This window comes from Bradyrhizobium sp. LA2.1 (assembly GCF_040547725.1).
GTDB classification, from domain to species: domain Bacteria; phylum Pseudomonadota; class Alphaproteobacteria; order Rhizobiales; family Xanthobacteraceae; genus Bradyrhizobium; species Bradyrhizobium barranii.
In genome coordinates, this window is record NZ_JBEPQI010000036.1 from 1 (window position 1) to 56,452 (window position 56,452).

Annotated in this window: 52 protein-coding genes and 8 pseudogenes; 12 read left to right on the forward strand and 48 right to left on the reverse strand. The window is 60.9% G+C overall.

Annotated features, from left to right (window positions below; all coding sequences use genetic code 11):
- Window positions 1-102 precede the first annotated feature (102 nt).
- From ABIB95_RS42255 to ABIB95_RS42275, 5 genes are all read right to left on the reverse strand, one after another.
- Window positions 103-1,051 (reverse strand): IS630 family transposase gene (locus ABIB95_RS42255; RefSeq protein WP_247457909.1). Its coding sequence is split into 2 segments (ribosomal slippage): window positions 103-714 and window positions 716-1,051, totalling 948 coding nucleotides; the frame shifts between segments, so codons are not numbered across the junction.
- A gap of 312 nt (window positions 1,052-1,363) precedes the next feature.
- Window positions 1,364-1,585 (reverse strand): putative nitrogen fixation protein NifT, encoded by a 222-nt coding sequence (gene nifT, locus ABIB95_RS42260; RefSeq protein WP_018457694.1) that lies wholly within the window; start codon window positions 1,583-1,585, stop codon window positions 1,364-1,366.
- Window positions 1,582-2,775, reverse strand: coding sequence for a cysteine desulfurase NifS (gene nifS / locus ABIB95_RS42265; RefSeq protein WP_247457910.1), 1,194 nt, complete (start codon window positions 2,773-2,775; stop codon window positions 1,582-1,584). Before nifS ends, nifT begins: the two co-directional genes overlap by 4 nt.
- A gap of 18 nt (window positions 2,776-2,793) precedes the next feature.
- Complete coding sequence (locus ABIB95_RS42270) at window positions 2,794-3,087, reverse strand: NifU family protein (protein WP_247457911.1); 294 nt, start codon at window positions 3,085-3,087, stop codon at window positions 2,794-2,796.
- Window positions 3,088-3,123: 36 nt separating this feature from the next.
- Window positions 3,124-3,444 carry an iron-sulfur cluster assembly accessory protein gene (locus ABIB95_RS42275; RefSeq protein ID WP_247457912.1) on the reverse strand — a complete coding sequence of 107 codons (321 nt, stop codon included), beginning with the start codon at window positions 3,442-3,444 and terminating at the stop codon, window positions 3,124-3,126.
- 326 nt (window positions 3,445-3,770) lie between these two features.
- On the opposite strand from ABIB95_RS42275, the gene ABIB95_RS42280 reads away from it, so the two are divergent.
- The gene (locus ABIB95_RS42280) at window positions 3,771-4,361 is read left to right on the forward strand and encodes a hypothetical protein (RefSeq protein WP_247457913.1); all 591 of its coding nucleotides are present in this window, start codon (window positions 3,771-3,773) and stop codon (window positions 4,359-4,361) included.
- Between the two features lie 572 nt (window positions 4,362-4,933).
- On the opposite strand, the gene ABIB95_RS42285 is transcribed toward ABIB95_RS42280, so the two are convergent.
- From ABIB95_RS42285 to ABIB95_RS42360, 16 genes and pseudogenes are all read right to left on the reverse strand, one after another.
- Window positions 4,934-5,338, reverse strand: a complete 405-nt coding sequence (locus ABIB95_RS42285) for a hypothetical protein (protein WP_247457914.1) — start codon at window positions 5,336-5,338, stop codon at window positions 4,934-4,936.
- 510 nt (window positions 5,339-5,848) lie between these two features.
- Window positions 5,849-6,275 (reverse strand): annotated as a pseudogene (locus tag ABIB95_RS42290) (cytochrome P450); the annotation flags it as partial.
- A 154-nt stretch (window positions 6,276-6,429) separates the two neighbouring features.
- Window positions 6,430-7,010: pseudogene (locus ABIB95_RS42295) on the reverse strand (SDR family NAD(P)-dependent oxidoreductase); the annotation flags it as partial.
- 61 nt (window positions 7,011-7,071) lie between these two features.
- Window positions 7,072-7,398, reverse strand: coding sequence for a ferredoxin (locus tag ABIB95_RS42300; RefSeq protein ID WP_247457915.1), 327 nt, complete (start codon window positions 7,396-7,398; stop codon window positions 7,072-7,074).
- Between the two features lies 1 nt (window position 7,399).
- Window positions 7,400-8,689, reverse strand: a pseudogene (locus ABIB95_RS42305) (cytochrome P450).
- Between the two features lie 1,180 nt (window positions 8,690-9,869).
- The gene (fdxB, locus tag ABIB95_RS42310) at window positions 9,870-10,154 is read right to left on the reverse strand and encodes a ferredoxin III, nif-specific (protein ID WP_247457916.1); all 285 of its coding nucleotides are present in this window, start codon (window positions 10,152-10,154) and stop codon (window positions 9,870-9,872) included.
- Window positions 10,155-10,167: 13 nt separating this feature from the next.
- Window positions 10,168-10,368: a CCE_0567 family metalloprotein gene (locus tag ABIB95_RS42315; RefSeq protein ID WP_018457678.1), complete on the reverse strand. Its 201-nt coding sequence runs from the start codon at window positions 10,366-10,368 to the stop codon at window positions 10,168-10,170.
- A gap of 7 nt (window positions 10,369-10,375) precedes the next feature.
- Window positions 10,376-10,844: pseudogene (locus tag ABIB95_RS42320) on the reverse strand (NifX-associated nitrogen fixation protein).
- A gap of 10 nt (window positions 10,845-10,854) precedes the next feature.
- Window positions 10,855-11,250: a nitrogen fixation protein NifX gene (gene nifX / locus ABIB95_RS42325; RefSeq protein ID WP_247457917.1), complete on the reverse strand. Its 396-nt coding sequence runs from the start codon at window positions 11,248-11,250 to the stop codon at window positions 10,855-10,857.
- Window positions 11,251-11,272: 22 nt separating this feature from the next.
- A complete protein-coding gene (nifN, locus tag ABIB95_RS42330; RefSeq protein WP_247457918.1) occupies window positions 11,273-12,655 on the reverse strand; it encodes a nitrogenase iron-molybdenum cofactor biosynthesis protein NifN in 1,383 nt (460 codons plus the stop codon).
- 9 nt (window positions 12,656-12,664) lie between these two features.
- A complete protein-coding gene (gene nifE, locus ABIB95_RS42335) occupies window positions 12,665-14,308 on the reverse strand; it encodes a nitrogenase iron-molybdenum cofactor biosynthesis protein NifE (RefSeq protein ID WP_247457919.1) in 1,644 nt (547 codons plus the stop codon).
- Window positions 14,309-14,428: 120 nt separating this feature from the next.
- Complete coding sequence (nifK, locus tag ABIB95_RS42340) at window positions 14,429-15,988, reverse strand: nitrogenase molybdenum-iron protein subunit beta (RefSeq protein WP_354122226.1); 1,560 nt, start codon at window positions 15,986-15,988, stop codon at window positions 14,429-14,431.
- 80 nt (window positions 15,989-16,068) lie between these two features.
- Window positions 16,069-17,571, reverse strand: coding sequence for a nitrogenase molybdenum-iron protein alpha chain (nifD, locus tag ABIB95_RS42345; protein ID WP_247457920.1), 1,503 nt, complete (start codon window positions 17,569-17,571; stop codon window positions 16,069-16,071).
- 744 nt (window positions 17,572-18,315) lie between these two features.
- Window positions 18,316-19,359 (reverse strand): annotated as a pseudogene (locus ABIB95_RS42350) (ISNCY-like element ISBva1 family transposase); the annotation flags it as partial.
- 126 nt (window positions 19,360-19,485) lie between these two features.
- On the reverse strand, window positions 19,486-19,689 hold the full coding sequence (locus ABIB95_RS42355; protein ID WP_247457921.1) for a 4Fe-4S binding protein: 204 nt from the start codon (window positions 19,687-19,689) through the stop codon (window positions 19,486-19,488).
- A 340-nt stretch (window positions 19,690-20,029) separates the two neighbouring features.
- A pseudogene (locus ABIB95_RS42360) lies at window positions 20,030-20,338 on the reverse strand (ABC transporter permease subunit); the annotation flags it as partial.
- Window positions 20,339-20,396: 58 nt separating this feature from the next.
- On the opposite strand from ABIB95_RS42360, the gene ABIB95_RS42365 reads away from it, so the two are divergent.
- Both ABIB95_RS42365 and ABIB95_RS42370 read left to right on the forward strand, forming a co-directional pair.
- Entirely contained in the window at window positions 20,397-21,449 is a 1,053-nt protein-coding gene (locus ABIB95_RS42365; protein ID WP_354122217.1) for a helix-turn-helix domain-containing protein, read from the forward strand.
- A gap of 561 nt (window positions 21,450-22,010) precedes the next feature.
- Window positions 22,011-22,835, forward strand: coding sequence for an IS630 family transposase (locus tag ABIB95_RS42370; RefSeq protein WP_247457923.1), 825 nt, complete (start codon window positions 22,011-22,013; stop codon window positions 22,833-22,835).
- A 285-nt stretch (window positions 22,836-23,120) separates the two neighbouring features.
- On the opposite strand, the gene ABIB95_RS42375 is transcribed toward ABIB95_RS42370, so the two are convergent.
- Window positions 23,121-24,656 carry a Fic family protein gene (locus tag ABIB95_RS42375; protein ID WP_247457924.1) on the reverse strand — a complete coding sequence of 512 codons (1,536 nt, stop codon included), beginning with the start codon at window positions 24,654-24,656 and terminating at the stop codon, window positions 23,121-23,123.
- Window positions 24,657-25,382: 726 nt separating this feature from the next.
- Here ABIB95_RS42375 and ABIB95_RS42380 point away from each other — a divergent pair.
- From ABIB95_RS42380 to ABIB95_RS42400, 5 genes and pseudogenes are all read left to right on the forward strand, one after another.
- Window positions 25,383-25,910: an MbcA/ParS/Xre antitoxin family protein gene (locus tag ABIB95_RS42380; RefSeq protein WP_247457948.1), complete on the forward strand. Its 528-nt coding sequence runs from the start codon at window positions 25,383-25,385 to the stop codon at window positions 25,908-25,910.
- Window positions 25,907-26,578 (forward strand): RES family NAD+ phosphorylase, encoded by a 672-nt coding sequence (locus ABIB95_RS42385; RefSeq protein ID WP_247457949.1) that lies wholly within the window; start codon window positions 25,907-25,909, stop codon window positions 26,576-26,578. Before ABIB95_RS42380 ends, ABIB95_RS42385 begins: the two co-directional genes overlap by 4 nt.
- A gap of 218 nt (window positions 26,579-26,796) precedes the next feature.
- Complete coding sequence (locus tag ABIB95_RS42390) at window positions 26,797-27,033, forward strand: hypothetical protein (RefSeq protein WP_247457950.1); 237 nt, start codon at window positions 26,797-26,799, stop codon at window positions 27,031-27,033.
- A 19-nt stretch (window positions 27,034-27,052) separates the two neighbouring features.
- A complete protein-coding gene (locus ABIB95_RS42395) occupies window positions 27,053-27,649 on the forward strand; it encodes a recombinase family protein (protein ID WP_247457951.1) in 597 nt (198 codons plus the stop codon).
- Window positions 27,634-28,089: pseudogene (locus ABIB95_RS42400) on the forward strand (recombinase family protein); the annotation flags it as partial. The gene ABIB95_RS42395 and the pseudogene ABIB95_RS42400, both read left to right, overlap by 16 nt.
- A gap of 66 nt (window positions 28,090-28,155) precedes the next feature.
- Here the strand turns inward: ABIB95_RS42400 and ABIB95_RS42405 are convergent.
- The 6 genes and pseudogenes from ABIB95_RS42405 to ABIB95_RS42430 form a co-directional block, all read right to left on the reverse strand.
- A complete protein-coding gene (locus ABIB95_RS42405) occupies window positions 28,156-28,464 on the reverse strand; it encodes a hypothetical protein (RefSeq protein ID WP_247457952.1) in 309 nt (102 codons plus the stop codon).
- A 255-nt stretch (window positions 28,465-28,719) separates the two neighbouring features.
- Window positions 28,720-28,924: pseudogene (locus ABIB95_RS42410) on the reverse strand (DUF2274 domain-containing protein).
- 50 nt (window positions 28,925-28,974) lie between these two features.
- Window positions 28,975-30,219: an ABC transporter substrate-binding protein gene (locus tag ABIB95_RS42415; protein ID WP_247457953.1), complete on the reverse strand. Its 1,245-nt coding sequence runs from the start codon at window positions 30,217-30,219 to the stop codon at window positions 28,975-28,977.
- Window positions 30,219-31,952, reverse strand: a complete 1,734-nt coding sequence (locus ABIB95_RS42420) for an acetolactate synthase catalytic subunit (protein ID WP_247457954.1) — start codon at window positions 31,950-31,952, stop codon at window positions 30,219-30,221. The genes ABIB95_RS42415 and ABIB95_RS42420 overlap by 1 nt, the downstream gene beginning before the upstream one ends.
- Entirely contained in the window at window positions 31,949-33,304 is a 1,356-nt protein-coding gene (locus tag ABIB95_RS42425) for an aspartate aminotransferase family protein (RefSeq protein WP_247457955.1), read from the reverse strand. Before ABIB95_RS42425 ends, ABIB95_RS42420 begins: the two co-directional genes overlap by 4 nt.
- 117 nt (window positions 33,305-33,421) lie before the next feature.
- Window positions 33,422-34,108, reverse strand: coding sequence for a GntR family transcriptional regulator (locus ABIB95_RS42430; protein ID WP_247457956.1), 687 nt, complete (start codon window positions 34,106-34,108; stop codon window positions 33,422-33,424).
- Window positions 34,109-34,268: 160 nt separating this feature from the next.
- Between ABIB95_RS42430 and ABIB95_RS42435 the strand changes: the two genes are divergently transcribed.
- The 4 genes from ABIB95_RS42435 to ABIB95_RS42450 all read left to right on the forward strand — a co-directional run bounded on the left by ABIB95_RS42435 (window position 34,269) and on the right by ABIB95_RS42450 (window position 38,294).
- Window positions 34,269-35,411 (forward strand): ABC transporter ATP-binding protein, encoded by a 1,143-nt coding sequence (locus ABIB95_RS42435; protein WP_354126797.1) that lies wholly within the window; start codon window positions 34,269-34,271, stop codon window positions 35,409-35,411.
- Window positions 35,412-35,414: 3 nt separating this feature from the next.
- The gene (locus ABIB95_RS42440; protein ID WP_354248626.1) at window positions 35,415-36,281 is read left to right on the forward strand and encodes an ABC transporter permease; all 867 of its coding nucleotides are present in this window, start codon (window positions 35,415-35,417) and stop codon (window positions 36,279-36,281) included.
- Window positions 36,281-37,141 carry an ABC transporter permease gene (locus ABIB95_RS42445; protein ID WP_502916699.1) on the forward strand — a complete coding sequence of 287 codons (861 nt, stop codon included), beginning with the start codon at window positions 36,281-36,283 and terminating at the stop codon, window positions 37,139-37,141. Before ABIB95_RS42440 ends, ABIB95_RS42445 begins: the two co-directional genes overlap by 1 nt.
- Before the next feature lie 202 nt (window positions 37,142-37,343).
- Window positions 37,344-38,294, forward strand: coding sequence for a LysR family transcriptional regulator (locus tag ABIB95_RS42450; RefSeq protein WP_346659200.1), 951 nt, complete (start codon window positions 37,344-37,346; stop codon window positions 38,292-38,294).
- Here ABIB95_RS42450 and ABIB95_RS42455 read toward each other — a convergent pair.
- The 20 genes from ABIB95_RS42455 to ABIB95_RS42550 form a co-directional block, all read right to left on the reverse strand.
- Window positions 38,267-38,509, reverse strand: a complete 243-nt coding sequence (locus ABIB95_RS42455; RefSeq protein WP_247457959.1) for a DUF2274 domain-containing protein — start codon at window positions 38,507-38,509, stop codon at window positions 38,267-38,269. The genes ABIB95_RS42450 and ABIB95_RS42455 overlap by 28 nt on opposite strands.
- Window positions 38,510-38,518: 9 nt before the next feature.
- The gene (locus ABIB95_RS42460) at window positions 38,519-39,733 is read right to left on the reverse strand and encodes a TraB/TrbI/VirB10 family type IV secretion system protein (RefSeq protein ID WP_247457960.1); all 1,215 of its coding nucleotides are present in this window, start codon (window positions 39,731-39,733) and stop codon (window positions 38,519-38,521) included.
- The gene (gene trbG, locus ABIB95_RS42465; RefSeq protein WP_354248664.1) at window positions 39,730-40,743 is read right to left on the reverse strand and encodes a P-type conjugative transfer protein TrbG; all 1,014 of its coding nucleotides are present in this window, start codon (window positions 40,741-40,743) and stop codon (window positions 39,730-39,732) included. The genes ABIB95_RS42460 and trbG overlap by 4 nt, the downstream gene beginning before the upstream one ends.
- Window positions 40,744-40,760: 17 nt before the next feature.
- Entirely contained in the window at window positions 40,761-41,444 is a 684-nt protein-coding gene (gene trbF / locus ABIB95_RS42470) for a conjugal transfer protein TrbF (protein ID WP_354116539.1), read from the reverse strand.
- Entirely contained in the window at window positions 41,444-42,697 is a 1,254-nt protein-coding gene (gene trbL, locus ABIB95_RS42475; RefSeq protein ID WP_354181682.1) for a P-type conjugative transfer protein TrbL, read from the reverse strand. Before trbL ends, trbF begins: the two co-directional genes overlap by 1 nt.
- Before the next feature lie 3 nt (window positions 42,698-42,700).
- Window positions 42,701-43,060 carry a putative entry exclusion protein TrbK-alt gene (gene trbK-alt / locus ABIB95_RS42480; protein ID WP_354116541.1) on the reverse strand — a complete coding sequence of 120 codons (360 nt, stop codon included), beginning with the start codon at window positions 43,058-43,060 and terminating at the stop codon, window positions 42,701-42,703.
- Window positions 43,060-43,791 carry a P-type conjugative transfer protein TrbJ gene (gene trbJ / locus ABIB95_RS42485; RefSeq protein ID WP_354116561.1) on the reverse strand — a complete coding sequence of 244 codons (732 nt, stop codon included), beginning with the start codon at window positions 43,789-43,791 and terminating at the stop codon, window positions 43,060-43,062. Before trbJ ends, trbK-alt begins: the two co-directional genes overlap by 1 nt.
- Window positions 43,788-46,229: a conjugal transfer protein TrbE gene (trbE, locus tag ABIB95_RS42490; protein WP_354181677.1), complete on the reverse strand. Its 2,442-nt coding sequence runs from the start codon at window positions 46,227-46,229 to the stop codon at window positions 43,788-43,790. The genes trbJ and trbE overlap by 4 nt, the downstream gene beginning before the upstream one ends.
- A 10-nt stretch (window positions 46,230-46,239) precedes the next feature.
- The gene (locus ABIB95_RS42495; protein WP_044587821.1) at window positions 46,240-46,503 is read right to left on the reverse strand and encodes a VirB3 family type IV secretion system protein; all 264 of its coding nucleotides are present in this window, start codon (window positions 46,501-46,503) and stop codon (window positions 46,240-46,242) included.
- Window positions 46,503-46,775 carry a TrbC/VirB2 family type IV secretion system protein gene (locus tag ABIB95_RS42500; protein WP_354116562.1) on the reverse strand — a complete coding sequence of 91 codons (273 nt, stop codon included), beginning with the start codon at window positions 46,773-46,775 and terminating at the stop codon, window positions 46,503-46,505. The genes ABIB95_RS42495 and ABIB95_RS42500 overlap by 1 nt, the downstream gene beginning before the upstream one ends.
- Before the next feature lie 53 nt (window positions 46,776-46,828).
- On the reverse strand, window positions 46,829-47,749 hold the full coding sequence (gene trbB / locus ABIB95_RS42505) for a P-type conjugative transfer ATPase TrbB (RefSeq protein ID WP_354116563.1): 921 nt from the start codon (window positions 47,747-47,749) through the stop codon (window positions 46,829-46,831).
- Window positions 47,750-47,998: 249 nt separating this feature from the next.
- Window positions 47,999-48,424 carry a CopG family transcriptional regulator gene (locus ABIB95_RS42510; protein WP_354116543.1) on the reverse strand — a complete coding sequence of 142 codons (426 nt, stop codon included), beginning with the start codon at window positions 48,422-48,424 and terminating at the stop codon, window positions 47,999-48,001.
- 4 nt (window positions 48,425-48,428) lie between these two features.
- Entirely contained in the window at window positions 48,429-50,417 is a 1,989-nt protein-coding gene (locus ABIB95_RS42515) for a conjugal transfer protein TraG (protein ID WP_354116544.1), read from the reverse strand.
- Window positions 50,418-50,461: 44 nt separating this feature from the next.
- Window positions 50,462-52,225, reverse strand: a complete 1,764-nt coding sequence (locus tag ABIB95_RS42520) for a relaxase/mobilization nuclease domain-containing protein (RefSeq protein ID WP_354248629.1) — start codon at window positions 52,223-52,225, stop codon at window positions 50,462-50,464.
- 250 nt (window positions 52,226-52,475) lie between these two features.
- Window positions 52,476-53,375, reverse strand: a complete 900-nt coding sequence (locus ABIB95_RS42525) for a lytic transglycosylase domain-containing protein (protein WP_354248631.1) — start codon at window positions 53,373-53,375, stop codon at window positions 52,476-52,478.
- Entirely contained in the window at window positions 53,372-53,884 is a 513-nt protein-coding gene (locus ABIB95_RS42530; RefSeq protein ID WP_354248633.1) for a S26 family signal peptidase, read from the reverse strand. The genes ABIB95_RS42525 and ABIB95_RS42530 overlap by 4 nt, the downstream gene beginning before the upstream one ends.
- On the reverse strand, window positions 53,881-54,345 hold the full coding sequence (locus ABIB95_RS42535) for a DUF2840 domain-containing protein (protein ID WP_354248635.1): 465 nt from the start codon (window positions 54,343-54,345) through the stop codon (window positions 53,881-53,883). The genes ABIB95_RS42530 and ABIB95_RS42535 overlap by 4 nt, the downstream gene beginning before the upstream one ends.
- A gap of 289 nt (window positions 54,346-54,634) precedes the next feature.
- Window positions 54,635-55,516, reverse strand: a complete 882-nt coding sequence (locus tag ABIB95_RS42540) for a replication initiator protein A (protein WP_354248637.1) — start codon at window positions 55,514-55,516, stop codon at window positions 54,635-54,637.
- A 22-nt stretch (window positions 55,517-55,538) separates the two neighbouring features.
- Window positions 55,539-55,820, reverse strand: a complete 282-nt coding sequence (locus ABIB95_RS42545; protein WP_354248639.1) for a helix-turn-helix transcriptional regulator — start codon at window positions 55,818-55,820, stop codon at window positions 55,539-55,541.
- A gap of 133 nt (window positions 55,821-55,953) precedes the next feature.
- Window positions 55,954-56,394, reverse strand: coding sequence for a DUF2285 domain-containing protein (locus ABIB95_RS42550; protein WP_354248641.1), 441 nt, complete (start codon window positions 56,392-56,394; stop codon window positions 55,954-55,956).
- Window positions 56,395-56,452 lie beyond the last annotated feature (58 nt).

Below are 56,452 nucleotides of genomic sequence, written 5' to 3' on the forward strand. Positions count from 1 at the left end.
CCCGCACGCATCATCGCATGGTCTTTCTGGCGCAGAGCTCATCAGGCTGCCGCTCAACGCGCTCATGTCAAATCAAAAAGACAACTGTAATGCTAGAGCGCTTCACATTTTGACGGAAGCGTAACCGGCGCTTGCGAAGTAGTTAGCGCATTCGCGAGGCTGGATGTCCTGGACGAGGTGACCGATGTGGCGCCAAGTGTCCTCGATGGTGCGCTTCTGAGCTTGCCGCATCCAGTGTTTGATCTTGGAGAAGGTCTGTTCGATTGGGTTGAGGTCGGGCGAGTATGGCGGCAGGTACCAGAGCCTGGCGCCAGCAGCCTGGATCATCTGCCTGACAGCTTTCGACTTGTGGCTTCCGAGATTGTCGAGAATGACGATGTCGCCTTCGCGCAGGGTTGGCAGGAGAAGGTGCTTCACATAAGCGCGGAAGCATTCGCCGTTGATCGGGCCGTCGAAGACGCAGGGTGCCGTGAGTTGGTCATGGCGGAGCGCGCCGAGGAATGTGAGGGTACGCCAGTGACCGTGCGGGGCGAAGCCGCGCAGGCGTGCCCCTTTGGGGCCCCAGCCTCGCAAAGGGGCCATGTTGGTCTTGATCCAGGTCTCGTCGATGAAGACGAGCCGGCCCGGATCGAGCCCGGCCTGCCAGGATCGCCAACGCTGGCGCCTACAAGAGACGTCGGCGCGAGCCTGTTCGAGAGCGAACAGTGTTTTTTTTGAACCGCAGCCCTTCCCGGCGCAGGAACAGCCAGACCGTGTTGTGTGAGACCTTGACCCCACGGGCTGCCAGTTCCGCCTTGAGACCATGCAGCGTCAGGTGTGGCGTCTGAGTGATCCGCTCGACGATGAAGGCGCGGTGCGGATCAAGCACAGGCTTGCGGTGACCGCCCATCTTGCCAGGCACAACCGAGCCGGTCGCCCGCCGCCGCTGTGCCCACTTCACAACCGACGAGACCGCAACGCCAAACCGTTCTGCCACAGACCGGCAGCTCTCGCCCGCCAAAACCGACGCCACCACTCGCTCGCGAAGATCCAGGGAAAGAGGTCGGGTCATGCGATGCTGGCCTCCAATCCAGTCAGCATCTTGAATCACAATCCGCCAAAAACCGGAATCCCCTCCGATTCAATTAAGCAATGAAACGCTCTAGGCCGAGTATTGCGTTTGGCACCATGCGTCGGCGCCATCTTGGTTCCCAAGAACGCTTCGACCGCTTCCGGAGTCATCGGCACGTTGGGCTGAACCTTCGATCACGCCAAGCCAAAGCCAGGGAATGATGTGGCCTTCCTCGCAAAGGCCGGACCGCTGCGCCAAGAACAGCTTCCGCATCCGCTGGTTTGGCGAGGTTCTGTGGAGTCGCAGCATTCATCATTCGGTTGCTTCGCCGCCGCGCTTCCTGGCATTGATAGTAATTGGAAGGATGGTGTCACTCGCCATCGCGGGTAGGTCGAGCACCCACCCGTTCGCGATTCTGATCCAACCACCCCACAGCGTCTCGTGCTCACATTCGACAATCGACTCCTCAAGATCCTTCTTGGGCACATAAATCGAAAGCCCCGTCTCGGGCGAACGGCGAATCATGACCTTCATAGGAGCTCCGCAAGTTGTGAGCTCTCACCCGCGCGCTCCTGACACGCACGCCACAAGGCTCTCTGTTTGGCATTGATGTCCGCCAGGACTTGCAGGACACGATCGATCTCATCCGGCGCCGTCTCGTGCGACAGCGAGAAGCGAACCGCACCGCGCAAAAAGGCCGGTGGTACTCTCATCGCGCGCAGGACATGGGACGGCTCCATCGAGCCGGACGCGCAGGCTGAACCGAGCGAGACGGCAATTCCGTTGTGGTTCAGGTGGTCGACGATGGCCTCTGCTTCGAGATGCTCGAATGCGATGTTGGACGTATTTGGCAAGCGGTTCTTGATATCACCAAGCACGATGCAACAGCCGAGAGCGAGAATGCCTTGCTCCAGCCGGTCGCGAAGCACGCCAATCTGCATCTGCTCTTCTATGAGGCCTGCCGCAGCGAGTTCCGCCGCCTTGCCGAGCCCAATAATGCCCGGAACGTTTTGGGTGCCAGCGCGGCGATGCCGCTCCTGTGCGCCGCCGAAGATCAGCGGTCGGAATTTGATGTCCTTGCGCACATACAGCGCGCCGATTCCCTTCGGACCATAAACCTTATGGCCGGAGAGCGACAGCATGTCGATGTCCGTAGTCTTCAGGTCAATCGGAATCCGCCCGACCGCCTGGACCGCATCGGTGTGAAAGAGCGCGCCGACTGAGCGCGCCATCTTGGCGAGGGATTTCACCGGAAAGATCGTCCCGGTCTCATTATTGGCCCACATGACCGAGGCGATTGACGTGCGCCTCGACAATGCGTTGCGATAAGCCTCGATGTTCAATCGGCCGCTTGCATCGACCGGAATGACATGGGTATTGATTCCTCGTCGGCCCAGCTCCTCGGCAAGGGACAGCACGGCTGGATGCTCAACGGCCGTAGTGACGATCTCGTCGCGTCCTTCCTGCACGGCGAGCGCGGACAGGATCGCGGTGTTGTCGGATTCAGTTGCCCCCGAGGTGAAGACGATCTCGTGATCGAATGCCGCGCCAACGAGGGCCTGCAGCTTCCGGCGCGCTTGTTTCAATGCGGGCGCAACCTCAATGCCGAATGCATGCCCGGACGACGGATTGCCGAATTGCCCAGCGAAGAACGGCAGCATTGCCGCGACCACCAAAGGATGTGCACGGGTCGTCGCGTTGTTATCCAGGTAGATCGGCCGCACGGATTGTCCGCTCTGCACTTAAGGCCCCACTTTGGCAGCTCCGGGGAGCGGGATCAGGCGGACGAACTCGCCGAGCCGCTCGACCTGGCGCGCCTGAATGGCCGCGAGCGTCGCTCCCGCAAGCTTGCATAACATGCAGGCGCCGGTGAGCCTGAACATGAGCTTGTTGCCTTCGATTTCGACGAGCTCACAATCGCCACGATCACGCCTGAGGCTTGGCCGAACGTCATCGAGCACGGCGCGGATAATCCGCTCGCGATCGGAAGCCTCTGCATTCGAAGACTGCTTCGTTCGTTCAGCCTTCAGGCCCATGTTCGATGCTCCTTTTGCGAATGGTCCGAAGGCCGCTCAGCTGAACGATTTGCCGCAGGAGCAGCTCGATTTGGCATTTGGGTTATCGAAGCGGAACCCTGATCCTTCGAGCGACACCACGAAATCGATCGTGGTGCCATTGAGATGCGCCCGGCTCGCGTTGTCGACGAAGACTTTGATCCCGTCTTGCTCGAACACGGGTTCATCGGAGACCGGCTCATGAGCAAGACCCATTCTGTATGTGAACCCTTGGCAACCGCCGCCTTCGACCATGACCCGCAAACCGCCTGCCGGCTGGGTTGTCGAGGAGATTGCGGCCTTCAGTGCGTTGATGGCGCTATCCGTTAGGTTGATCATTTCTGGCTCGCTCTCAGTTTCTGTCGCGAGGCACAATTCGCAAATCCCATGCCAGTCCGGATGCAGCTGAAATCGATTGGTTTTGCAGGCGGCGACCATACGATTTGCGACCTGTCGGCTTTGAGACAGGCGGTTTTCCGGCGTCCCGACCTCATCCGGCCGAGACCTCGTGATGGTGCCAGCACGTATTCATGCACATTGCGCCGAGCCGCCGCTTACGCTGTGCGTCGCTACAGACATAGGCGCATGGCAAACAACTTGCACAAGGTTGGCGGACATGCCGCATTGGGCCTGCATGTACACTACAGATTGATGAGGAGCCTTCCATGACGTCGATCGACAAAACCGCTCTTGGCCATTTGGACAAGGAGGGGCGATTGCTGAATGCGGTGCTTAAGACCGAGACAACGAAGTCGGGGCGATTTGGATTTCGGGGCGACATCGCGCTGAAGTTCCAAGCCCAGCTCGCCGACGAAAAACGACCGCCGGACTATTCCATCGAACAAGTTCTTGCAATCGCGCAGGAAGGCGAACCGACCATCCCAGTCCTTGCCGGATATCTGCACTCCTTCGCCTATCTACCTCAGGCCGCAAAGGTTCTGGATGGCAGGCTGAGCCCCAAAGGCAGCTATTTCATGTTCTGCAACAACATTGATCTGCTCGCGAAATACCGCACCAAGATAGGCGACATCACCTTCCGCATTCTGCCTTGCGACGAATCAACTGTGTGGAAGGAGATGATGGACCTCGCCGGCGTCGACAAGAATGACATCAAGAAGCTCGGTGCGGCCGGTAGGCTCGACTACCTGCTCGACGCGGCCAAGGACATCGGTGGATCATACACGGAAGTTTCATACGAGGACGGCCTGGCCAAAATGGAGCCGGTGAAGAACAGAAGCGAAAACCGCCCCGTCTGAGGCATTACCTCAGACCTCTCTCTCGCCAGCTCGACGAGTATGCCGTGAGAGGGTCACTGCGCCCGCTTCGCCGGGACTGGCTCTGACAAATCCTGGTCATAGACTTATCGGCCTACCTTTCGGGAGATCACACGGCCACTCTGCTAGTCGTGTGTTGGCCAAGAGCACTGTCGTTGCACTGAGGGGTGGCTGGCCGCGACCGTCCGCCTGACTGCATCCATGAGGGATCCGGAGAATCCAATGCTCATCGGTTGATGATCGCGGTCACATTTCGGAGGGCGGATCGCCGATGTATGGTTCGGCTTTGGCGCTATGCTCCAGGCCTTTGCCAGCCTGCGTGGCGCAGAGATGTCGCGGCGTTCGATGCTCGCCAGCCGAAGTTATCGACGAGCTGCGCCCATGAATGATGGAAACCGACCCGGCCAAGCGGTAGCTGAGCAGAGTTGGCCGCACGTCTTCAATGTTGAGAGAACGAACCGAAGCTACGCAGAATGCCGCAACTGAATCTGTCCTAGGAAGTTGCTCCAGGTCGCGGATCGCGCTGCCGACCCGCCCATGCCACAGACGCCACTTCACAGCTCTGATGTCCCTGCCGATGGTTGGAAGCGCTCAAAGGGGCCTGATCGGGATCGTACGATGCGATCGGCGATCTGCTGTATGCGCTGGATCTCCATGGCAATATGAAACCAGTCGATGATGTGGGTCGTTGGTTTCGGCATGGCGCCGGGCAGCCGCTTTAGGATTTCGGCCCCGTCCGAGATTACCGTCACATCCCCAAAGCCGCGATATCCGACTTCCTGGAGAGGGCGAAGAGCACGATCACGGATTGCCTGATGATCGGTGCTGCCGGTTAAGAAATAGCGACTGCCCCTTTCTCCCCGTCCTCCGCGGGCGCATCTGGCCACGACGAGCTCGCAATTTCGCGCCGAATGTTGATCATCGCTACGAAGGTGCGCCGTATCGATGCTGATGACCAACTCTTTGCGCCGAGCTCCGGGAAGCTGCATCTCAAGCCGGCATCGGTCATCCGTTTGCGACCTCGCACGCCAGTTTCCTGCATGACCTGGTCGTTGAGCCGCTTGCCGATCCTGATGGTACGTTGTCCGTCGCATGCGTCTCAGTCGGTTCAGTGGGCAGGAAATCGGGCATCACCTTCGGCGCCTGCCGGTAGGGCAGCATGCTTCCTAGCCGCGCCGGCAGTTCCATAAGCTCCGGTGTCGCTCGATCGCCCCTGGATGGCATTCCGGCACAGCATCCATCGCGGATTGCGAACCTCAACGGTGCAGAAGACGGTTCGGATCCGGCGTGTCGTGTAGTGCTTGACCGGTCGGAACGTTTGGCAATCCGGGCAAACCCGGCGAAGAAGGGCATACGTCTCCGCCTCATGATTCACAACCGCGTTCTGCAGCTGATCTTCTTGCCATCGCCGATCGACAAGCCGATGTCGCCGTCGAACAGGCTCTCCCAGCTCTTGTCTATGCGGACCTCCTTCCGGCATGCACCCGCGCCCGGATGACGGGCACGAACAGATCGCCGATGCCGGCCTGGGTCAGCCCCTTGGGCAGGAACGCCGCCTTGATCGCATCGCGCGCCCGCCGGTGCGCGCCGCCGTCCTGGGTAACCAACGTTCCGCCAAGCAATTCGGGCGCGATCTCTTCGATCAGCGCCGAGGACACGTCCTTGTGCCGGAGCAGTGCAAACGCATCCGGATCCACGCAGGTCATCAGGTGTCCGGCAGGGCCGAACTCCAGCCAGAAGTGGCTGCCCAGCGTCCGTTCCGCGCGCCGCAGCAGGCGCGGCAGGTCGCAGACGATGGCGGGAAGATGCCCGACCAGGGGGAAAGCGCCGCGCACGGAGCGGGATGTCGTGCCGCAGCCGGTGCCGACGGTCCAGCGGGTTGAGCAGCATGTCCATCAGCAGCGCGGCGCCGCGGCCGCTTCGGCCGTGTGCCTGCAGGCCGCGCGGCGCGGCTGTTGCGACCGTCGGCGTACGTCGGCACATGCGCCAGCATGCCGCCGTCGATGCACACGACCTGGCCGGTGATGAACGCAGCATCGTCGTAGAGCAGGAATGCCACCAGCGCGGCCACGTCCCTCGGGGCAGCCGACGCGCGGCAGGAGCTGGTGCCGGCGCAGATGCCGTTGCATGCACTCGTCCAGATGGCGAGGAGACGCTCGGTCATGACGAGACCCGGCGCAATCGCCTTGCAGCGGATCTGCGCATGACCGTACTGGGTGGCGAGCGAGGCCGACAGCATTTTCATCCCCGCCTTCGACGCGGCGTAGGACGTCTGCGCGGTGTCACCGCTGAGCGCCTGGCACGACCACTTGTTGACGATCGCGCCACCGCCGCGAGCGATATGGCCTGCCGGCAGCAGAGCAGCGTGCCGCGCAGATTGGTCGCCATGGTCTGATCCGAGACCGCCAGGTCCAGGTCGAGGATCGCGCGGTGGCGCGGGGTCAGATGCATGTCGCTCGCGTTGTTCACCAGGTCAACCCCACCGACGTGCCGCTCGGCGTCTCGAGCAGCGCTGCCACCGACTGCGCGTCGGCGATGTCCATGGCCAGGGCCAGCCGCGTGGCCCGCTTCGGCCGCGATCTGCGCGGTGCAGGCGATGGCCGCCGAGCCTTCAATGTGGGCCACCACCACTCTGCCGCCCTCGCGCGCGATGGCGAGGGCGCGGCCTTGGCGATGCCGGCGCCAGCGCCGGTCACCACGGCCACCTTGCCTTCAAACCGCCATCGTGTCCTCCTGGATTGCGCTGGTCTTTCGCGGCATGCCGCTCGGCCTCCGCCGGAGAAGGCGCAGGGTCGGCGCTGGCGCGCTCGTCATCGCCAACGTCGCTTTCGATGACCCGAATGGCGGCGACTGGGCATTGGTTGGCCGCGAGCCGCACGGCCGCGTGCGGCGCCTGCGGGACCGTCGCCACGCACACTTCGGCCACGCCGTCCGGTTCGCGCTGGCGAAAGTTGCCCGGCAGCGTCAGCACGCACTGCCCGCTGGTTGCGCACAGATCCTGGTCGATCACGACGCGCATCTCAGCCCCCCTGCGCATGCAGCAGCACCGGCAGCGCGCGGAACGTCCTAAGGAACTCGGAGGGCTCCCGGGTCGGCGGCTTAGCCAATGCCAGCGTGGGGAAGCGCGCCTGGATCCGCGGCAGGCTCTCGGCCAACTGCACCCTGGCCAGTTGCGCACCGACGCAGCAGCGGATGCCGTGCCGAAGCTCAGCATGATCTTCCCGTCCGTCGACATGCCAGGACTGGTGCCGTAGAACCGCGCGGGATCGAAGCGGTCGGGATCGGCGAAGGCGTCCGGGTCGCGATTGCCGGCCGCGATCAGCACGGGCACGTCCGTGTTCTTCGGGATCACCACGCCGCCCAATTCGATGTCGCGCCGGGCGATACGCATAGTGGTGCTGAACATGACGGGCGAATCGCGGCGCAGGACTTCTTCGACCAATGCCTTCACCCCCACGGCGTCTCCCTGAAGCCAGTGCCGCTGTTCGGGATACCCCAGCATCGCCAAGACCGCATGGTCGATGGTCGCAGCAGTGGTTGAGAAGCCGCCCAGCAGCATGCCCCAAAGCATGCTGATCAACTCCGCATCCGACAGCGTGTCGGCATCGTGGTCGTGTGCGCCGACCAGCATCGACACGATGTCGTGGCGGGGATCGGTGCGCTTACGCTGTATAGAGGTCGCCGAAGTAGGCCTGCACCCTGGCGCTGGCCGCGTCCGCCGCGGCCAGCTGGGGGTCGCTGGCGTGCGGGCCCAGGCCTCTCAGAATGGGGCCGATGACGGCGGCGAGCCCGAACATGTCGTCCTGGGGCATGCCGAACAGGTTCGGCCAAGACCAGCATGGGCAAGGCCAGCGCGAATTCCCGATGCAGGTCCACCGGCTTCCCACGCTCCAGCGCGGGCGCCATGCCGTCCGGGCGCGCTGCGACGATGCGCGCGATGCTCGGCCGCAGGTTCTCGATCTGGCGCATGGTGAAATCGCGCGAGATCAGCCGGCGCAGACGCATATGCGCCGGTGGGTCCTTCATCGCTAGTGTAGACGCCAGCAGATTGAGTGACAGGCTGGTCGCCGCACGCGGAAAATAGCGCACCAGTTCGCCCGGCGCCGGCGCCCGAAACGCATCGCCCGTGGCCTTGAGCGCCCAGTAGATGTCGGCGTGGCGGCTCAACAGAAAGAGGCCCGACGCCGCGCGATGCACCGGATCGTGCTCGCGCAACCACCGCATAAACGGACACGGGTCGTGGATGCGCGCTGGCGACGCCAGTTCGGCGAAGGCGTCCGGCATGCTGCCGTGGTTTCTTGCACGTCCATCTTGCTTACCTGTTGGCTGGCTGATCTGTCCGGCGCGCGCCAGGCGCCCGGGCAAATTGCGGAGTACATCGGGGCGATTTCGCCGAGGCCCCCTTCCCATAGAATGCTGTCTGATGCGGATTTGACATTTTGATTTTCTTTCTTCGTTCCATCGATCGCGGTGTCATCCACGAAATGAACGTCGGTCGGCGGCTCCCGGCTCGCAACGAAGGAGTGTCAAAACTCGTGCCAATTTGGCCGACCCAACAGAAGAAAAAGATTGTGATTGCTTTTCAGCGGATTAACTGAGGCCAGACAAGAGCTCGGCGGACTAGGCCGGTGTCGCGGACCAACAAAGGCGACAGAACAGTGTCGGATAGTCGTCAGACGCCAGACTGGCGACACCTTCTTTATCAGTTCTCCTGAATGCCGATTCCAGTTGCTTAAATATATCCGGCCTCTGGCAAGTGGACTGCTGTTGCAGCCAGGCCATGATGAGATCCGCGCACACGCGTTCCCAATAAAGGGTTGGGGCACGAAGCCCGCCTTTTTTGCACAGGGCTTATGGTATGCTGATCCACCGTTCGTCATCACTATTCGCGAGCCTTGCAATCGAGCCAGAAGCGTCAGGTAAACGCGGGATCTCTGCGTTCGTCGCCAGAACAGCATCTGCTCGAAGCGCTAACAACGACAGTGCTCCAGATCGACTTCACGTCGGTTGTCATGAACGGGATACTAGCATTCTTGCTCTTCGGTGGAGCGCTCCACGTCGATCTCGCAATTGGTAAGCCGCGCCGTACCCGTAATCGAGCTTGCCACCTTCACCACGCTCACGTCGACGTTTATCGTTGGCTTTCTATTCTGGCAGGCCGCTGGTCTCCTTGCTTAGTCGCTGCCGCTGTCCTGGGCGCTGGTGTTTGGCGCTCTCATCAGCCTGACCGATCCGGTGGCGGTCATAGGTGCGCTCAAAATGTAAAGGCAGCTGAAAGTCTCGAGGTCGACAAGCAGGGCGACTCACTCTTCAACGACGGTGTCGGCATTGTCGTTTTCACGATCCTGCTGGCCTTCGCCGCCGGGGCCCATGCGAGGTCGCGGCCGATTCGGCAACTGCCGGCTTCGCGTTAGAACAAGTCGGATCTGGGCGTTCCCTACCAGCTTGTATCTGACAACTCACTCGTCGATCTCGTCGGAGAAAGCTAAATCAACCAGGTAGTGTGTGGGTCTGACAGTTTGTTGGGCACACCCGGGCGCAGGCGCTGCAGCCGATGCAAGCGCCTTCGTCCTTCAGCACCATGACCTTCTTTTCGAGCTCATCGTCGTCCGCGTCGAGGTCGATGATCTCGCCACCCTCGCTTAGCCCCTTCAGCGTCATGACCTCACGGCCGCAGATCTTGTAGCAGCGGCCGCAGCCGATGCACTTGTTGAGATCGATAGAAACCAGGTAGTCCGGCCTCCAATTGCGACCGTCGCGGGTCCTGAATGACATGGCTAACCGTCCGCTATGTTTTGTCCAGCGCCTCGAGATATTGGCGCTTGCTTTCGAGCTCGCTGAAGGCAGCGTGGGCCTTCTGAGCCACGCTCAGGATCGACGACCAGTTGACCGGCAGCTCCTCGGAGAGATCGTGGAGGTCCATCTTGGCCTGGGTCGCCTTGGCCGACAGCTTCTTTATTTCCGCTTTCAGAGTTTCGATATCGCTCACACTAGCCTCAACAACTCGCCACTTCCGGGAACTTACGGATCATCTCAACGCCACTGTTGACGAATTTGTCGCCTGATTGGCGAGATCAGAGAGATGGTCGAAACCAAAGCGATGCACGTCGCGCAGCTGCTTGCTCACGACAACGAGCCGGCCGACGATCAGCACGATCCGACCGAACCCTTCGCGATGCATCTTCAGCATTGGCGAGATCATCACATCGGTTGCCGTCTCGACCGAGAGCACAACGGCGTCGAGGAACAGCTCCAGTCGCGATGTCGTGTCCGGGTCGGGATTGCCGACGATCGGCAGCGCACCGCGCTTGCGGTTGTCGAGAACGTAGGGTTCGAACAGCTCGAGATCCTTTTTGCCCCCCAGGCGCCGTGGGTGTCCTGGGCGCGCCAGATCTTGACGAGCTCTTTCAGAAGTGGCCCTTCCGCCGCGGCGGCGGCTGGAGTGACTTCAGACGGATCAGCCATCTTTGTTCCTTCAGGCTTCGAAATCCACCGTACGTTCCCGGCTTTTGGTGAGCAGCTTCCGCAGCCAGGGCGGCGGCGAGCCCTTCAGCACGGTTTCGAGTTTGACGCAAAGGTCGTGGATGGGCTCTGGCTGCAGCACCTTCATCGGATGGATGTTCCTGGCGACGACTCGCGCAGCACCCGAGCCGCCAATCGCCGCAACATAGAGGATTGCGCACTCCCTGATCGCCTCGATCTTCGGCGCGAGCTTATCCTCATTGCCGTCTTCGGTGAGGTCACCGTCGAACTGGATCGCCTCAATAAACCGATGCCCGTTGGGGCCGACCTCGTAGATCGCAATGTTCTTGGCCCAGCCGAAGTGGGCATCGACCTGCTTCAAGTCCTGAGTGGCGAATGCAACTTTCATCCGGGTTGTTTTCTCTCCCTGCTCAATGCAACTGGGGCGGATGGACCTGCGGGCCGCCGCAGGTTGATCGCCAGGTGTCGGGCGTCGGCCCATGGTTGGCTTCGCGGTCGGTGATGATCAGATTGGCGATGTCAAAGATCAGATTGCGCGTGCCGCGATAGCCGACGATCGTGAGGTGCGCAGCGCCAAGGCGATCGAACATCGGAAAGCCTACCCGGAAGAACGGGACATTGAGTCGCGAAGCGGCCTGGCGACCATGTGAATGCGACATCAAGAGGTCGCAGTCACGCGACCTGGCAAGCTCTTCAAGGTCCTCCAGATCGCCGATCAGGACGTCCTCGGTCCTGACCCGCTGGAGCACCGGTGAGTTGGTCGTCGTCACCGCAGCACTTACCTGTGCGCCCATCTCGTGGAGCAAGCTGGAGAGATCGAATAACAAGTCCGGCTCGGCGCCGATCGCGAGCTTGCGGCCGCCGATATGGAAATGTGCATCCAGCATGGCGTCTGCCAGTTGTCCACGCTGCCGGCGATATTTCCAGGGCACCGACCGGCCGCTGATCTGGCTCAGGAAGGCGATGAATTCGTCATTTGGGATAAGGCCACAGAGCCGCTCGAACAGACGGAACGGCGTGCCTGTCCGCACCTGCATGGCCTCGGCCGCGCGGCGCATTTGCGCGCCGATCGCGATCGTCCAGGCCACCTGCCCCATGGTCGCAATCTCGTCCACTCCAATGCCCCCGATCGTGGTGGGCGTGAATTCGTCGGGGATGTGACCGTCCAGCGAACCGGCGACGTCCGGCAGGAACGAGGGCTTGAGCCCAAAATCCTCAAAAATCGTGCGAAGCTCGTCGAGATCGCCGGGCGTGAGGTGGCATCCAGGTAGCACGTTGACGCGGGAGATATCGCGCGATCTCGCTGTGTCGACGGGAGCCACAAGAATCTCGATCATCCGCGCCACCGTCTTGCCCCAGCCATCCTGAAAGGCATCCTTGAAATCCGGCGTCGAGACGTAGACAAGGGGGAGCTTTTCGAGCTTTGGATGCTTCTGTCGGATCAACCGGATGAATGCTTCGACGTCATCGCCGTTGGTCTCGGTGACGCCAGTCGAATTGATACCAATGATCTCGGGCTCGACGCGATTGTAAATGTTGAGGATCGCCTGTTCGAGATTCTCGTGGCCACCGAGCACGGTGGCAACCTCGCTCATGGCGGTCGTCTGCATCGGCACGGCTTCATTGAAATGGCGCACGAACAGCGTTAGCCCGAAGGAGGTGCAACCTTGCGGGCCGTGCAAAAGCGGCATCGCGCCGCGCAGACCCAGGAAGGCAAATGAGCCGCCGATCGGCTGGCTCATTTTGAGCGGATTGACCGAACAGGCTTTCTTCGAGGTAGTGACGATCGCCATGCCGTTCCCCTACTCCGCCGCCTGCAGCGTCGGGGGCTGCAGATCGGAACGAATGTCCTTACAAGCAACGCACCGTGCGGCGGAATTGGTGCACGGCTTGGCGGCCTTTGCGAGGTTCAGGCCATGCGCCGCAATCGCGCTCTCGCCACCGCTGGCCTCATTTTCATTGGAGAGACTTATCGTATTGACGCCGTTCTTGCTCGCGTCTCGAACTGGATCAGCGGCTTGCGCATACATCTGCGCAGCCGTCTTTGCCTGACGCTTTCGGTCGAACTCATCCCATGGTGCGGCTTGGCGGAGCTGATCCCATATCGGATTGTAGAGCGCTTTCTCGATCTCCTCCATGAGCTTGAGAATCCCGATATAGCCCATATAGGCGTGGCAGCGCTCCTGGTTGATATCGAGCCACGGCATCGCCGCCTTTAGTGCGACGAATTGCGACTTGCCGCCGGAGAGCATGATGTCGGCTTTTGCGTCCTTTAGCATCTTGTAGATCTCGCGAGGCGACATGTCCTCGATCATGTGGGCGTGCTGGCCCATTAACTCCTTGATACGTTCCTTGTCCTTCTTGGTCGATTTCTTCACCGACGTGCCGACGATCTCGAGCCCGGCCTCTTGCAAAGCGGCCACCATCGACCAGGATTTCACGCCACCGGTGATGAGAACAACCCTCTTGCCGGCAAAGCGTGGCTTGAAACGTTCAATCGCAGCCCAGGCTTTGGTCTCTTCGCGTGCGATCAGGGCTTGCGTGCGTTCCATCAGCTCAGCCGGCGCGCCGCGTTCGATCAGCATGCGCGCGATCTGGCGTAGTGAATCGCTGGAATCCTCAATACCGTAGAACGAGCCTTCAAAAAACGGGATGCCGTAGCGCTGCCTCATCTTGCGTGCGACGTTGATCATTGCCTTTGAGCAGACCATCATCGCGGCTTTGGCTCGGTGCGAGTAAGCCACCTCGCGATACTTGCCGTCCCCCGAGATGCACGACAGGATCCGGATTCCGAGCTCATCGAGCAGCGGCTTGACCTGCCAGAGCTCGCCGGACAGGTTGTATTCGCCGATGATGTTTATGTCATACGCAGTGGTGTAATCGGGCTCTCCGGTACCGATGACGTGCTCCAGCAGTGCTTCGCCTGCGAGCTTGTTGCCAAGGTTCTTCGACCCCACAAATCCCGGTGCATTGATGGGAATGACCGGTTTGCCAAATTTGGCGGAGGCCGCCTTGCAGACCGCATCGATGTCGTCACCGATCATTGCGGGCACGCATGTCTGGTAGACGAAGATGGCCTGCGGGTCGTATTTCTCTGTGATCTCCTTGATTGCCCTGTACAGCCGCTTCTCGCCGCCGAACACGATGTCGGTCTCGCTCATGTCCGTGGTGAAGCTTCTGCGCCACAGATCGGAGCCGGAGGAGCCGGAACCGCGATTGTCCCAAGAATTGCCCTCACAGGCGATTGGACCATGCACGAGATGGGCGACGTCGGTGAAGGGCTGCAGTGCGACTTTGGCGCCATCGAAGGCACACCCACCGGCGACGCCGCCCGGCTTCAGCTGCTTGGTGCATCCATTCCTGCGCTCGAAGTTCGACTTGCTCGCGTTCCTGGCGCAGCCCGGTTCGTTAAAGACGTCCTGTATGGTCGTGGGAAGCGAAGTCATGGTGTGTCTTTCGGGGGATGTCAAGACATCCGCACAGACCAAGAGGATGGGCCGGCGGATAACCTGTGATCCCCGCCGCAGCGCCGCTGTTCCTGCGGACGATGAGGCGGGGCGCTCGCCTTAGCGTATGATGTCGAAGCTGTAGTCTGTCTTGCCAACCGAGCTGGTTTTTCTATCGATCTCATCAAAGATCTTGTCGAGAATCTTGACCAGCACATTCATGCTACCCTGATAGCCCCACACTGGATAACGATGGTGATGATGGCGATCGAAAATGGGAAACCCGATGCGGATTAGCGGCGTTCCAGTGTCACGCTCGAGATACTTGCCGTAGGTGTTACCCATCAGGAAATCGACTGGTTCTGTGAACAGGAGCGAACGCATGTGCCAGAGATCCTTGCCCGGGAAGGCGCGGCAGTTTTTACCGAACGGCGAGCTCGCGAACAGCGCCTGCATCTTCTGCTCCCAGGCCTTACTCCCGTTGGTCGAGAGCACGTGGGTCGGCTCAGCGCCAAGCTCCAGCAAGAATGCGGCCAGGCCATAGCAGAGGTCGGGATCGCCGTAGATCGCGAACTTCTTGCCGTGAACATGCGCGCTAGAGTCAGCCATTGCGTCTACCAGACGCCCGCGCTCCCGCTCCAGCGCATTTGGAATTGCCTTGTTGGTGATACGCGACAGCGTCATCAGGAAATCGTCCGTGGCGCTGACACCCAGCGGGTGATTGAAGGCGACGACCTCCTGGTCGTGCCCCTTGATAAAGGGCAACGTCTTCTCCGTACAATATTGCTGCATGGAAATGGTTGCCTTCGCATGGACTGCGTTCGCGGCATCCTTTAGTGTGGTGCCGCCATCATACATGCGGAACTCGCCGTCGGTGGGGGTATCGAACACATCGCTGTTATCCGCGAGGATCGTGTAGCCGATCCCCATCAGCTCGAAGATCCGCTTTATCTCACGGATGTTTCCGACAGTGTAGCCGTCGAAGCCACCGATGAAGTTGATCCAGTTGTTCGCTTTGCGCTGGAGTTTAGGCGCTGTGCCGGCTTTACCATCCCAGAAATGCTCGAGGATGCCCTTCAGCGTGTTGTCGTAGCCCGTGATGTGGCTACCGACGAATGCAGGAGTGTGAGCGAATGGCACGTCATAGTCCGCGGGGACTGAACCTTTTTCCTTTGATGTTTTGATGAAGGCGTTGAGGTCGTCGCCAATGACTTCCGCCATGCAAGTCGTGGCGACCGCGATCATCTTCGGCTTGTACATGTTGTAGCTGTTGGCAAGCCCGTCGGTCAGGTTGTTGAGCCCCCCGAACACAGCCGCGTCTTCAGTCATGGACGAGGAGACGCACGAAGTCGGCTCCTTGAAGTGCCGCGACAAGTGGCTGCGATAATACGCGACGCAACCCTGGGAGCCGTGGACGAACGGCAGTGTGCGCTCGAACCCGAGCGCGGCGAACACCGCACCTAGCGGTTGGCAAGCCTTCGCCGGATTAACGGTTAGCGCCTCGCGGGCGAAGTTCTTCTCGCGGTATTCGGGCGTCTTGGACCATTCTCTGATACGGTCGACTTCGGCGGGATCGTGCGGATTCTCAAATAGCGCCCTCTTATTGGCCAGCATCTGCTGGTATTCGTCTCCCCGGAAAAGCTCAGAGTGGTCGAGGATGTGTTCGGCGTTCTGTGTCATCATGGCACTCTTCAGGTTCTTGTGTTCGTTCTCCTGCCCTTCCCCTCCTCTGTTGAAGAAAGGGCCGGGCGTCGGCTTTCCTATTCCGCCGCCATGAGGCTCGGCCGCGGAGCGTCCTTCCAAGGTGCGGTGGTCTTCCCCCAGATCGGGGAGTTGATTGCCATGTCCATGTCTCGGGCGAAGATCGCGAAGCCGTCATAACCGTGGTAAGGACCCGAGTAGTCCCAGGAATGCATTTGGCGGAACGGCACGCCCATTTTTTGGAAGACGTATTTTTCCTTGATACCGGAGCCAACGAGGTCGGGCCGGATCTTTTCTACGAAGCGCTCAAATTCGTAGCCGGTGACATCGTCATAGATCAGCGTGCCGTCCTTGACGTAGTGCTGGGCGGTGCGCTGATAGTCGTCGTTGTGACCGAACTCATAGCCTGTGCCGACAACATCCATGCCGAGGTCCTCATAGGCGCCGATGACGTGGCGAGGACGTAGGCCGCCGACGAACAGCATTACGGTCTTGCCATCGAGCCGCGGCCGATATTTCGCGGTCACCGCATCGACAAGCGGCTGATATTTCGTAATGACGCGCTCGGCGCCTTCCATGATCTTATTATCGAAGAAGCTTGCAATTTTGCGCAGGGACTCAGCGATTTTGGAAGGCCCAAAGAAATTGTACTCGCACCAGGGAATCCCGAATTTTTCCTCCATGTGCCGTGAGATGTAGTTCATCGAGCGATAGCAATGTAGTATGTTGAGCTTCGCCTTCGGCGTTGCCTCCAATTCAGCGAGAGATCCATCACCGGACCACTGGGCGATGACGCGCAGGCCCATTTCTTCCAGCAGGATCCGTGACGACCAGGCGTCGCCACCGATGTTGTAATCGCCGATGATGGCGACATCATACGGCGTCGGCTCAAATTTAGAGCTGACCTCTGGGGCACTCTTGTCGAAGATCCAATCTCGGACGGCGTCGTTCGCGATGTGATGGCCGAGCGATTGTGATACCCCGCGAAAACCCTCGCACCGCACCGGCACGATGGTTTTGCCGCCATATTCCTTTGATTTTTCTCTGGAGACCGCCTCGATATCGTCGCCGATCAAACCGATCGGACATTCGGACTGAATGGTGATGCCCCTGTTGAGAGGAAATAGCTCCTGGAGCTCGTCAATGAGTTTGGTGACCTTTTTATCGCCGCCGAACACGATATCCTTTTCCTGGAAATCGGAAGTGAACTGCAGTGTCACGAACGTGTCGATGCCGGTCGTGCCGACGTAGTAGTTGCGTCGCGAGCCCCATGAGTACTGACCACAGCCGACCGGACCGTGGCTAATGTGGATCATGTCCTTTATCGGCCCCCAGACCACGCCCTTGGAGCCCGCGTAGGCGCAGCCACGGATGGTCATCACGCCCGGAATGGACTTGATATTCGACTTGACGCCGCAATCCGACTTGCCCGCCTCGTGAACACTCAGATGCTTGGCACGCCTTTTAGACGTCTTCTCTGGGTAGACCTTCAACACGTCATCGATTAGTTGCTTGTTGCGCGCCTTGATCTCTGCGACGCTTTCGGTAGTTGCTCGGCTCATACACAATTCCTTTCCATTGTCGTGTCAAATCAAGACGCGGCGCTTTTCCGGTGGACCGACGGATTTCCGATCCGGCGTTCAGGTTTAAAGCGTGCAATCTTCCTGCAGGTCTTACCGGTCGCAACTTCGCCAGCTTCTGATCGTGCCGCAGCGGTCGATCAGATGTTGTATTTCATCTCGGCTGAGCGCATGCGAGCACCGTGTGTGACGCTGTTGATTTGCCCCGGGATCGCTGACCAAGATGCGTCTGGGTGATGTCATGCCCGCCCTCCACCGATTGGTCATATCCGCTTCTTTACTCGCTCACGTGCCATCCGGCGGCCTGTCCCTCTGCATGTCGATGCAGGGCTAACAGCCGTCTATTGCGCAGGGATCTGCAACGAGTGTGCCAGCGGTGGTTGAATACAAAAACTCAAGTCTCTAGAGCTGGATAGCCGGCAGGATGAGGATTGTTATAAACCTCACCCTGTCTGGCACCGACAGGCGTACCCGCTAACGCCATGTCTGAAACCAAACAATTACCTGCGCTTTCGCCCAGCGAAATGGCTGGAACGCATGTTTCACTAACGCGCGATCTTTCGCTTCGCTTGTCATTCCAGTCGATCTCGGGACACGCGCTCAAATGTAACGACACCCGATCACGCGGAGAGCACGTGGGGCTGATCGATCCTTAACCCGCGAGAGCCTACAAGGGCGCAAGCCTCGGCAGTCGTTGCAGCTCGCTTCAGTATCTCGATTAGAGACGATGTTGACGTGGTTGTTAGAAATCACGCTGAAGGCGACCCAGCGCTGCATTCGCGGGGTCACCCTTGTATCGGGACCGATTGAGACCATTTCGCCGGTTAGCCACGCTGATGTTTCCTTCACATCCCGTGCTCCATTTCTGGCCGTCGCGGAACCGGCGCTTCTTCTGTTCGCGATGCGCTCAGGGCCTTTTTTCTCGATCGATTGGGAATGCAACCCGCTTGACCCCCGTACTCTCGCAGCGGCCTCATTCCAGGCAGAGTAGAACCCGAAGTCAGTCGCCACCCCGCGGCGCGCGCCCCAGCTTGACCTGGTGGGTTGCGACGGCCTGGATCAACAGATCGCAATCACGGGGCACCGAGCATAGACTTCGTAGTCGACAATGATCTGGTTTTCGGCCTCTACCAGCTTGATCATTTTGCCGACGTCATTCGGGCTTGCCGGCATTGCTCGGTCGACGGATCGAACACGCTGAGAACCTTATCTTCCACAAGAGTGTCGCCGTGGAAGATGCGGGCCGGGTTTGACGCATCACGTCCAGCACCAGCGGCAACATCCTATCGGGGTCCTCGCGGAGGCCCTCCAGTCCGGTCTGCACCCGCACGCCGTTCCGCAATGTGCTGTCGGTCGAATGGTGAATGTTGGTTTCCACCTCGGACGTGTTCACGCGCATCCGCTCGCCTGCAATGACGCCGTTGTCCTGCGCTTTCGTCACGAGCAGATCGCGGAGCACCTCAGAGCCGGCCGCCAGACCCCACCGGCCCATGGTCTTGGCATCCGGCATCTTGCCACGGCCCACCCGCGAGAAATCGCGGCAGACGAGCTCGGCGCGCTCCTCTCGTCCAGAGCACCATAGCTCAGGTTCCGGATGTGCATAAGAACGAACAGGCGCAACACCACCTCTGCCAGCATGCCGAGCCGACCACAACTGCGGCTCTTCGGGCACCGCTTCGCCAGGGCTCGCTGCACCGCGGCTACGATCTGCTCGCCCGCCAGCACCTTATCGGCGCCCTGCATCCACTCGCGAAGATCACTTACTGGCAGAGCCCTTCGGGGGCTGCTCGGAGTCGATCAGCGCCTCAAGCGATAACGATGTTGATCGACCGCTGCGCCCCATGCGGTCGGCGGCCTCCTAAGCTCGAGATCTACTACTTCGTTGACGCGGGCTGCTTATGCTGTCTTAGACGCGACACAGGTGTCAGGCACCGGACAGACGACCGCGCATTGCGGCGTTTCGCAATGGCCCTCGCACTCCGTACATTTTTTGGCATCGATAACGTAAATGTCGCGCTTGAGGCTGATCGCCGCGTTGGGACACTCGAACTCACATGCCCCACAAACGGTGCATTGCGAAGCGACGATCTTGTAAGCCATGCGTTCCAACTCCTTAGGCAAGCGATGCCATTGGCGATTCCCTTCAAATCCCATGCCAAACACAGACGCGCTCAATAACAAGCACTTTTCCCAATTGTGCTGTCTCGGGTCTGAGACCATGTTGCATCTGCGACAGCAGCGAGCCCACTCAATGTCAACATGCGAACCCTCGGGCCTACTCCGAAGGTTAGTCGCGACTCGACGGCTGCGAGCTCCGTTGATTTGTCTGGCACGGCAGCGCGGAGCAAGCGACGCTCGACGATTCTGAAACCGACACCGCGACTAGAAGCCGCGAGCCGACCCACGTTTACGCCGGATCTCGGCAAACCTCCGGTCACAGGCTGTTGATGACCGCGTAAAGGCCGATAAAGACAACGACGTGGCTCAAGACTGGGGCGTCGCCGAGTGGCCCAATGATAATGCGCTCGACGGCTATTCCGCCAACGAAGGAGAGCGCCACAGTTAGCGGGATCACGAACCAGTAGGGAAGGCCCCATTGAAGTAGTTGCCAGGCGACAAAGGTTGAGAACATCGCCATCTCGCCCTGCGCAAAGTTCAGGTGGTGGATCGCCTGGTATATCATCACGATGGCGAGTGCCATGCAGGCATAGATGCCGCCCGTCGCGATGCCGGTTACCAGTTGGCTCAATAGAGATAAGCGGAATTGATCCCGTTCCGCCTGCACTCGATCGATTCAAGGAGCGAATATGAGTTCGATGATCAGGACGCCGCCCAAAATGCTGCGCCCTTCCAATCTGGAGGGACTGGCAGAGCAGGCTGAGCAACCCGTCAACCTGGAAGAATTGCTCAATGTCGGCCACCGTATCGGAGGAGAAATCAAGAACTTACGCAAGGCGCGTGGCATCACGCTCGACGCACTTAGCGACGCCGCGGGCTTGTCAAAGGGATATCTCAGTCAGATCGAGCGTGGGGTCTCGAGCCCTTCGGTGAAAGCTCTTCATAGTATCAGCCGAGCGTTGGGGGTCACAATCAGCTGGTTTTTTCCGCCGAAGGCCGATGATGACAGCGATTTGCGTGACTATGTTGTGAGAGCAAGCTCACGACGGAAACTGACCTTCGTAGGTGGCATTACTGATGAGCTTCTGTCCCCCAATCTTGGCCGGCAGCTCGAGCTTCTGAGATGCACATTCCCTCCTGGCTCCGAAAGCGGCAAAGAACCCTACACGCATCAGGGTGAGGAAGCGGGATATGTGATTTCGGGTGGCCGCCGAAAGGACGAGAAGATCATCCACAGCATCTTCTTTCCGATGCGGAAAGACAGCACTGAGATTGCTGACCACGACATTTGGCTGCTGAGCGAGGAATACCACTACTACGATTACATTGCGTCAGACGTTCCACTAGCAAGCATCCGCTGGAATGACAGCGAAAGTGTTTTCGAAAATGACATCGATCGGGAATTTCAAAAGCTGCTTGCCAAGCGCGCAGATGACAATGGCGGCAAGCGGCCAGACATTGCTCTGTTCAGTAAAGAGGGCTCCGCCATTATCGTCGAATTCAAGGCGCCGGGAGTATCGATGGACGAACATGTCGGCGACCTTTCAGAGTACGCTCATTTGCTTGCGGCCAAGTCAGGGGGCCGGCTAAGGAAATTTTACGGATATCTTATCGGCGACACTGTCAATCCGCTGCGACTAAGCGGAACCTGGACTCCGTTTTCAGTCGGCCAGGGATGGTTCCAGTCGAGCCCCCTTTTGGACCCTCGTACTCGGCAGCCATTGGGGCGAGACCTACTTTGAGCTGCTGCACTTCGGCGACGTCATTGAGCGAGCAAAGAAGCGGATTGGCGTATACCAAGACAAGCTCAAGCTGGATCTACATCGGGACGGTCATTGAAGCCGCGTTGAGCGTGGGGCAACGAGCTCATGGCTCGGCTGGAGGCAGGCGAGCGCGGGCCATGTGGTCCCCCGAGGCGTAGTGCGCGGCCAGGATCGCCGCCGTCGCCCGGATCCGCTTTCAGCCTCGCGACAGACCTGATGCTAAGGTAGGCAGTACCAGGGTTTGTCGCCGAGCTAAATCCTGAACGCCGACCAGCTTGGAGCGGCCGGCTCGATGGCGTTCGGATTTCTTGTGCAATTTCCCTTTCAGGTCCGACATGAAGGCCGCCCGCAGCCTTCGATACATCGTGTACCTGGGGCCGAGAGGCGCAAGTATTTTTACTACGCTCCCTTACGCCATCTTGCGACTATCAACGAAGGTCGACGCGCTAGAGAGTTAGCCCATCTGACTGAATCGTTGCGGATTCGCAAATCAGCGTTTTGGTGATTCAAGCTACCCGCCGGGACAGGAGGCCGGCGGGCATGGCAAAACCGCTGTCGATGGACCTTCGTGAACGAGTGCTTGCGGCCATTGCGGGCGGGGTATCCGGCCGGCAAGCTGCCGAACGGTTTGGTGTAAGCGCGGCGAGCGTCAGCCGGTGGCGGATGCGCGAGCGAGAGCAAGGGGATGCCCAGCCAAAAGCTCAGGGCGGAGATCGCAAATCCCACCGGATCGATGTCCATCAGGCGACGATCCTGGCCTTGCTCAAGGCAACCCCCGATATCACCATCGAGGAATTGCGTGATGGCCTGAGCAAAGAAGGTCTGCTCGATCGGGACCGGCTCGTCTTCATTGATGAGACCTGGGCATCGACCAACATGGCGCGAACACATGGCCGCTGCCAGCGCGGCGAACGTCTGCGAGCCGCCGTTCCGCACGGCCACTGGAAAACAACAACCTGCGTGGCCGCTCTAACCACGAGCGGCATCATCGCGCCCTGGGTGCTCGACGGCCCTATCAACCGCGATGCCTTCGAGACCTATGTGGAAAAGGTGCTCGTGCCCGAGCTTCCAAAAGACGCGGTTGTCATTATGGACAACCTCTCCAGCCACAAAGGGCCGCGCATACGCGAGATGATCGAAGCCGCCGGCGCAACGCTCCTCTATCTTCCGCCCTACAGCCCCGACTTCAATCCCATCGAGAACGCCTTCGCCAAACTCAAAGCAAATCTCCGAAAGGCTGCCGAACGCTCCGTCAATGGTCTCTGGGATGCCGTTGGCCGCATCGTCGACACTTACTCGCCCGCAGAATCCACAAACTACTTCGCCGCCGCAGGATATTTGCAACCTGATCGGCTAACGCTCTAACTCGTCCGCGTTTGACGCGAGCTATGCAGTGTCATCGAGAATATCGTTTTCTTCCGTCATTCTGGGTGCCAACATCTCAGCCATCTCGACCGTGACCTCTGGTGCGGCGGAGTGATGGAGATGACGAATGACGGAGGCCAAATTCCTTACCCCCGAGGAAGTGTCTGCGCGATACCGTGACGAGGTCACTGTGGGTAGCCGCGTCGATCAGCGATAAATACGCCATCGGCTAATTCCCGCCCCACGGATGCTCGTTACGAGTTAGATCGACTTGTCGAAATTCGATCATGCGCTCTCCTGGAACGAGGCTCGGTACAACTCCTCGATCTTCGCCACTTCCTCTGCGGTCAATTGCGTGAACTCATTCTCCCTTGCCCACTTGGAAAGCGCGCCGTTGTTCTGCCGCAGGAAACTGAACAGGTTGTTGAGCGTCCGCTCGGGCATATCGATCATGTTATCGATGCCAGCACGGAACGTGTCGAAGTTACGAAGGAAGTTAGTTTCGTTGGGCAGGTCCTGCTCAATCGTCTGGCGCACGCATTCGTACAAAAACTCAGCATGCGGCGTCGCATCGAAGAAACGGTAGAAGTCGGCCGTATCGTTGAGAACCTTTACATTGCCCTTCTGGGTAGCTTCCCATTGGACGCAGGGAAGCAACCTGCTAGAATAGCTCTCCAACACAGTCTTGTACTCCGTAATCCTATCGAGGATCGCCGACGACACCGGGAAATGCAGTCCAGCAGGATTAAACCCTCGGCGCGCGAGAACGTGATGCATCAGGTAGCGGTGGATACGCCCGTTGCCGTCTTCGAACGGATGGATATAGACGAACCCAAATGCCAGTACTGCTGCAGCGATGATGGGATCGAGATCGTTCTCGACATTATGGTCGAAAGCAATCAAGCCCGCCATCAGCGACGCAATATCTTCATGCCGCGCGTCAATGTGATCGGGAATGGGCCGCTGCGTATCCCGGTCGTGCTCACCGACGAAGCCGCCTTCCTGGCGGAAGCCCAGCTTCACAAAGCGCTCGTCGCCGATGACGATGCTCTGTAAGCGCATAAATTCCTGCTCATCGAGCGGCGCGCGACCCGCCTCCCCGATAGCGCGGCCCCACCGCTGAATACGATCCTGTGGCGGCCTTTCTCCCTCGATCACGTAGCTGGACTTCGAATCCTTCAGCAAAAGAAACGCAGCCGTCCGCGCGAGCAGGTCCTTAGGAACTGCGCTGACGACCGCGCGCGCGCGCTCCCTCCAGTCCTGCGCGATAAAGTCGCTCAGCGCAGCAGACTTGAACACGAGCGGGCAGAAGTCCGGCGTACCGGGAAGGTTGTTGCGGACACGATGCCGGGTCGAATTCTCGCCGGCCCCTGCGAACTGGAGTTCGGTATCGACCGCATCCACATATGAGACCTTGTCTGCGGGCGGCAGCTTTAGCTCACAGCCAAGCAGCCACTCGTACAGAAACCAGATACGACGGGCGTAGAGGCCGGTAGGCTTCTGCCGTACAAGCTCCGCGATCTCGCCTTCCTTAACCGCGAGGAAAAGCCGCTTCAGAACGGCAAGGTCCACGCCCTCGTTCTTGAGAGCAAAAGTCAAGTGTCCCTCAAGAGAGGCCTCCGGCGCGTGGCGCGGCGTATAGATGCGCCAGCCGCCCTGCTCGATAATGCGGTGCTTGCTGCCAATCGCCGAAAGGGTCCGGGGGACAGGAACGGGCAACTTATAAGCGTCGATCAGGGCAGCGTAACCCACCGGGACGGCAGCTTCCGGCAGCCTTCGGTCATGAAAAACGCTCACCGATCCTGAAAATTGCGCGCTCACTCAAAGTCCTCTGAAAAACACTCTCTGGCCGGGTCCCTGAAATTTCTTCTCCAAAGACGCCCATTGTCGAATTTCACTTCTACATCGTGAAAAACCTTCTCTCAATTAGCAGCAACCTGAAAAATATTGCAAAGTCGCGACATTTCCGTCATCGACCAGGTCGAAGTGGATGATGCGGAAATTCGCATAATCGGCCGAAAGTCAGTCCTGGAACGGCTTGTGATGGGCGGCGGCGCAGCCCCGCCGGAGTGCCCACTTTTATTCGCAGGTGGCGCGCCCGAAGAGATTCGAACTCCTGCGTGGTCGGATGCTCAGCGACTCCTCGATCCCACTCTTCACGCCAAGAGCGGCGTTCTTCGCCGCCCCGCTCGGCAGGGCCTCGAGCCCGCAATCATCACAACTTACGCTTCTATAAAATCACCGTGGTAGCTATTCGGTAGCTATTGATCGCTAACTCCGACGCCATTTGATTCTAAGATGTTGATTTCGCTGGTACAGTTGGGTGGGCTCGAACCACCGACCTCCTGTTCCACAGGACGACCGTCCCCGAGGCCGAAGAGTAGCCAGAAACGTAGTCCAGCATGGACGCGATGCCCGTAGCCGGGAACGCGATGGTCCCCCAAGCCCGGACGAGACCGGATGCCAGCGCTTTCCACTACTAGGAGTTTTGAGGTTGCCATTTGTCCAGATTTGGACTATATCCATATTTGAAAAAAGGAGCGGCCTATGTTAAATAAGCGCAAGCCGACCCCAGCTGAGGCGTCAAAAGGCCCTCAGCGACTTGATAGGTCACGATTTGCTCCGGCCAACCGAAGGCGGCTGAGCGCCCCAGCTTTACGGACTTTCCTCGCTATCGCGGATCTGTGGGGATTGACGGAAGAGCAGCGCCTGCTGGTCTTGGGGTATCCATCCCGGTCCACCTACCATAACTGGTGCAAGCAGGCGCGTGAGCACGGCGCCTTCACCCTTGATGTGGACGTTCTAACGCGCATTTCAGCGGTATTCGGTATCCACCAAGCGCTGGGGATTCTGTTTCCTCAGGAACGCCTCGGCGTTGACTGGCTGCGTAGTCCACATAACGAGATCGTCTTCGGCGGACATCGGCCGCTCGACCTCATCACCAACGGCTCTCAAGATGGGTTGCTCTCGGTGCGTCGTTTCCTCGACGGGGCGCGTGGCGGCCTCTACATGCAGCCAAACACGATAGACGAAGCCTTCACACCTTACGATGACACGGAGATCGTCTTCCGGTGACGGACGCTTTCACACCCTCGCCACGGCCTGCCCATCGCCTGATCCCCTCACAATTTCCTCCTATCGGGGTGTTCGATACGGTCGCGACGGCGGCCGATCTGTCAGCGGTGATGGAGCTCGTCGGTTGGACGAACGACCGTCTGGTGGCCGAACGTATCGATCGGCTACCGCAGAGCGAATGGGTATATGGCGCACCCAACTCCAGCATCGTCATGGCAGCCTTTCTCCACGTCGCTCCCGGCGGAATGAGATTCAACGGACCGCAGCTTGGCGCCTGGTATGCGGCCGATGATATTCGCACGGCGGCTGCCGAGGTCGGTCATCACCTGCGGCGCGAAGCTGCCGCTCGCAACACGGCCACGATGAGCCGGACCTACAGGGCATACACCGCTGCGCTGCTAGGGGATTATCTCGACATCACAGGGCAGCAACTAGCACGCCCCGACGTGTATGCGAGCGAACGTCATGATGCTTCGCAAAAGCTTGGCGAGGATATTCGTGCGTCAGGTGGTGCGGGGCTTCTTTACGACAGCCTACGGCGTCGTACCGGCATCAACGTCGTCGCGCATAGACCGCGCAACATCGTAGATATCGTGCAGACGGACCACTTCGAAATCACGGTCCACGCAACAGCACGCACGATCGACGTGCGACAACTGTCCAAATGAGAAATATATCCGACCAAGTTGACCGTACTGCCTGTATCGCAAATTTGCGCATGATCTGATGACACAGTTAGTTTCTATTCAAGCCGAAGCGCGCAAGTTTTCGCACGACGCGAAAATGCGATCCGCTGCGCGAGGACCAGAAGTCGTCCGATCGAACACGCCAGCAGTATCCAGGGCCTGGCATCGAGTTTCTATTATTGTTGCCTATCGTAAGGCTGATGGTGCTCGGGATTGTTCCGGTGCGACCGACGGTCAGTGGCATTGCGATGAAAGACATTGGCGTTCAAAAGCGCAAAGACATCGCCGGTTGCAACGAACCGGAGTTGACGCTTGCAATGCAGAGCGACAACGCGCCCGACCCTCGTCTCGTCGAGTTCGTGCGTCTGCTGGCTCGCCATGCAGCGCGGCGCTGGTACGAACAAGCCGACAAGGAGCATGGGTCGGAGCGCTCCTGACTCTACCGGAGACCATTTCATGAAGGTCGCGCTTTACGCCCGTTACTCCAGTGACAACCAGCGCGACGCGTCGATCGCGGACCAATTTCGCGTCTGCCGTGCCTATGCTGAGAAGCAGGGTTGGCGAGTCGTTGAGGAATATTCCGACCATGCGATCTCCGGAGCGTCGCTTCTGCGTGCCGGCATCCAAGCGCTTATTACCGACGCCATGCGCGGGCGGTTTCAAGTGGTGCTGGCGGAGGCGATGGATCGCCTCTCACGTGATCAGGAAGACATCGCCGGCGTGTTCAAGCGCATGGCCTATGCCAACGTAAAGATCGTCACTTTATCCGAAGGCGAGGTTACCCACCTGCATGTCGGCCTCAAAGGCACGATGAATGCCCTCTTCCTAAAGGATCTCGCCGACAAAACGCGCCGAGGCCAGCGCGGACGCGTCGCGCTTGGCAAATCTGGCGGTGGCAACTCTTACGGCTATGATGTTGTGAAGCAATTCAATGAAAGCGGTGAGCCGATACGTGGCGATCGCAGGATTAATTTTAAGGAAGCAGAGGTGGTACGCGCATCTTTCGCGACTATGTCGTTGGCAAGTCGGCGAAGCGGATCGCTGTTGAGCTAAATAGGGATGGCATCTCGGCGCCCGGCGGCGGCGATTGGGGCTTCAGTACAATCAATGGCAACACCAAGCGTGGCAACGGCATCTTGAACAACGAGATGTATATCGGCCGTATCGTTTGGAATCGACAGCGGTTCATCAAAGACCCCGAAACTGGCAAACGTCAGGCGCGTCCAAACCCAGCCGCCGAATGGATCATTCAAGAAGTAACAGAGTTGCGCATCGTGGATGACGGGCTCTGGAAGGCCGCAAAAGCGCGACAAGCTGCCATAAAGACAAAGCGCGAGGATGATGGCACCGAGGTGCAAAATAGCTTCCGCGACCGCCGCCGTCCAAAATACCTATTCTCGGGATTGATAAAATGCTCATGCTGCGGTGGCGGTTACGCCATGATCTCGGCCGACCTCATGGGCTGTTCGACGGCAAGAAATAAGGGAACCTGCGATAATCGGAGGAGTGTCCAGCGGGAGCAACTCGAGGCACGCGTCCTGAACGCGCTACGATGCCACCTAATGGACCCGGCTCTCTTCAAGGAATTCTGCGAGGAATTCACACGCGAGATGAACCGTCTTCGGATGGAAGGCTCGGCGTCGATCGAGGCGGCTCGCTCCGAGATCAAGCGGATAGAGCGCGAACTCGATACTCTGCTGAACCTGATCCTCAAAGGTGGCGCTGCAGATAAGATCAACACAAAGATGGTTCAGCTTGAGAGCCGCAGGGCCGAACTCGAGCAAGCATTGGTTGACGCGGAAGAACCACCACCCCTGCTGCACCCCGAGATGGCAAGTTTCTACCGAGAACAGGTCGGCGCTCTGCATGAGGCGCTGAAGGCTGATACTGAGGCAACCCGGCTGAAAGCTGGAGAGGTTCTGCGTTCTCTCGTGAAGGAGATCATCCTCACTCCCGGCGACGGGGAACTGAAGATCGATGTCCGAGGTGACCTAGCCGGAATCCTGGCGGTCGCTCTCAAAACGAAAACCCCAGCCACCGGGGCTGGGGTCTCGCAATTTGAGATGGTTGCGGGGACACGAAACACCAATACCGACATCCGTTGCAGGTCGGCTTGTAAACGCTCAGTTTTCCTTAGGCATGAGTGCCGCCCCACTCCGTCTTGCCTTGGCGAATCCTCGATCGGGGGCGATGAAACGCTCCAGCATGGGCACGATCAGCCGAACCGGATCGGCCGAACGCTGGTCGGCCTCACGGCCGAGGACTTCAGCGCACCGAAACCTCGACGGGTTTGTCGTCGGCTGCCGGGCCGAGTTTCTGCTTCGCCATTTGCGACGTGGCCGGAGAAGTGACAAAAGTCGGATTCGTCATTGTCGGTGTTATTGCTGGATCCAAGCGTTCCAGGCGTCAAGCATTCTGGCTTGGTTGGCTGCGATCCAGGCGGAATCGTGTTTGACGATGGCCTGGAAGGCTTCTTGCGAACTCGGGATGTTGGCGCGTGCGGCCTCGCTCATCATTGCCACGGCGTCGAGGCTCGGCGGTGTGACGTTAAGACGCTCTGCGAGTTTCGCCTGCACCGTCGGATTATCGAGGTAGAACTTCAGCAGAGCCTCCGCTCCGGCGGGGCTCGGGCCGTTGCGGAGGATCTGCATCGTGTCGGCGAGCATGAAGGCGCCATCGTAGGAAATCTGAACAGGTTGGCCTTCCGCCTTCAAGGCCGAGACGCGCGTACCCCAGATCATGCCGATGACGTATTCGCCGTTGCGAAAGCCTTGTTGACTCTGGTCGCCGGTGCGCCACCAGAGCTGGATTTGCGGTTTGATCTGGTCGAGCTTCTTGAGGGCTCGATCGATGTCGAGGGGGAAGAGGTTGTCAGCGGGCACGCCGTCAGCCAGCAGCGCGGCCGCGAACACGCGCCAGGGATCGTTGAAGCTCGGCAACGCACGCGGGCCAGGGAAACGGGCGATATCCCAGAAATCAGCCCAGCTCCGGGGCTTGGCGCCCGTGAAACGCGCCGCGTCGAAGGCGAGAAGTGTGGCGTTAAACGTGATCCGCACCCCAGCAGGATTGCAGGTCTTATCGATCAAATCTTTGCGCTCCCTGAACTGCTCGCATAAGACCGAGAGGTCGCGGGTGAAAGATCGATTCTGCGGTGACTCGGCGATGATGTCGACGTTGTTGATGATGTCCCACGTGACCTGACCTGCGTTCGCCATGGCCTGGGCGCGTGTCCGCTGCTCGGAATCGGTGGCGGTAACGGTGCTGACCTTGATCCCGGTCGCCTTGGTGAAGGGCTCGAACCAAACTTCCTTCAGTGTCCTGTCGTAAACGCCGCCCGTGGTTGCAACGACTACCTCGCCTGACTGTGCTACCGCCGCAGTTGAGAGCAGAAGGCTGAGCCAGATCTGCCGGATGAGCGTCGCTGCGATGTGTGCGCCGATGCGTCGACGAGAGCCGCGTGTGCTTGGTTTGGTCATGTAGGAAATCCCCTTGATGTCCGTTAACGGAAGCAACTGCGGATGGTGGTCAGCCGCCGCGAGCTGCTGGTGCCCTTGCGAATATCTTGGCAGGGAAATGCCGGAGCTGCCGTCAGAGACGACAGCGACGCTGCGCGGGCGTTCCATCAGACGACCACCGGTTCGGGGGCGACCGCTGGGTCGAGCGTGCCATCATAGAGAGAAATCGCCGGATGCGCGTCCGGATCGGTGGTGATCTCGATCAGTGTCGGCCGCTCTCCCTGCAACGCGTCGCGCAGCGCCGGCAGGATTTCCGCCGGCGTCTCGACGCGCACGGCGACGCAGCCGCAGGCGCGGGCGATCGCGGTGTGATCGACCGGGGCAAAGTGGCAGGCCGTGGTGTAGGCTCCGAACTTTACGGTCTCGGCATCCTTCTGATAGCCGAGAACGCCGTTGTTCAGCACGATGACCGTGAGCGTGATGCCCATCCGAACCATGGTCTCGAGCTCTGCCCAGGAATGGGCGAATCCGCCGTCGCCGACGAGCGCGACCACCCGGGCAGCCGGCTTCGCAACCTTCGCGCCAATAGCGAGCGGCACCCCCCAGCCGAGACCGGCGAGGCCGCGCGGCGTCAAAAAGCGCATGCCCGGCGCCAGTCCGCGCAACTGGCCGACGATCCACATTGAGGAGTAGCTCGCATCGGCGACGACGATCGTGTCGGGTGTCAGCAGCGTCTGCAATTCGGCCATCACGCGTTCGGGCCGGATTGGGCTCGCATTGTGTCGCGTGAGCGGCGCGCGGGCGGCTTCGAACCGGTGCCATGCCTCGGCGATGCGGGACTCCAGAGCGGGCCGTGCCAGGGCGCGCGAGGACAAGTCCATCGCGCGCAGCGCTTCCGTTAACGCGCCGATCGTCTCCGCGGCATCGCCGACGAGGCGAACTGCTTCGTAGTTGCGGCCGATTTCTTGCGGGTCGATGTCGATCTGGACGAGGCGCGCGGTCGGAGGCACGAGCCGCCAGCTATCGGTGCCGTTCTGGTTGTTGCGCGTGCCGATCTGCAGGATCAGATCTGCTTCGGCGAGCAGCGCGCGACTGTGTCGCCCGAGCGAGGCGGGCCCTACCAAGGCGCCGAGCACGCCGCAGGACAAGGGATGGCTCTCGTCGACCGCCCCCTTTCCCATATTCGTGGTGAAGACGGGCAACGCTGCGAGGTCTTGGAGTCGTGCCAGCGCGGCCGGGGCATCCTGCGAGAAGGCGCCGCCGCCAGCCATGACGACGGGATGCCGGGCCTCAGCGATCAGGCGGGCGACGGCCTCGATGTTGACCTGGGCCGGGCGGCTGCGGTCGAGGGGGAATTTGCCATAGCTCGCTTTGCGGCTGGCCGCGAACGGTGTAGCGGTCTCGCGCAGGAGATCCGCCGGCAAGAGCAGCACCGCCGGGCCGGGTCGGCCGCTTGCGGCAGCAATGAATGCGGCGTCGACATAGTCGTCGACGCGATCGGCGCCCGAGAGCCGCCGCGTCCACTTCGCGCAGGATGCGAACAGCGCGACGTGGTCCAGCTCTTGGAAGGCGTTCTTGTCGACCTGATGCCGTTCGACATCTTGGACGAGCGCGACGATCGGAATGCTCGCCTTCAGCGCTTCCGCCAGGGGCGGCACGAGGAGAGTGGCGGCGGGGCCGTTCTGCGCGGCGACGACGGAGACACGCCCCGACACGCGAGCGTAGCCGTCAGCCATGGCGCCGCCCATGTTCTCCTGCCGGTAAGCAATCTGCCGGATGCCTATGGCCTCGGCAGCGAGGATGACGGCCGAGGGCAGGCTCTGTCCGAAGATCACCTCGACGCCGTGGCGCTTCAGGGCATAGGCGATAATTCGTGCGACGGTGGGAGCGGTCTTGGTCATACTGCGAGGCTTTCGATCAGGTCGCTGCGCGTAGCGAGAAAGTCGTCGAAGACTGAGGCGACGCGATCGGTGTCCTCGGTCGTCATCGGGGTGGAGAGGCAAGCTGCCGCGCCACTGGGAAGAACGATGCCGCTCTCTGCGAATGTGCGGCCGAGCTCTTTCATGACATGCGCTTGCGCGGCGGTCGGCGTCGCCTCCCGGAAATCGCGCGGCAGGATCACTTTCGGATGGATCCGGAAGAGCGAGGCGGCGCCGGAAACCGAGAGAGGCACGTGGTGCCGCGCGATAGCGGCCGTGAGCTGTTGGCGCAGTCGGTCGCCCAACCTTTCGAGATGATCGAAGGCGGCACGATCCAGAGCGGTCATCGACGCGAAGCCAGCGACCATCGACAGCGGATTGGCGGAGAAGGTGCCGCCCTGGGGAAGCGCCGGGTTGCCTGCGGAGGCATCGAAGACACTCATGACCTCGCGGGTACCGGCGATCGCGCCGATCGGGAGGCCGCCACCGATGATCTTGCCGAAGGCAAAGAGGTCTGGCGTCAGGCCGTAACGTGCCGAGGCGCCCTCATAACCTTGCCGAAAGCTCAATACCTCGTCGGCAATGACGAGGACGCCGTGCTGTTTCGCAGTTCGCTGGATCGCAGATACGAATTCCGCTGTCGGAGCGATCAGGCCGGCCCGGCTCGGCATCGGGTCGAGCACGATCGCTGCCAGATGGGACGCGCGGGTCGCTATCTGCCGTTCCGCGAGTTCGACGTCGTTGAAACGGAGCGGCACTACCTCGCTCAGAACCGACGCTGGCATGCCACGGTAGTACGGAACAGCCGCCGGCGCAGCCGCCTGCCCCCAATTGTTTGGCGTGCTCGCCTGACTCACTTCAACCCAATCATAGGAACCGTGATAGGCGCCCTCGATTTTGGCGATCGCGGAGCGCCCGGTGAGGGCGCGTGCGGCCTTGATCGCGAACATCACAGCTTCGGAGCCGGTGTTGACGAAACGGATTGTCTCGACGCCGGGAACACGCTCGCAGATCAACTCCGCGAGGCCGATCTCGGCCAACGTCGGGTTCGCGAAGCAGGTGCCGGACTGCAGCTGGCGCGTCACCGCCTCGATCACGGGCGCGAAACGATGGCCATGGATGAGGGTAGTGAAATTGCCGTTCAGGTCTAGGAAGCGGCGTCCATCGAGATCGACGAGATAAGCGCCGTCGCCCCGCTCCATGTACCGCGGAATCGGATTCCGCTCGATCGTCACCCGTGTGGTTCCGTCGATAAAGACGTGCCGTGCGCGCTCGAACGCTTCCTTCGAGGCCCGTCCTACGAAGTTGTGACCTTCGGTCTTCGCTGCTGTCATTGTTCCATCCAGGAGCCGCGCGAAGGGCGGCGGTGGTCGGAACCAATAGACCAAGTATGATATTTGATGCAACAAAAATGTTCGATGCCAAGAAACCCGGCTTCTCTGCCGCCCAGCTTAGCGACGGGCCTCGATCATAAGCTTGAGCTGCACGTAACCATCACGGATGTCTTGTTCCATGGCGGACTTGACCGTGGCACCATCCTTGGCACGCAGGCCCTGCATAGCGGCCATATGATTGGCAACGCCTCGCCGATTCATGGCGAAGCCGGGGTAAAGCTCGTTTAGCGAAGGACCGACACGCAGCCAAAGGGATTCGATCATCGCGACCAGTCGCGGCCAGCCTGACAACCGGTAGATCAGGAAATGGAACTCGCGGTTGACCTTAAGGACCTGGCGATAGTCGGCAGAATCCAACCCGGCATTGATCGCCACCTGCATCCGTTCGAGCCCCTCAATGTCGGCAGGAGCCACTGCCAAAACAGAGCGGTCGGCGGCCAAACCTTCCAGGGCGAGCCGCGTGGCGGTGATCTCGTCGAGCGCTTCTAGTGTCAGAGATGGCAGGACGACCGTCTTGGGGCCTTCATTGATGAGAGCTCCCTCCGATAAGAGCCGGTTGATGGCGTCCCGTGCTGGAGTGGTGCTGACCCCCAGCGCGGCCGCGACTGACCGCACCGTCAGCTTCTCGTCAGGCGGGAAGGCGCCGGAGACGATGATCGCCTTCAGGCGATCATAGGTGAGCTCTCCGAGATTGGATTGCCGGGCGATAGGAGTGACGACACCGGCGAGCAGATACTCCGACATGGAAAGCCTCTTGTTGCGTGATGCATCAAATAGCCCTGGCTCCCCTCGACCGCCAGTGCCTTGACAAAGCCGCAGGAATGATACACCAAATATCAAAATCTGGATATCGGGCGACCGTTCCCGGCCGGCGAAGTGCCTCTCAGGGATTCAAAGAGTGATTATGATCGCCATGTCCAACAGCGATGCCTCAAACAGGCACCAGAGCCTGAATTCACTCAAAGGCGAGGCTATCGCCATCCAAGGCGTTTCGAAACGGTTCGGACCGATCGTCGGTGTCGATTGTGTCGATCTCCACGTTGAGGCCGGGGAATTCCTTTCTCTGCTCGGCCCCTCCGGCTCGGGCAAAACGACTCTGTTGATGATGCTTGCGGGATTCGAGATGCCGAGTTCGGGGTCGATCACCTTGGGCGGCCGGGATCTGACCCATGTTTCACCCAATAAGCGCGGAATCGGAATGGTCTTCCAGCGCTACGCCCTGTTTCCGCATATGAGCGTGGCACAGAACGTCGCGTTTCCGCTCAAAATGCGGGGCGTGAGGAAGGACGAAATCGCTCGCTTGGTCGAGCAGGCGCTCTCGCGTGTCCGGCTTCAGAATTACTGTGGCCGCATGCCCGCCCAGCTTTCGGGTGGCCAGCAGCAGCGTGTGGCGGTGGCGCGCGCCTTGGTCTTCCAGCCGCCGGTCCTTCTCATGGATGAACCGCTCGGTGCTCTCGACAAGAAACTACGCGAAGAACTTCAGATCGAAATCAAGACGCTGCACGCCAGCCTGGGCGTCACGATCATCTACGTGACACATGATCAGGAAGAGGCGCTGACAATGTCCGACCGGATTGCGGTCATGGACAAGGGGCGCATCCAGCAACTCGGCAGCCCTGTCTCGCTCTATCACGAGCCCAGCAGCAGCTTCGTCGCCGACTTCATTGGCAAGATGAATTTCCTCAACGGGGTCGTAACTGGGCTCGACGATTGCCGCATCGAGATCGCGATCTCGGGACAGACATTCGATGTCGCACGGTCTCAAATCGGTGGGCGCGAGGAAGTCGCCGTTGGACGCTCCGTGCGGATCGCGGCCAGGCCAGAAAGTCTGAGCCCAACGGACGAAGGCGAACGAGCCATAGCGGGCGAGATCGAAACCTCGATCTTCCTCGGTCCGCATCGAACGCTGATTGTTCGGACGGAAGACGGAACGCAGCTCCAGATCCAGGTTCCATCCTCCCATCGGGACAGCGGCGTCACGCCACGCGGGCGGACTTTCGTACGGCTGGACCCGGCCGCCGTTCGTGTCTTCGCGCGCGAGGCCTAAGCCATGGCGAACACGACAATCGCCGACGCAGAACGCTTGGTGGCCGGCCAGCTCTCCCGCCCCGCCTCGCTCGTTCTCGCGCTGCCGCTCGTCCTGCTGCTGGGGTTCGCTTTTCTCCTGCCGGTCGCGAAACTGCTGCTGGGCAGCATCTTCACGCCGACGCCGACGGCGGAGCAGTATCTGCGCATCGCCCAGGAGCCGATCTTCCTGCGAATATTCCTGCACACCGTCCAGACGGCCGCGATCGTTACGCTTCTGGCCTTTCTGCTGGGCTATCCCGTGGCACTGGTGATGTCGCGGCTCGGCACGCGCGCCGCGATGCTGGTCGCGGCCTGCGTCCTGATTCCGCTTTGGACCAGCGTGCTCGTCCGCTCCTACGCTTGGATCGTGCTGCTGCAGAGGACGGGGATCGTCAACAACGCGCTGCTGAGTTGGGGGCTGATCAATCAGCCACTGAAGCTGATCTACACCGAGGGGGCGGTCATCGTCGCGATGACGCATGTGCTCATGCCCTACATGATCCTACCGATCTTCTCCTCTCTGCGCTCGACTCCACCTGAGCTCGATCGCGCGGCGAGGAATCTCGGCGCCGGACCCTGGACCAGTTTCTTGGCCGTCACGCTGCCGCTTAGCCTGCCCGGCGTCTATGCAGGGGCGACCATGGTCTTCATCCTGTCGCTTGGCTTCTACGTCACGCCGGCCTTGGTGGGCGGCCCGCAGAACCTGACCATCGCAACCTTGATCGGTCAGCAGACCACGGAATTGCTCAACTGGCCTTTCGCCGGGGCTTTGGCCGGTGTTCTACTCGTGGTGACGCTCGGCCTCGTCGGCGCATTCAAGCGGTTCCTCCGCTTTGGAAAAGGTGCCTGATGTCGACCTTGTTTGAAACGACCCCCGCAGGGGCGCTGGCACCCGTCCTATCATCTAATCCAGCATTGTCGCCCGCGATCGGTCGATCGCTCCTGAACGGGTTCGCCGGCCTCGTATTGATCTTCCTGCTCTTGCCGACCCTCATCGTCATTCCGATGTCGCTGGGCGAAGCCTCCTATATCCAATTTCCACCACAAGGCCTTACGCTAAAATGGTACCGGGCCTATTTCGCCAATGCGGAGTGGATGAGCGCAACTTGGTTCAGCCTGCGGATCGCGCTGGCGACGACCGCGTCGGCGACGGTGATCGGCACGCTGGCCTCCTTCGCAGTCGTGCGTGGCAATCTTCCGGGTGCCCGTGCCCTGCAGGCGCTTACCTTGGCGCCGTTGATCGTTCCCCACATTGTGCTGGCCGTCGCGCTCTACCTCGTCTTCGCGCCGCTCGGTCTAACGGGCAACTTTGTCGGCTTCGCAATCGCGCACACAATGCTCTCGGTCCCCTATGTCATGATGACGGTGTCCGCCGCGCTGCAGCGGATCGATCCTGCCCTCGAACTCGCCGCATTGAATTGCGGTGCGTCCCGCGCCCAGGCATTCTGGCATGTGGTGCTGCCCAACATCGCTCCTGGGGTCGCGGCCGGCGCGGTTTTCGCCTTTCTGGCTTCCTTCGATGAGGCGACGGTCGCCTTGTTCATTTCCGGCGTCGAGGGCAAGACGATTACGCGAAAGCTCTTCGAAGATATCGACTACAATCTGACGCCTATCGTTGCCGCAGCCGCGACGGTGATGGTCGTTCTGTCCCTCGTCCTGATGGGAGGGGTCGAGTGGATTCGGTCGCGTAGCGCGAATAGCGAGAGCTAGACCATCAGACGCATGTACGCGAGCGTGCCAGGAGCGCCCCTCCCGCGGCATCGAGGAATTCGCCGAGTTCAAGTACATGCTCATGGGTAGGATCGGGGGTGCAATCCTCTTCTAAACGAAGTCGATTTTTCTTGGAGAGCTAAGAGCGCAACACGCACCGACCCAAGCAGAATGCGTCGGGATTATTCAGAGAATGTCGGAGATGGGCAAAACGGACAGCCTACGAAATGCGTCAAGGACCTCGGCGATCGAATTGCAACATCTTCGGTTTGCCGTGGCCGCCAATAACTGTGGAAGTCTTCGGCGTGCCGCGGACATGCTCTCGGTTCGACATTCAGTCTTGAGCCGCTCGATCAGTCAGCTTGAGCATCTAATTGGAGCCACATTGTTCGAGCGTTCTGCCGGAGGAGTAAGGCCCACGTTTGCTGGCCGAGGCGTTCTGAAGATCGCAAACTTGGTCCTGGAGGAGATTGACGCGCTCGTAGAGACAGCAAGATCTAACAGGCAGGGGAAAGCCGGGCGTGTGTCGATAGGCTTCTGCACCTCGATCTCCGCAGGAAACCTGCGCGCCACTCTGATCGAATTCAAGGAGCGCTTTCCCAAGATCGAGCTAGCGACAGTTGAACGCTCGCGAATTCGCTTGATGAATGCGCTTCGAGACGGAACAGTTGATATCGTCATCTGCCCGGGACGCCAGCCCTGCTCAAACGATAATATCCTGTCACTCTGGAGTGAACAGATTCTGATTTCATTGCCTGAGGATCATGCCTTATCCACACGCGAGTTTGTCCTATGGACAGATCTGCGACACGAAACCATTCTCCTCAGTCAGCAGGACCCGGGACGCGAGCTCGAGGATTTCCTGATTTCGAAGCTCGTAGCTCCGGCAGACAGACCCAAGATCGAACGACACGATGTCGGCCGCGGCATCATCAAGAGTCTGACCAGCATGGGACTCGGTGTCAGTCTCGTCACGGAATCAGACACCGGCGCGCGTTTCGCCGGATTGACCTATCGCGAATTGCGCGACGGATCCGGCGCGAGCCGCCTGGACTTTTTCGCAGAATGGCGCGCCGACAACGGAAACCCCGCCCTGAAGCAGCTTCTCAAGCTGCTGGGCGAGCGCTATTCCTCCCCTTCCGTCGGAGAGTGACCGGTGCGCCGTAGCTTTGCAAATCCCCGGTCTGTTGCCATGAACCGCGCCAGCATCGGCGCGACCAGCTTACTCGGGTCGGCGACGGATTGGCCGGATTCGCCTGCAAGGGCTTTCGCATAGGCGACGAGATCTCGATGCACGGCAGCCGGCAATTCAACGGTGACCTTGACAGGCTTGTCATTTGGAAGCGCCCCAATCTTGAGTTTGGCCATCTTCATTCCTCACCCTCTGTAAGGCTCTAATACGAGGTCGCGATTGACGATCACGCGAACCGGGAAACCCGGCCTGATGGTTAGCGTTGGCTGGATGTTGAGATTGCGTTGAACAATCTTTTGGCCAGTCTGATTTAGGCTATCGCTCGATCCGCGGCGAAGGGCTTGGATGATGTCACCGTTGTTGCCGGTGTCGGAGCCGGCTCCCACTTCGCTGCCGACTGCCAGTAACGTAGACAGGAGTGCCGCCTTGAAGAGAGCGTCCCAATGATTGTCGACTTCGTCTTCCAGGCCAGCATAGCCGCCTGAATCCGCGCCTGGTTGGCGTTCGAGCACGATCGAACGGCCGTTCGGCATGATCAAGCGTGTCCAGACCAGCAGTACGCGTGACTGACCGAATGCGATCTGGCTGTCATAGGTTCCGATCAAACGGGCTCCCTGCGGGATCAGCAGCAAGCGACCGGAGGGTGTGTCAAAAACATTCTCGGTCACTTGCGCCGTGATCTGCCCGGGCAGATCTGAGCGAATGCCGGTAATGAGAGCTCCCGGAATAACCGTCCCTGCCTGAACCACATACGGCGAAGCTGGTTTCGTGACGCGATCCGGGCTTGTGGTACGGCGATCGACCGACGCATTGACGAAGGCAAGTTTGCGATCCTGGCCGTTCTGCGCAAAGCCGTCGTCAGTTCCCGGCTTGGACGATGGAGCGGCTCGGTCCACGCTCGAAGCCTGGGCCGCAGCGGGCATCGTCTCGCGAATATTGGTGGAGGCGAACAAACGGCTCACGCGCGCAGCTTCGATCTCCTGGTCGCGGCGCTGCTGCTCCTGATCGAAGCCAGTCGTGGTTGTGGTTGGCGGCTGTCCCTGAGCGGCAAGGATTGGCCGGCCGAGATCACCAGGAAGCGGTGGGCCCAGCGAGGGCACCTGACGCGGAACGGCAGCATAGTCCCGCGGCAATCCGGCGAGGCCATCAGCGACGTTATGATGATCGGTGCTGTAGAGTTCGTCCGGCGCGGTCCCGCGGGAGCGGTTGTTTTGGAGAGCCCAAAGCACGGCACCGCCAACAAGAACCAATGCAACGGCGGTTCCTCCCGCAAGGACCTTACGGGACAGCCGCGTGACGCGGGGGTGATCTGCCCTCAACCGGAACCCGTGCGCCAATTCTTCCGACCTGTTCGGCTCGCCGGGCTGCTCGTTAGTGTCATCGCTCTGAAGGGTGCTCATGACGACGACCTCCCATTGGTCCGGACAATCCGGACTTTCTGCTGGTGCTCGCCACCGAGCCGCAACTCCGCGGCCGCAAAGAGCCGATCGACGATCAGGACGTTGCCGTAGGCGCGGTAATTCACGATCTCGGTCTTGCCGTCATGGCCAATGACGAAGAGAGGCGGCATCTCGCCTTGAACGATGCCCTGCGGAAACTCGATATAGACCTTGCGGCCGTCGTCATAGGCGGTCAGCGGCCGCCAGGGCGGACCGTCGCCCTCAATGGCATAGCGGAAACGACGCTGCGTCGGATCGGGCAACACTGGCGTCAAAGCCACGGGCCGCACCCTGCCCGGCCGGTCCTCCGGATAATACCAGGCGACTGAAGGCATATAAGGTTTCTCGCGGGAGCGTAGCTCGATCAGGTAGGTGCGCCGATCGGTGTTGACGACGAGATTGGTTTCGATCGAAGCGCGCGTGGGCTTCACCAGAATATGGACGCGGCGGGTATCTGTGCTGCCGCTTTCGGTATCGCCGACCACCCAACGAACGGTATCGCCTGCCGCGACCGGACCGGACCCCGTGAGTTGTTCGCCCTCCTCAAGCGCGATGTCGGTGATCTGTCCGGGCGCGGCGTAAACCTGGTACAGCGCACCCGGACTGTAGGCGTAGACCTGCGCTGCGTTTAAATATCCCTTCTTGCGGGGCTCGACCCGAGCCGCACTGTTCGCCGCCTCGACCCGGTTCACCGGCTCGGTCTCCTCCTTACTACCGGACTTACCGCCAAGGGCCGGTTTCCAGAGTGGCGGGACATGAAGCGGCTGCGGCTTGTCGTCGGCAGGCACCGGCGGCGGAGGCAATGGCGGAACATCACTGTCGTAGCTGATCTCGGGCGGCTCGAATGTGGAGCAACCACACAAAGCCGAAGCGCAAAGCAGCAGTGCCGGAAGTATCGCCTTTCGGAACGCCAGACCTTCCGATCTGAATGTGACGGAGCGAGCGCATGAAGCACGGCGCGGAGAAGCCATATTGCGAAATATCGTATTCACTGCCCAAGCTCCTTCGACCAGTTGATGGCGTGGACGTAGACGCCGAGGGGATTCTTGCGCAGCCGATCGGCATCGCGCGGCGTCTCGATCACGACGCTGAGAATGGCAGTCCAGCGCTCGGTTGAACTGAGAGATCCGTTGTCGTAGGCGCGTTGAACCCACGCCACCCGAAAACTCTCCATCGACGCGCGAATAACGCTCGATACCTCGACCGAGACCTGCACTTTGCCGAGCCTGGCAAAGGGATCGTTGGTGCGGGCATAGTCATTGAGAGCGGTGGCCCCACGATCGGTCGTGAAGTCGTAGGCCCGCAGCCAATTCTGACGCAGCACGATGGCGTCAGCCGGCAGGCCCCGGACATCCTCGATGAATCGCGCCAGGTGGTAGGCGATCTGCGGGTCTGTCGGCTGGTAGTCTGTATTGGCCGGTGCCACTCGCTGTGCCTGGCCAAGACGATCGACCTCGACCACCCAGGGCGTAATCGTGCCTTGAGTCGATTGCCAGACAAGGCTGCCGGCGAGACCCGTCGACAGCGCGAGGCATCCGAATGCCATCAATCGCCAGTTTTTTGCCTGCACGCGGGCTGACCCGATACGGTCGTCCCAGACTTGCGCTGCCTTTTGATAGGGCGTGACCGGCTCAGGTGTGCGGCCGTAGTGAACGGATGGACGTTTAAACATCAGTGGTTTCCTTCAGAGAGATCAATCGATGCGCCGCCTCCGCCATGGTCGCCCGAGCGAACGGCATGGGTGACGGCTGATGTGCCATGGCTGACGGTCTGGGCACGCTTCATGCGCCGCGCCCAATCGGGCGGACTATCCGGCGCGGTGTTCCCGGTCTCGGCGCCCCCTGCGGTTGGCGCCTGCCCAGCCGATTGAGCGCTGTTACTGAGAGTTGCCGCGGCCCGACGCAGCGGGCTTGCCACTGCCGAGAGCCCGGCATCGGCGACACCGCTCAGGCCGCCACTGCGATAAGCTGCGGACGCACCGCTTGTAAGCGCGGCGCCACCTCGCGCGGTTCCTGCTATCGCTCCTCCGGCAAGCCCGGCTCCGCCCGCAGCCAAGCCAGCGCCCGCGACAACAATGCCGCCCGCTGCAAGTCCGGTCCCGACCGCGGCACCCGCGCCGAGTTGAGGTCCGCCGGACACCAGGCCGTTAGCGATCCCAGGACCGAAAATGCCGAGACCGAGCAGCGATAGCGCCGCCAGCACCAGCGCCATAGCGTCTTCGATGGTCGGCTGTCCGCCGTTGAACCCAGACGTGAATTGAGAGAACAGCGTCGAGCCGATGCCAACAATGACGGCAAGAACCAGGACTTTGATGCCTGACGAGACGACGTTACCGAGCACACGCTCCGCCGCAAATGCGGTCTTGCCGAACAGACCGAAGGGAATCAGCACGAAGCCGGCGAGTGTCGTCAGCTTGAACTCGATAAGTGTCACGAAGAGCTGGATCGCCAGAATGAAGAAGGCGAGGAGCACTACGACCCAGGCGAACAGCAGGACGACGATCTGGACGAAGTTTTCGAAAAAGCTGATGTAACCCATCAGACCAGAGATCGAGTCGAGGATCGGCCGGCCGGCATCGAGGCCAACCTGGGCGATCCGCCCTGGCCGCAGGAAGTCCGCGGATGACAGGCCTGTACCGGAGGCTTTCAGCCCGAGACCGGCAAAACTCTCGAACACGATACGGGCAAGATTATTCCAGTTGCCGATCAGGTAAGCGAAGACCCCGACAAACAGAGTCTTTTTGACGAGCCGTGCGATTAGATCGTCATCAGTCCCCCAGCTCCAGAACAAAGCCGCGAGTGTAATGTCGATGGCGGCCAGTGTCGTCGCAAGAAATCCAACTTCGCTGCCCAGAAGGCCGAAGCCAGAATCGATATAGCGGGTGTAGGTATCGAGGAACTGATCGATCACGCCGGTGCCGGTCATGGCTTACTCGCTCTCCGAAAGAGGTGCGGACGGATAGCCCTGCGGAATCCGGCTCTGATCCTTTGGCGGCATTTCTAACGATTGATCGGGAGCGGCTGTGCTCTTCGCCTGACCGAAAAACCGGCGTCGGTTCTCAGCCCAGATCCGACGACAGTCGTCGTAGGTTGCCGTCTGTTCCGACGTGACCGTTCGGCACCGCGCCAGGCTGGAGGCGAGCGTGCTCGTGGTCTGTGGACCCGCCGAATTTGACGCCGTTTCGTCGCCATCACCGCGGAGCTGGATGGCGCATGCCGCCATCACCAGCATCAAGGATGCGGCTGCCGCGACAATCGGCAGTCGTTTGAACCTGTTGAACGCACTCATCAATGAAACATCTGCACGTTTGAAGATTGATAGCCTTGGCCCGGCGTCAGAAACCGTCGCAGCTGCTCGCGGCCCTGATCCTGCGCCGCTGCGCGTTGAGCCGCTTCAAGGCTCTGCGCCCTACCTTGGGCGGCGACGGTCGCCGTGAGATCGCCGAGCTGCTGAGCCTGAAGTGCGAGGATCTGGTTGCCGGCCTGTGTCGCCTGTAGCGCGCCACTTGCGCCCTGGCTCGACGTCACCAACGCCGACGTCTGGGTCCGGTTAGTGTCGAGGTTGCCGACAACGCCCGCCTGCACACGCAAGGCGTCCTGCAGCGCTGCGACCGAGTTCTGCCAACGCGATTGGGCGTTGGTGATGAGTGCCAGATTGGATTGGCTGCTGGTGGCCGGCGCATAATTGGTCGAGAACGCGCGGTCGATCTGCTGTACATCATAGGCAATGCGCTGGGCCTGAGCGAGTAACTGCTGCGTGCGCTGAATTGACGATTGAAGCTGCTGTAGCGACGAATATGGCAGGCTCGCCAGATTCTTCGCCTGATTGATAAGTGACTGCGCCTGATTTTGCAGCGATGTGATCTGATTGTCGATCTGCTGCAGCTCGCGCGCCGCTGTCAGGACATTCTGGACATAGTTGTTCGGATCGAAGACGATCCACTGCGCAGATACCGGCGACACCGCAGCAAACGACAACGCGACAGCACTCGCCGCCGCAAGAACGCAAAGACGTCTCATAATGATTGATCCAGATTGCTCAGATTCGGGATCAGATCCGTGGCCCACGAAGCGTCGCGATGTCGCAGCCAGGCGTGCACGAAGCCGTCGCGGCCGTGTTCTGCGAGCAGGCGTTCGATCGCCGCCTGATCGGTCTTGGAAGACGCCGCAGTAAAAGCGAGCGCGACTTCGCCCAGACCCAGCTCGAACATCCGGTTGCCACGGCGGGACTGGCAGTAGTAGTCCCGCTTCGGTGTTGCCCGGCTCAACAGCTCGATCTGCCGGTCGTTGAGACCAAAACGACGATAGATCGCCGTGATCTGCGGCTCGATGGCCCGCTCGTTCGGCAGCAATATACGGGTCGGACAGCTCTCAATGATGGCGGGCGCAATGCCTGATACGTCGATGTCCGAGAGTGACTGCGTCGCGAAGATGACGGACGCGTTCTTTTTGCGCAACGTCTTCAGCCATTCGCGCAATTGCGCGGCAAAGTCCTCGTCATCAAGTGCAAGCCAGCCTTCATCGACGATCAACAAGGTAGGTTGACCGTCGAGACGGTCTCCAATGCGATGGAAGAGATAGGCAAGCACCGCAGGTGCGGCGCCGGTGCCGATCAATCCTTCGGTTTCAAAAGCCTGAACCGAGGCTTCGCCGAGACGCTCGAGTTCGGCATCCAGCAGCCGGCCGTAGGGTCCTCCCAGGCAATAGGGTTGCAAGGCCCGCTTCAGCGCGCTCGACTGGAGCAGCACCGACAAGCCTGTCAGGGTGCGCTCCTGGATCGGAGCCGAGGCCAGTGACGTCAGGGCGGACCACAGATGGTCCTTGGCCTCCGGCGTAATCTCGATCTTTTCCCGCGTCAGGATCGCGGCGATCCAGTCGGTCGCCCAGCCCCGCTCGGAGGGGTCGTCGATCCAGGCCAGCGGCTGCAGCGCAACAGGTTCAGACGCATCGTCCGACAGCGCTCCACCCAAGTCATGCCAGTCGCCACCCATGGCGATGGCAGCCGCCCGGATCGATCCACCGAAATCGAAGGCAAAGATCTGCGACCCCGGATAGCGGCGGAACTGCAACGCCATCAGCGCCAGCAGCACCGATTTACCGGCGCCGGTCGGGCCAACCACCAGCGTATGCCCAACGTCCCCGACGTGGAGAGAAAATCGGAACGGGGTCGACCCCTCGGCCTTTCCGAACAGCAGAGGCGGGCCTGCGAAGTGATGGTCTCTCACCTCGCCGGCCCAAACCGCCGATAGCGGAATCATATGGGCCAGGTTGAGGGTCGAGACCGGCGGTTGCCGAACATTGGCATAGGCGTGTCCCGGCAAACTGCCGAGCCAGGCTTCGACGGCGTTCACCGTCTCAGTCATCGAGGTGAAGTCGCGCCCCTGGATCGTCTTTTCGACCAGACGCAGCTTCTCATCAGCCGCGCGTGGGTTGTCATCCCATACGGTGACAGTCGCCGTGACATAGGCTTCACCGATTTGGTCAGAGCCAAGTTCCTGGAGCGCGGCATCGGCGTCCATCGCCTTGTTGTGAGCGTCCGTATCGAGCAGCGTCGATGGCTCGTTCGTCATCACCTCTTTGAGGACGGCGGCGATCGACTTCCTCTTGGCGAACCATTGCCGACGGATCTTCGTCAGTAATTTCGTAGCATCCGTCTTGTCGAGCATGATCGCGCGCGTCGACCAGCGATACGGAAATGCCAAACGATTGAGTTCGTCGAGTATTCCGGGCGTCGTCGCGGTTGGAAACCCGACGACTGTGAGAACGCGCAGATGCGACGCACCCACTATCGGCTCGAGGCCGCCGGTCAGCGGCTGATCCGCCAGTAGCGCATCGAGATACATCGGGATCTCGGGCACCCGAACGCGGTGGCGCTTCGTCGACACACAGGAGTGCAGATACGTCAGCGTCTCAGGGTCATCCAGCCAGGCGCATTCGGGCATAAAACCCTCGACCAGCTGGAGCACCCGATCGGTGCGGTCGACGAATCCGCGCAACACTTCGCGGGCGTCGGCGTTCTCGGTCCGATCGCGGCCCTCGTAGAGAAACCGTTCGGCCCGCGCGGCGTCCTCAGCCGGCGGCAGATAAAGAAAGGTGAGAAAATAGCTCGATTCATAATGAGCTCCCGCCTCCTCGAACTGGGCTTTTCGCTCGGCATCGACCAGGGCGGACGCCACATCCGGAAACGTGCTTGCCGGATACCGGAATGCAGCATGGCGTTGAGCTTCAACAAAAACGGCCCAGCCCGAACCGAGACGGCGCAAGGCGCTGTTGAGGCGGCCAGCGACGGCGACGAGTTCGGCGGGCACTGCGCTGTCGAGATCCGGTCCGCGGAACCTTGCGGTGCGCTGGAACGAACCGTCCTTGTTGAGGACGACGCCCTCCCCGACCAATGCAGCCCACGGCAGGAAATCCGCAAGGCGGGTGTTTGAGCGGCGGTATTCGGCAAGATTCATCATGATTGAGAACTCAAATGCTGAGATGACCGGGAATGCGCAGATGGCGGCGCACCACGTCGACGAAGGCGGGATCACGCTTGGCAGCCCACACCGCGGCCGCATGACCGATCGCCCAGAGCAAGAGACCTGCGATCCAGAGCCGCAGACCGAGACCAAGGGCGGCTGCGAGCGTGCCGTTGACGATGGCGACCGCCCGGGGCGCGCCACCCATCAGGATCGGTTCGGTCAGCGCGCGATGCACGGGCGCCACGAAGCCAGCGACGGGCTCGTCCATCAGATCAAGACCCCACCGCCGAACGAAAAGAATGACAAAAAGAAGCTCGATGCGGCGAAGGCGATCGAGAGGCCGAACACGATCTGGATCAACCGGCGAAAACCACCGGAGGAATCGCCGAATGCGAGCGTGAGGCCCGTGACGATGATGATGATCACCGCGATGATCTTGGCGACGGGCCCCTCGACCGATTGCAGGATCTGATTGAGTGGCTGTTCCCACGGCATGTTGGAGCCGGCAGCCCAAGCCGGAGCGGCAACGAATAGAACCATGCCTGATGCGGTGAGCGAGATGGCGCGTAGAGAAAGAAGAGATGATCGAGATCTCATGTTTGGTCTCCTGCTGGTGAAAGACTGTAGTCGCCGGCTGGTCCGAGCCCGGTGACGCGGGCGAGTTCGGTGAGACGACGATCCGCGCCGCGGCCGGCTAGCACGGCGACAATGCTGATGGTTTCGGCGATCAGGGCGCGCGGAACGGTGATGACCGCTTCCTGAATAAGTTGCTCGAGCCGGCGCAGTGCGCCCAGCGCCGTCCCGGCATGGATGGTGCCGACGCCGCCGGGATGGCCGGTGCCCCAGGCCTTGAGGAGATCAAGCGCTTCGGCACCGCGCACCTCGCCGATGGGGATACGGTCCGGTCGCAAACGAAGCGACGACCGCACGAGATCTGACAGTGAGGCCACGCCGTCCTTGGTGCGTAAGGCCACGAGGTTCGGCGCCTTGCACTGCAGTTCGCGTGTATCCTCGATCAGCACGACGCGGTCGGAGGTTTTGGCTACTTCCGCAAGAAGGGCGTTGGTCAACGTGGTCTTGCCGGTGGAGGTACCGCCAGCGACCAGAATGTTTCGGCGTGCGGCGACGGCGCCCCGCAAGGCCTCAGCCTGATCCGAGGTCATGATGCCGGCAGCGACGTAGTCGTCGAGCGTGAACACGGCGACCGCTGGCTTGCGGATAGCAAAGGCTGGAGCCGCGACCACCGGCGGCAGCAGACCTTCGAAGCGCTCGCCGGTCTCGGGCAATTCAGCGGAAACGCGCGGCGCACCAGCATGCACTTCCGCGCCGACGTGATGTGCCACCAGCCGAACGATGCGTTCTCCGTCAGCGGCCGAGAGGGTCTCTCCCGTGTCCATCAAGCCGCTCGACAGCCGGTCGATCCACAACCGGCCATCGGGGTTGAGCATCACCTCGACGATCGAGGCGTCCTCCAGGTATCGCGCAATAGCTGGGCCAAGTGCGCTGCGGAGCATCCGCGCGCCGCGCGAGATCGCCTCTGCTTGAGTCGAATGAATTGCCACCGCCGCCCCCACCAAAGAGGCCGCTTAAGAAGCGCCCTCAGATGGGGATGAGTAGAAAAGGCAGGAACTGGCCCGGCGCAACAATGCTCCCAGGGCGATCGTAGATTGGCGTAGGAAGAGAAAGACTAGGCGGGATGAGTGATACCTAAGGCTTTGCTATCGACGTCTTGGCCACGAAGATGCTGGCTTCTGAGAAGTCCATCAGCCCCGGTCATCCGGTTTTTGGTTCGCGATGTCGTCCGGGATCTCGCGTAGGAAATTCTGGCCCTTCTGTAAGCGGCGGCCAAGGGTCTCGATAAAACCTTCAAACCGCTCGCGGCCCTTGATCTGGGCGGCAGCCTGCGCATCGTTCGGCAAGGGCGGCGTGATCGTCAGCCAGAAACGGACAAACAACGCCAGTGTTTCGGCGGTAAGGCCAACATCCCGCTCCAGCCTCTGCATTTGTCGCGACAGCCGATCGAGACGGCGTGTGAACGCCGCCTCGCGCCGATCCTCCCCATCCGGAGACAGAAACGAGGCGACCGCGGCTTCCACGATCGCCGATCGAGACAGCTTCTTGCGGTCGGCAAGATCGGCGATCTGCTTCAGAAGCTCCGGCGGGAAATACACATTCATCCGGTCCCGCATGGTCTCACAACTCCATGCCATCATTCGGGTCGAGCGAGACCTGGCGGGCGACACCGCGCATCTGGCGCAGAATGCGGGCTTGACTGGCGGCATCGTCCGACTCGTCGTCGAGCACAACGGCGAACTCTTCCGCAGGCCTCGGATCAGTCGTCTCCTTGACGATGGCGACGTGATCGGGGAGCTCGGGTTCGCGGCGCAAGCCGCTGTTGGCGGCATCCTGTTCCGCCTTCTGGATTTCACCAAGCAGTACGGCGTCCGGTGTCTGCGGTGTTAGAGCTGACCAACCATCCGTCCGTGACGACCGGCCGGACTTCGCCGGATCAGGCGGCGCCAGCACCCGTTCGGTGAAACGATGATCCTCGTAATAGCGAGCTTTCTTCGCCCGGATCGGCGGCGTACCGGCAACCATGACGATCTCGTCAGTGGGCGGGAGCTGCATCACCTCGCCCGGCGTCAGCAGCGACCTCGCCGTCTCCTGCCGCGAGACCATGAGGTGACCCAGCCACGGATTCAGCCTGTGACCAGCATAGTTCTTCATGGCGCGCATCTCGGTCGCTGTACCGAGCGCGTCGGAGACACGCTTCGCCGTGCGCTCGTCGTTGGTGGCAAAGCTGACGCGGACATGGCAGTTGTCGAGGATCGAGTTGTTGGCGCCATAGGCTTTCTCGATCTGGTTCAGCGATTGCGCGATCAGAAAACTTTTGATGCCGTAACCTGCCATGAAGGCCAGCGCGGATTCGAAGAAATCGAGTCGGCCAAGTGCTGGGAACTCGTCGAGCATCATCAGGATGCGGTGACGGCGATCCTTCGCATGCAGATCCTCGGTGAGCCTGCGGCCGATCTGGTTCAGCACCAGGCGGATCAGCGGCTTGGTCCGCGAGATATCGGATGGCGGCACCACGAGGTAGAGCGTCGCGGGCCGCGGATCGGCGATCAGGTCGGCAATCCGCCAATCACAGCGGGACGTGACCTCGGCGACGACGGGATCACGGTAGAGGCCGAGAAACGACATGGCGGTGGAAAGCACGCCCGATCGTTCATTGTCAGACTTGTTCAGCAGCTCGCGCGCGGTCGAGGCAACGACGGGATGCGGACCTTGCTCGCCGAGGTGCGGCGTGGTCATCATCGCTTGAAGCGTCGACTCGATCGGCCGCTTTGGATCCGAGAGGAATGCGGCGACGCCGGCCAGTGTCTTGTCCACCTCGGCATAGAGGACATGCAGGATCGCGCCGACGAGCAGTGAATGGCTGGTCTTCTCCCAATGGTTCCGCTTATCGAGCGATCCCTCCGGGTCGACCAGCACGTCGGCGACGTTCTGGACGTCACGCACCTCCCATTCGCCGCGGCGGACTTCCAGCAGCGGATTGTACGCCGACGACTTGGCGTTGGTCGGATCGAACAGCAGCACCCGGCCGTGCCTGGCGCGGTAGCCCGCGGTGAGCTGCCAGTTCTCGCCCTTGATGTCGTGGACGATCGCCGAGCCTGGCCAGGTCAAGAGAGACGGCACCACCAGGCCGACGCCTTTGCCGGAACGGGTCGGCGCGAAGCACAGCACATGCTCCGGGCCGTCGTGACGGAGATAGTCATGGTCGAGCTGGCCGAGCACGACGCCATCTGCGCCAACAAGCCCGGCTGCCTTCACCTCGCGCAGTTCGGCCCAGCGCGCCGAACCGTAGGTCTCGACGTTCTTCGCCTCCCGCGCCCGCCAGACCGACATGCCGATCGCCGCCGCGATCGAGATGAAGCTGCCGGATGCGGCTATGTAGGCGCCCTCGACGAAGACCTGTGGCGCATAGGCGTCGTAGATGTACCACCACCAGAAGAAGACCGGCGGATAGTAGACCGGCATCCCGACGAGTTTGAACCAGGGCTGGCCGAGTTCAGGCTGGAAGCCAAGCCGCCACGCCGTCCATTCGGTGGCGCCCCAGATCGTGAGCAACACGATCAGGAAGACGACGATGATCTGACCCCAGAGGATTTTGGTCGCGGACATGGGAGGCGTCCTTCTTGTGGTTAAGCGTTGTGGAAACGATGGAGCTACAAGCCAAGGTCTCGTTTGCGACCGAGGGCCCACTCGATGCCGCCACCGCCCTTGGTGTCGCCGGCGACGTGCTGGCCGAGCTTCTTCTCGATCTCGCGCGACCAGGGCACGAGCTGGAAGCCCAGGCCGTTGTCGATCATGGCGATGCGGCCGGAGGCGAGCGTCAGGCGTTGACGATAGGTGCCGCTCACATGCTCGCCGGTCGCGGTCTTCAGGTGCGGCAATCCCGTCTTGGCTGAGAGTTTTGCACCCACTGCGTCCAGTTCGCGTCGACGCAAGGTGTCGAGGAGATCGCGCTGCATGATGACGCGCTGACCCTGCCGCCGGGCGAGCCCTTGGCCTGCGAGATGTTCGGCGCGAGCCTGCATGGCGTCGTGCGCTTCACGACCGAACCCGCCCATGGAGAGCGGCATGGGATCGCGCTCGACAAGGCGATGGTCGATCCAGGTCGCCCCAGGTGCGGTGATCTGCTGGTTGAGGTCGAAATCGCTGCGGTTAGCGAGCACCAACATCGGGCGCAGGTCGTCCGGGCCTCCGAAGCGGCGCACCTCGACGATGCCGCCGATCGGCGGCGCCTGCTCGAAGGCCTCAACGCCCCCGAAGCGGACATGGTGGGCGCGTCCGTCCGTACCGTCGATCACGGCATAGGCCTCGCCGGTCAGTTCGTTATGAAGTCCCTTGTCGACCAGCCGGCCGATGATCGGCGATCCCGGCTTCTCACTATCGATCATATAGTCGGCGACGCCGCGGGCCTCCCCGCGCTCCGTGAAGGCGCGGTGCATGGTCTTGATGATGTCGCCGCGCGTGCCGAGGTCGCGGAGATTGCGCTCGGCCTCCAGTCCGACCATCCATTCGGCGGGGCCGGCAGGCGCGGCAAGACCCATCTTCTCCAGATGCTGGAGCCGTCCAATCATCAGGCGACGGATTTCCGGGTCGGCCGCGCCGGGATTTTCGGGGCGCAGGTCGATGGCGCCGGTTTCATCGGCGGCCATTCGGATCTCGACGTCGAGCCGCGTCCAGCGTTCGGCCGTGATCTCCTTTTCCAGGGCGTTACGAATCTCATGCTCGGGCTTGGGACCAAGCTCGATAGATGCCAACTCCTCGGCGCGCGAGCGCAGGCCCCGGCTAATGTAATCTCGTGAGATCACGAGGTCGGCGCCGGTCTGATCGACGCCGCGCACGAGCAGATGAACGTGCGGGTTGTCCGTGTTCCAGTGATCGACGGCGACCCAATCGAGCTGAGTGCCGAGATCGACTTCCATTTGCCGGGCGAGATCGCGCGTGAATGCTATGAGATCGGTCATCTCGCCGGCGTCCTCGGGCGAGACGATGAAGCGGAAATGATGCCGGTCGTCCTTGCAGCGAGCCGCGAAGGCCGCGTCGTCAGCGCCATCACTGCCGGCATCGAACATCACCGCTTTCTCACTGTTACGCGTGACGCCGTCGCGCTTCAGATAGGAAAGATGGGCGGTCAGCGGCGCGGAACGGAAGGATCGTCCCTGGTGACGAACGACGCGCGCCTTCACCACCACGCGGCGCGCCGGGCTAAACAGGCGGTTGCGGCTAAAGCTGATCCGGCCACGCCCGAAGGTCGAGCGCCCGTAGCGCAGGGAGAGCTTACCCGCCGCCGCATGCGAAGGGCTGTGACCAGCCTTCTTCGCCGCGCGCAGCACCTGGTTGATGAAGCTCTTAGGCTTTGGCGCTCGCGTGCCGCGGATGCGGCCAGGCCGGACGCGTAAATCGCTGTCGCCCGCGCTCATGGCAAAGGCTCCACGAACGCGGAACGCCGGACAGTGCCGAAAACACTGTTGAATTCATTGGCGAAAGCATCAGGCGCGGCACGCGCCCCGACCGACCGGCACGGCCGAACCCAAGCCATTCCAATGGCTTGTGGTTCGACCGGCGAGCCGCTTTTATCTCGCCGTCCTGCTGTCGTGCCTGCCCGCTGTGCTCGCCTTTCCGCCCATTCCTCTCCAATGTACGCCACGGCATGCCAGCTTGCGCATTCGATCATCGCGAGCCTCCTGCATCAGGTCTCGCGACGAACAACCCTGTTGCCTGTGGCACGATAGCCGAGATGTCGTGAACGGAGGCCGCCGTCGGCGCCCGATTTGACGAACGCCCAGGCTGCAGCGGGTCAGCGGTGTTCGAACTTTCAGATCGCACAACAAAGAGCGTCGCTTCTGGTGGCCGCAGACTCGCGATGGCACCAGAAGCTGCGATGTCGCTACCGATGACAGGAGCTAGCTTCTGCAAATAGGCCAGGGTCTCAGCCGGCAATGGACGACCGGCGCGATGTTGTTCGTAGCGACCAGGTCCCGCATTGTAGGCCGCGAGGAAGCCCGGTGAGCCGTAGCGGTCGTGCAGTTTCCGAAGGTACGAGGTCCCCGCAAGAATGTTAGCGCGGGGATTGTAGGGATCATTGCCGAGGTCGTACCGCAGACGTAACTCTGCCCACGTCTCGGGCATGATCTGCATCAGTCCCATGGCGCCTTTCGGTGACCTGGCACGCACGTCTCCGGCGCTTTCGACGTCTATGACTGTGCGTATCCAACGCTCCGGTATGCCGAAGCGACGTGAGGCTTGCTCGACGAAATCCGCAAATGGATCGCCGGTTGCATGCCTTGCTGAGTGGTCCGCAGGTTGCGTCTCGGCGACAGCAGGAACGTTGCTCACGATCAGCGCAGCGAACAACGGTACGACAGCGAGCAGGCTCCTCTCGAACAAACGCAAGCGTGCCGCTGTGCTCGCGCCCGTCCAGGGTAAAGCCGCTTCGCGCCGGCCTTCCGGCCGCCCTGGACCGCCGCTGTGCGCGACGGCTGCGCAATCGTTGGTCGGGACGGAGGAATGGTCCTGCACTTGATCGAACAGAGGAATAGCAGGATGCAAATGCAGAACACGCACGATCATTCCTCCCACGTCCACACCGGGAGGGCACGGCCGATCACGGCCGACGCCGGTAGGAATCCAAAATATCGGCCGTCAAGGGAGTCGTCCGACTGCCAGTTCATGAGGAACAGCTCACCGTCGCCGACCACGCGACAACCCTGCCATTTCGGCAGCGGCCGGCCACGCCCGTCGCGATCGCGCGCCTCGCCCATTTCAATGCCGTCAACCGAAATCGCAAACCCGTTTCTGCAAACCGTCTGTCCGGGCAGCGCAAGGACCCTCTTGAGCATGGGGATGCCGACCGGCAGATAGCCGTTCAGGTCGAGAAAGGTCGCAAGCGGCTCCGGCGGCTGAACCGCGACCAGCTCCGTGACATGGAAGCGCTTCTCCGATCGTACGCTATAGAGACCGATCGGAACGCTGGCCGAGGCGTTCCAAATGTAGCGAGGAAGCGGCTCCAGGGCGATTGTGGAGACGAGCGCGGCAGCAACCGCAAACGTCGTCGTCAGTATCTTCAGGCGGCCCGTCATCGCATTACCCTCTGACGGTGAAGCCAGGCCTGGTGGCGCGCTTTCGTATATGGACGCGGGTTCTCGTTGACGGACAAACGGTTATGAACGTGATGCCAATGATCAGGAGCTACGTCAGCGGGATCGATGCCGAGCGCCTCGACGGCATCGGTCATTTGCAGAACGCGTTCGACCTTCGGCCAGCCCGACAGGCGCAGAAGAATCTCTCCACCGGGTGTCACATAAGGGACGGTCGAGCAGCGCTGTCCAGGCGCGACCGCGCGCAAGATGTCGACCCGCGATATGATCGTTCCAAAGTCATTGGACGTCCAGCGAACGAAAGCAAAGATGCTGCCGGGCGCGAATGAGAGAACACGCCGGTGACGATCAAGCTTCCGTTCCTTGACGATGCGACCGAACCGAATGCGGTTTTCGATACGCTTGTCGAGCCACAGCACTTCCACTTCGGTGAGATCGCTCATGCCGCCGCTCCCGAAGACGGGAATGGGAAGCCGTAAGCATTGGCGGCGGTGAAGCACCTGTACCGCTTCTGCCGACAAGGAGGATTGACGGCGCGCGGTTGCCAATCGCCTGCGATGCGGTTTCCGGCTTGGTCCGTTAGAAGAAATCCGAAGGATTTCTGGTTAGTAAAGTTAGAGCGGCTGGAAAGCACGGAGAAGCAAGCTCTTAAGCTCGATTCCGGTCCCCGATAGCACGAGGATTGGGTCCCCGATAGCACGAGGGTTGCGGTCCCCGATAGCACGAGCTGATTCACAGGTTGTCCTCCGAATTTGGAACGAGACCGCGGCGGCGCAGGCGTGCCGTTAAGGGATCAACAGGCGCGGGCGCGAAGTTCAGCCGCTCGGCGCCATCAGGATCGCGTGTGAGCACGAGCTGATAGCCGGGCAGCGTCTGGCGCTGAACGATCTGCCTTACGTCGTAAGCAAAATGCTTGAGCGGTGAGAGGATGCCGGACTTGGCATGGAGGTGCACAAGGTCAAAGCTCCAGCCACCATCTTGACGCCCGCCATGTTTGCGCACGAGCCGGTAGAGCCAACGCTCAAGCCCGCCTGTCAGATCGAAGTAGGCGCGGTCGATCGTGAGCACGAGCGCGTCCTCGATGACGCTCGCATAGAACCAATCCGGCAAAATCAGCTCGAGTCCAAGTGGGCGACCATTAGCATCGGCAGTCTCCTTCCACTCGTTGATCCAGGAGAAGCGATGCCGCCGCCGTTCTGCCGGCTGACGGATCGACGTCATCACCGTCGTTGACTGCAACCTGTCGAGACCCGCCTTCAGCCGGTCATAGTCGCGCGCGCTGGTGCCGCGGCCGACAAACGTCAGTATCTCGTAAGGCGTTGCAGCCATCAGGCGCGACGACTTCAAGCCGGCGTCACGGGCTTCGACAATCTGGGACGCGGCCCAGATCAAAACGTCTGCATCCCAGATGGTCGCCATGCCGTGTTCCGGCACGGCTTCGACACGAATTGCGATCGTACCCGCGCGGAAATCGATTGGTACAATCCGCTTTGTTTTTGCGAGCGAGAAGAACGGGTAAGCCATTAAATCCTGCGCATCTCGGGGCGCGAGATCGCCGGGCAGCGCCCGAAAGAGTTCAAGCTGGTCGCGCTCGGAATGGTGTTTGCGCCGCATGGTCAATGCTCTCACGCGGCGATCAGCGACGTTCCTGGCCCGCATACGGGCGCAGCACCGGGTGCCTCTTTGCGGGCAGCACGGTCCCCTTCCCGGGGTCGGACGTCGACGTCTTGGCGCCGAGATCGGCCCACGCCTTCAGATCATCCAGGGCGTAGACGACACGTCCGCCGATCTTCCGATACGTCGGCCCGGTGCCGTACGTGCGGTGCTTTTCCAGCGTACGACCGGAAAGGCCAAGGTAACGCGCGGCTTCTGGTGTACGCAGGAAGCGCGGAGGTAGACCGGCGGTCGAATCGGGCATTTGAGAACTCCAAGGTGACAGCGCACCGCGCATAGCGGAGCCGGCGTGTCTGCGGTCATCATGGAGAAGCGCGATCTCGGAGGGGGATGCCGAATAATGAGGGTATGATTTTCGATACCCCTCGGCCGAGGGGCTACTTGTCCCTGCGGCCGGGCCGCAGAAGTTTGCGGTAACCTCCGCGTACCAACGCGAGGCCGCCTTGCACCAGGCGGACTGTTCGATTGCGCAAATCGTGCGTCTTCCAGGCGCGATCAGGGATGCGCTTTTTGCCGAACAGCGCTTCGGCGACAGTGCGATAGCTACCGCCAGCGCTGCGAGCATCGAGCGCACGGATCGCGGCGCTCAGACGTTCGCGCCGCTGTTTAGATAGTTTGTAAAATGCAGGACCTGGCGCGCGTCCATTCATCGCGCGCCACAGCCGTCGGGCTGCATACGCGCGAGCTTCCAAATCGCCGTCAAACGGCAATTCGGCTGCGTATGACGCGCCGAGCACGGGAGGCTCTTTGGACCAGACACAGTGATCCATCGCCCCGATGCGAAGCACGATATGCCAGCCGTCGGCTGCGCGGCGCATCTGCCCCGCTGTAAGGTCGTGCAGTGGCCGAGAGGCCGAACTGCGATCGGCAGTCGAC

Bases quoted from the DNA above. Each gene is read 5' to 3' on its own strand.
- nifT (WP_018457694.1), bottom strand. From the start codon at position 1,585: ATGAAGGTCATGATTCGCCGTTCGCCCGAGACGGGGCTTTCGATTTAT.
- ABIB95_RS42270 (WP_247457911.1), bottom strand. From the start codon at position 3,087: ATGGGCCTGAAGGCTGAACGAACGAAGCAGTCTTCGAATGCAGAGGCT.
- ABIB95_RS42275 (WP_247457912.1), bottom strand. From the start codon at position 3,444: ATGATCAACCTAACGGATAGCGCCATCAACGCACTGAAGGCCGCAATC.
- ABIB95_RS42280 (WP_247457913.1), top strand. From the start codon at position 3,771: ATGACGTCGATCGACAAAACCGCTCTTGGCCATTTGGACAAGGAGGGG.
- ABIB95_RS42300 (WP_247457915.1), bottom strand. From the start codon at position 7,398: ATGCGCGTCGTGATCGACCAGGATCTGTGCGCAACCAGCGGGCAGTGC.
- fdxB (WP_247457916.1), bottom strand. From the start codon at position 10,154: ATGTCATTCAGGACCCGCGACGGTCGCAATTGGAGGCCGGACTACCTG.
- nifX (WP_247457917.1), bottom strand. From the start codon at position 11,250: ATGAAAGTTGCATTCGCCACTCAGGACTTGAAGCAGGTCGATGCCCAC.
- nifN (WP_247457918.1), bottom strand. From the start codon at position 12,655: ATGGCGATCGTCACTACCTCGAAGAAAGCCTGTTCGGTCAATCCGCTC.
- nifE (WP_247457919.1), bottom strand. From the start codon at position 14,308: ATGACTTCGCTTCCCACGACCATACAGGACGTCTTTAACGAACCGGGC.
- nifK (WP_354122226.1), bottom strand. From the start codon at position 15,988: ATGACACAGAACGCCGAACACATCCTCGACCACTCTGAGCTTTTCCGG.
- nifD (WP_247457920.1), bottom strand. From the start codon at position 17,571: ATGAGCCGAGCAACTACCGAAAGCGTCGCAGAGATCAAGGCGCGCAAC.
- ABIB95_RS42355 (WP_247457921.1), bottom strand. From the start codon at position 19,689: ATGGCTTACAAGATCGTCGCTTCGCAATGCACCGTTTGTGGGGCATGT.
- ABIB95_RS42365 (WP_354122217.1), top strand. From the start codon at position 20,397: ATGAGTTCGATGATCAGGACGCCGCCCAAAATGCTGCGCCCTTCCAAT.
- ABIB95_RS42370 (WP_247457923.1), top strand. From the start codon at position 22,011: ATGGCAAAACCGCTGTCGATGGACCTTCGTGAACGAGTGCTTGCGGCC.
- ABIB95_RS42380 (WP_247457948.1), top strand. From the start codon at position 25,383: ATGTTAAATAAGCGCAAGCCGACCCCAGCTGAGGCGTCAAAAGGCCCT.
- ABIB95_RS42390 (WP_247457950.1), top strand. From the start codon at position 26,797: ATGGTGCTCGGGATTGTTCCGGTGCGACCGACGGTCAGTGGCATTGCG.
- ABIB95_RS42395 (WP_247457951.1), top strand. From the start codon at position 27,053: ATGAAGGTCGCGCTTTACGCCCGTTACTCCAGTGACAACCAGCGCGAC.
- ABIB95_RS42405 (WP_247457952.1), bottom strand. From the start codon at position 28,464: ATGCAGAGCGCCGACCTGTTCTCGGTAGAAACTTGCCATCTCGGGGTG.
- ABIB95_RS42415 (WP_247457953.1), bottom strand. From the start codon at position 30,219: ATGGAACGCCCGCGCAGCGTCGCTGTCGTCTCTGACGGCAGCTCCGGC.
- ABIB95_RS42420 (WP_247457954.1), bottom strand. From the start codon at position 31,952: ATGACCAAGACCGCTCCCACCGTCGCACGAATTATCGCCTATGCCCTG.
- ABIB95_RS42425 (WP_247457955.1), bottom strand. From the start codon at position 33,304: ATGACAGCAGCGAAGACCGAAGGTCACAACTTCGTAGGACGGGCCTCG.
- ABIB95_RS42430 (WP_247457956.1), bottom strand. From the start codon at position 34,108: ATGTCGGAGTATCTGCTCGCCGGTGTCGTCACTCCTATCGCCCGGCAA.
- ABIB95_RS42435 (WP_354126797.1), top strand. From the start codon at position 34,269: ATGATCGCCATGTCCAACAGCGATGCCTCAAACAGGCACCAGAGCCTG.
- ABIB95_RS42440 (WP_354248626.1), top strand. From the start codon at position 35,415: ATGGCGAACACGACAATCGCCGACGCAGAACGCTTGGTGGCCGGCCAG.
- ABIB95_RS42445 (WP_502916699.1), top strand. From the start codon at position 36,281: ATGTCGACCTTGTTTGAAACGACCCCCGCAGGGGCGCTGGCACCCGTC.
- ABIB95_RS42450 (WP_346659200.1), top strand. From the start codon at position 37,344: ATGGGCAAAACGGACAGCCTACGAAATGCGTCAAGGACCTCGGCGATC.
- ABIB95_RS42455 (WP_247457959.1), bottom strand. From the start codon at position 38,509: ATGGCCAAACTCAAGATTGGGGCGCTTCCAAATGACAAGCCTGTCAAG.
- ABIB95_RS42460 (WP_247457960.1), bottom strand. From the start codon at position 39,733: ATGAGCACCCTTCAGAGCGATGACACTAACGAGCAGCCCGGCGAGCCG.
- trbG (WP_354248664.1), bottom strand. From the start codon at position 40,743: ATGGCTTCTCCGCGCCGTGCTTCATGCGCTCGCTCCGTCACATTCAGA.
- trbF (WP_354116539.1), bottom strand. From the start codon at position 41,444: ATGTTTAAACGTCCATCCGTTCACTACGGCCGCACACCTGAGCCGGTC.
- trbL (WP_354181682.1), bottom strand. From the start codon at position 42,697: ATGACCGGCACCGGCGTGATCGATCAGTTCCTCGATACCTACACCCGC.
- trbK-alt (WP_354116541.1), bottom strand. From the start codon at position 43,060: ATGAGTGCGTTCAACAGGTTCAAACGACTGCCGATTGTCGCGGCAGCC.
- trbJ (WP_354116561.1), bottom strand. From the start codon at position 43,791: ATGAGACGTCTTTGCGTTCTTGCGGCGGCGAGTGCTGTCGCGTTGTCG.
- trbE (WP_354181677.1), bottom strand. From the start codon at position 46,229: ATGATGAATCTTGCCGAATACCGCCGCTCAAACACCCGCCTTGCGGAT.
- ABIB95_RS42495 (WP_044587821.1), bottom strand. From the start codon at position 46,503: ATGGACGAGCCCGTCGCTGGCTTCGTGGCGCCCGTGCATCGCGCGCTG.
- ABIB95_RS42500 (WP_354116562.1), bottom strand. From the start codon at position 46,775: ATGGTTCTATTCGTTGCCGCTCCGGCTTGGGCTGCCGGCTCCAACATG.
- trbB (WP_354116563.1), bottom strand. From the start codon at position 47,749: ATGCTCCGCAGCGCACTTGGCCCAGCTATTGCGCGATACCTGGAGGAC.
- ABIB95_RS42510 (WP_354116543.1), bottom strand. From the start codon at position 48,424: ATGCGGGACCGGATGAATGTGTATTTCCCGCCGGAGCTTCTGAAGCAG.
- ABIB95_RS42515 (WP_354116544.1), bottom strand. From the start codon at position 50,417: ATGTCCGCGACCAAAATCCTCTGGGGTCAGATCATCGTCGTCTTCCTG.
- ABIB95_RS42520 (WP_354248629.1), bottom strand. From the start codon at position 52,225: ATGAGCGCGGGCGACAGCGATTTACGCGTCCGGCCTGGCCGCATCCGC.
- ABIB95_RS42525 (WP_354248631.1), bottom strand. From the start codon at position 53,375: ATGATCGTGCGTGTTCTGCATTTGCATCCTGCTATTCCTCTGTTCGAT.
- ABIB95_RS42530 (WP_354248633.1), bottom strand. From the start codon at position 53,884: ATGACGGGCCGCCTGAAGATACTGACGACGACGTTTGCGGTTGCTGCC.
- ABIB95_RS42535 (WP_354248635.1), bottom strand. From the start codon at position 54,345: ATGAGCGATCTCACCGAAGTGGAAGTGCTGTGGCTCGACAAGCGTATC.
- ABIB95_RS42540 (WP_354248637.1), bottom strand. From the start codon at position 55,516: ATGCGGCGCAAACACCATTCCGAGCGCGACCAGCTTGAACTCTTTCGG.
- ABIB95_RS42545 (WP_354248639.1), bottom strand. From the start codon at position 55,820: ATGCCCGATTCGACCGCCGGTCTACCTCCGCGCTTCCTGCGTACACCA.
- ABIB95_RS42550 (WP_354248641.1), bottom strand. From the start codon at position 56,394: ATGCGCCGCGCAGCCGACGGCTGGCATATCGTGCTTCGCATCGGGGCG.